Here is a 55,977-nt window from a genome sequence, read left to right on the forward strand (position 1 = left end):
CAGCAGCGCCTTGGTGATGGTCAGGTTATTGCCCTGGTAGCTCAGGTCGTAGTTCGCGCTGAGCAGGCCCAGTCCACCCTGGTTGATGCCGTACACGCCGACATTCTCGCCAGCCACGCGGCTCAGGCTGCCGCCGTTGAGCACGGCACCGGCGGTGTCGCCGTTCTTCAGCCCGGACACCTGGTAGGTCAGTGCCGGATCGGCATCGCCATAGACCTTGGTCTTGGCATCGGCGATCACATTCAGCAGCGCCTTGGTGATGGTCAGGTTATTGCCCTGGTAGCTCAGGTCGTAGTTCGCGCTGACCAGACCCAGGCCGCCCTGGTTGATGCCATACACACCCACGTTCTCGCCAGCCACGCGACTCAGGCTGCCGCCGTTAAGCACCGCGCCAGCGGTATCGCCGTTCTTCAGGCCACTGACTTGGTAGGTCAGGCTCGGATCGGCATCGCCATAGACCTTGGTCTTGGCATCGGCGATCACATTCAGCAGTGCCTTGGTGATGGTCAGGTTATTGCCCTGGTAGTTCAGGGTGTAATTGCTGCTGACCAGGCCCAGTCCACCCTGGTTGATGCCGTACACGCCGACGTTCTCGCCAGCCACGCGGCTCAGGCTGCCGCCGTTGAGCACGGCACCGGCGGTATCGCCGCGCTTGAGACCGGAGACCTGGTAGGTCAGCGCCGGATCCAGGTCGCCGTAGACCTTGGTCTTGGCATCGGCGATCACGTTCAGTTGTGCCGGGGTGATGCGCAGGTCGTTGCCGACGTAGCTGAGGGTGTAATTGGCCGTGTTGAGGCCCAGCCCGCCCTGGAGTATCCCGTAGTTGCCGACGTTCTCCCCGGCCACCCGGCCGAGGTTGCCGCTCAGCACGCCAGCGGCGGTATCGCTGTTCTTCAGGCCACTGACCTGGTAGGTAAGGGTCGGATCGGCGTCGCCATAGACCTTGGTCTTGGCGTCGGCGCTGACAATCAATTGCGCCGGCGTGACGGTCAGCTTGCCGTCCTGGCGCACCAGTTGGTAACGCTGGCTGAAATACTCGCTGCCATTGGCGTTACCGGTGATCGCGTACTGCCCGACGTTCGACGCCTGGGTCGCCGTGGTGCTGGCGGTCGCCTGGTAGAGGTCGTTGAACTGGCTGTTGACGTAGGCGTCGATGGCGTTGATGCCGGACATCGTGGCCGTCAGAGTCGGATTCACATCACCGTAGACGCGGGTAGCGTCATTGGCGGTCAGGGTGGCGGTCTGCTGGCGGGAAAGGATGTCGCCGGCAGTGGTGGTGGTCTTGAACATCTCCACCTGGGCGCGCTCGGCGAAGCTGTTGAACGCTCCCTCGCGCATGAACAGGTCCAGGCGGGTATCGACGCGGCTGGTCTTGCCGCCGAGGCCGAAGATCAGTTCCTCGGTCAGGCCGGTGCCGACGTCGTACTGCAGCTCGTCGGTCACGCCGATCACGCCGCCGAAGCCCTTGACGCCCCAACTGGTGCCCCAGTTTCCGGTCCAGGTGGTGACGCTGCCGTTGCCGGCGGCGACGGTGAACCCGCTGGGCGCACCGCCGTTCGGGGTGGCGGTGACGTTGCTGCCGTTGACCTGGTAGCGCAGGTTGGTCACCAGGTAGTCCGACGAGTCGTTGGTCGGGAAACTGGCGGAACCGCTGACCCGCCGATAGGGCAGCGCGGTGAACACCAGGCGGTCGAACTCGCTGTTGCCGTCGGCAGTCAGCGTGTAGTTGCCGGTGGTGCCAACGCTGTTGGCCTCGAGAATCCGCGTACCGACGCTGGAGACGATGTTCTGCGCGGTGCCGGTCATGCTCTGGTTGATGAACGGATCGAACACCGTGCCGCTCGTGGTCACGCCGGTGGCGTTGCTCTGCCGGTACTTGAGCGTACCGTTGAAGGTCTGCAGCGCCAGGTTGCCGGCGTAGTTGTCCCAGGAAGCCAGGTCGATGCTACCGGCACGGCCGGCGAGGTTGGCGGCGATCAGCGCGGTACCGGCCTGCTGGCTGATCTTGCCGGCGGTGCTGGTCTGCATCCACAGGGTGCCGCTGCCCAGGTCGACGATGCCGCTGGTCTGCGGCGTGCCGCCGCTGAGGAAGCTGATGTTGCCGCCGGCGCGGATTGCCAGGCTGCCGTTGCGGAACAGGATCGGCGCAGAGATATCCACCGCACCGGCAGGTCCGGTGGCGATCAGCTCCAGGCCGCGACTGGCGCCGCCCAGGTTGCTGGTGATCAGCGGCGCTTCCACCGACAGCCGGTCGCTGGCGCTGAGGGTCACCTTGCCGCCTGCCAGCGCCCCGGTAACCACCGAGGCATTCACCGTCGCGTCGCCGCTGGCGCCGTTGGCGCCCCCCACCGAACCTGAGGTGCCGCCGGAGGCGACGATGCGCAGGGTGGTCGGGTCGAGCAGCCAGGTGCCACCGTTGCCGTAGGGTGCGGCGACGCTGACGTAGGCGCTGTCGGCGATGCTCAGGTTGACCTTGCCGGAGGTCTCCACCAGGCCGCCGTTGCCGCCCTGGGCGCCGCCGCGCGCGAGGATCCGCCCGTCCATGCGGGTATTGCCGTCGGACCAGACCACCGCCAGGCCGCCATTGCCCTTGCCGGTAGCCGAGACGTCGATGCTGGCGCCCTTGGCCAGCGTAGCGTTCTTCGCTCGTGGCAGCTCGCCGCGGCCCTGGAAGTCGCCGCCGATGCGCACGCTGCCGCCCTGTGCGGCGCCGCGGGCGTCGATGCTAGCGGTGCTCGCCAGGGCCACCTGCTGCCCGCTGACCAGCACGTCGCCGCCGCTCTTCGGACCGCTGACGTCGATCTTGCCGGCGACCTGGATGTCCCCGGACTTGCTTACCAGCGCCACGCTGCCCTCGCGCACCTCGGTACCGCGGGCGAGGATCACGCCGGACAGGTTGACCGCGTTGTCGACCACCCGGGAAGCCTGCTCGGCGGTGATCAGCACGCTACCGCCGTCGGCCTGGATCGCGCCGCCGTTGCTGACCAGCGCCTGGGCATCCTGCGGCTTGCGGGTAACCGGGTCGGTCACGGCGATGGACACCAGGCCATCGCCGTAGAGGTCGATGGTCGCGGCGTTGCCGGCGGCCATCGCCACGGTGCCGAGACGGGCGTTGATCACGCCGTTGTTGGCCAGGGACGGCGCGACGAAGGCCGCCAGGCCTTTCTCCGCGACGCTGATGCTGCCGTCGTTGACGATCCGCGCGTCGGGGTTTCCGGGCTGGTCGAAGATCAGCTTGCCCTGGCGGAAGTGTTCGTCGCTGATGTTCGCCGTGGTGGTGATCAGGGAGCCCACGTCGACCTTGGCCGAGCCGCTGAATACCACGCCGTTGGAGTTGTAGATGATCACCTGGCCGGGCGCGGAGATGCGCCCGGCGATCACACTTTCCTGGCCTGCGGTGACCCGGTTCAGGGTCGACGAGGTCACGCCGGGCTGGTTGAAGCGCACCGCCTCGTCGGCGGAGACGTCGAAGCCCTTCCAGTTGATGATCGCGCGCTGGGTGCTCTGGTCGATCAGCGTGGTCTTGCCCTGCTGGCTGATCTTGATCTCGTTGGGGTTGAACTGGGCACCGGTAGGTGCCGCCATGGCCGCGTTGATGCTGGCGATGGCGAACATGAGGGTGCTGCTGGCGGCAAGGACGAAACGCCCTTCCCTACCAGCTTTCGAAGAGGTGCGCTTGCCGCGCTGGCTATCCGGACGGACCATGAAAATCTCCCTATCTGCGTGGCGCACGTCAGTTTTCCAGCACTGCATTTCGTCAGTTAAATGACGAAAATCTGAGAAGCAATTCACATTGCGCCTTGTGTGCCAAAAAAATGCCTTTCAGATCAAAAATTGTCCACTTGAAAGGGCGACCGTTCGTCGGAGTGACTCAAAAATGACACTACAGAGGTTAAATATGTAATACCGTCAAAAAACCGACAATACTTTCGGGATAATCACTGTCAAGAAAACCGGAAGACCTCCCTGGCACGCGGGTTTGCTAGGCTAGGCAGCCCCCGTCCGCTGCCGCCAAGGAACCGTCCATGAGCCATGCCCTGCGCGCCGTTTTCCTCGACCATGCCTCCCTCGACCTCGGCGATCTGGACATGCGCCCCCTGCACGCCGCCTTCGACGAGCTGCAACTGCATGCCGCCAGCCAACCGCAGGAAGTCGCCGCGCGGCTGCACGGTGCGCGGGTCGCGATCAGCAACAAGGCGCCGATCGACGCGCAATGCATCACCGCCTGCCCAGAGCTGGAACTGATCCTGGTCAGCGCTACCGGCACCAACAACATCGATCTCGCTGCCGCTCGCGAGCGCGGTATCGTCGTCGCCAACTGCCATGGCTACGGCACGCCCTCGGTAGCCCAGCACACCCTCGCGCTGCTACTGGCCCTGGCTACGCGCCTGCCGGACTACCAGCAGGCGGTACGCAGCGGCCGCTGGCAGCAATCCAGCCAGTTCTGCCTGCTGGACTTCCCCATCGTCGAACTGGAAGGCAAGACCCTCGGCCTGCTCGGCCATGGCGAACTGGGCGGGGCGGTGGCGCGGCTGGCGGAGGCGTTCGGCATGCGCGTGCTGCTCGGTCAGTTGCCAGGACGGCCCGCCCGGGCGGACCGCCTGCCGCTTGGCGAACTCCTGCCACGGGTCGACGCCCTGACCCTGCACTGCCCGCTGACCGAGGACACCCGCGGGATGCTCGGCGCCGCCGAACTGGCGCTGATGAAGCCTGGCGCCTTCCTGGTCAATACCGCCCGTGGCGGCCTGGTCGACGAACAGGCGCTGGCCGACGCCCTGCGCGGCGGCCACCTGGGCGGCGCCGCCACCGACGTGCTCAGCGTCGAGCCGCCGAGAAACGGCAATCCGCTGCTGGCCCCCGACATCCCGCGCCTGATCGTCACCCCCCATAACGCCTGGGGCAGTCGCGAGGCGCGGCAGCGCATCGTCGGCCAACTGGCGGAAAACGCAGAGGCATGGAAGGCCGGGCGCGCCCTGCGGGTAGTCAACGCCGGCTGATACGGCGCTGCGGGCACCGCGCACGGATGAACGGCGATCCTCGCCGACAATCCATGCGGGTATGCCAGGCCCAAGCCTGTTAAGATTTCCCATTTTTTCCGGAGCCCGCATGGACCCTCGCAGTGAAGTGCTGCTGCGCCAGCGCCACCTCTTCGCGACCCCGCTGCTGCTGGCCGGCCTGCCCGCCGACGACCTGCTCGCCGAGCTACCGCAGGCCCAGGGCTGGAGCTGGCACGCCGGCGAGCAGGCGCAGTTGGACGCCCGCTTCCCCGGCCGTAGCCGTTTCGACACGCGCGCGCCGACTGGCGCCTGGACTTCGGCCGTTCTGTTCCTGCCCAAGTCCCGCGAACTGACCGACTACCTGCTGGCCAGCCTGGCCGCCCGCCTGCCCGGCGGCGAACTCTTCCTGGTCGGCGAAAAGCGCGGCGGGATCGAGCGCGCGAGCAAGCAGTTGGCCGCCTACGGCAAGCCCCGCAAACTGGATAGCGCGCGGCATTGCCAGCTCTGGCAGGTGCGTATCGAACAGGCGCCGGCCGAGCCCGACCTGCACGCCCTGGCCCAGCGCTACAGCCTGCCGCTGGCCGATGGCGAGCTGCAGGTGGTGAGCCTGCCGGGGGTGTTCAGCCATGGCCGCCTGGATCGCGGCAGCGCGCTGCTGCTGGGGCAACTGCAAGCCCTGCCCGGCGGCCATCTGCTGGACTTCGGCTGCGGTGCCGGCGTACTCGGGGCGGCTCTCAAGCGTCGCTACCCCGCCAGTCGCCTGACTCTGCTCGACGTCGACGCCTTCGCTGTCGAGAGCAGCCGACTGACCCTCGCCGCCAACGGCCTGGACGGCGAAGTGATCGCCGCCGACGGCATCGACGGCGCGCCGCGCGAACTCGCCGCGATCGTCAGCAATCCGCCCTTCCACCAGGGCGTGCACACCGACTACCAGGCCTCCGAGCGCCTGCTGCAACGCGCCGCCGAGCACCTGGCGCCGGGCGGCGAACTGCGCCTGGTCGCCAACAGCTTCCTGAAGTACCCGCCGTTGATCGAACGCCACCTCGGCCCCTGCCGGACACTCGCCGAAGGCGACGGTTTCCGCATCTACTCCGCCCGTCGCTCCTGATTTCTGCCTGGAACCCTGTGAATGAAGCTTTTCCTCTCCCTGCCCGCACGCCCGCAGCCAGACCCTTCCGTGGCCACCCGCCGGGAGGCCGCCGATGACTGACCTGAACGCCAGCCAGGGCCAGCAATTGCGGCGGGTGCTCAAGCCGCGCCACCTGAACATGATCGCCATCGGCGGCTCCATCGGCACCGGGCTGTTCGTCGCCTCCGGGGCCACCGTGGCCNGCGGTGCGCTGCTTTCCTACGCACTGATCGGGCTGATGGTGTACTTCCTCATGACCAGTCTCGGCGAGATGGCCGCCTACATGCCCGTTTCCGGCTCGTTCTGCACCTATGGCAGCCGGTTCGTCGAAGATGGCTTCGGTTTCGCCCTCGGCTGGAACTACTGGTACAACTGGGCGGTGACCATCGCCGCGGAGCTGGTGGCAGCGCAACTGGTGATGAGTTTCTGGTTCCCCGAGGTGCCGGGCATCTACTGGAGCGCGATCTTCCTGGGCATCATGTTCGGCCTCAACGTGATTTCCGCGCGCGGCTTCGGCGAGAGCGAATTCTGGTTCGCCCTGATCAAGGTAGTCACGGTGGTGATCTTCATCGGCGTCGGCCTGGCGACCATCTTCGGCATCATGCATGGCGTGGAGTCGCCCGGCTTCAGCAACTTCACCATGGGCGACGCGCCCTTCGTCGGCGGCTTCCAGGCGATGGTCGGGGTGGCGATGATCGCCGGCTTCTCGTTTCAGGGCACCGAACTGATCGGCATCGCCGCCGGTGAATCGGAAAATCCGCGGAAGAACATCCCGATCGCCATTCGCCAGGTGTTCTGGCGCATCCTGATGTTCTACATCCTGGCGATCTTCGTGATCGGCATGCTGATTCCCTACACCGACCCGAACCTGCTGAAGAACGATGCCAGCGACATCAGCGTGTCGCCCTTCACCCTGCTCTTCGAGCGCGCCGGCTTCGCCGCGGCGGCCGGGGTGATGAACGCAGTGATCCTCTCGGCGATCCTCTCCGCCGGCAACTCCGGCATGTACGCCTCGACCCGGATGCTCTACAACCTCGCCCTCGAGGGCAAGGCACCGCGCCTGTTCTCCCGCGTCTCGCGCAGCGGCGTGCCACGCAACGCGCTGTACGCCACTACCCTGGTCGGCGCCCTGTGCTTCCTCACTTCGGCCTTCGGCGACAGCACCGTCTACACATGGCTGCTGAACACCTCGGGCATGTGCGGCTTCATCGCCTGGCTGGGCATCGCCATCTCCCACTATCGCTTCCGCAAGGGTTACCTGGCCCAGGGCGGCCGCCTGGAAGACCTGCCCTACCGGGCCAAGCTGTTCCCCTTCGGGCCGCTGTTCGCCTTCGCCCTGTGCATGGTCATCACCCTCGGGCAGAACTACCAGGCGCTGGTGGGCGAACGCATCGACTGGATCGGCCTCCTCGCCACCTATATCAGCCTGCCGCTGTTCCTGGCGATCTGGCTGGGATACCGCTGGAAGAAGCGCGCACGCTTCGTTCGCTACCACGAAATGGACGTCAGCCCGACCAATACCTGACTCACCCTGCCGCCCAGCGATTCCTCGCGGATCGCTGCGGATGCCGGCACGTTTCCTTGCGATCAGGCTCCCTCGCCGCCCTCCCGGACGAAAGTTTCCGTCCCGGGCTTGCCCAAGCCGCCCGGCTTGGGCAGAATGCGCCCCGTCCTAGGGGAGTAGTCTCCCGCGAGCGCCGCACCGGCCTCGCCCGGCACGCGTCAACACACTTGGTCCGCAGACCATGGCGCGCGCGACCCAAGCCTGCCCAGACAGGCCAAGGGTTTGACAAGACCTATGACACGCACGATCTGACCCGGGGCGGGCAGATGGCGCGTGTCATGGTGATTGGTCGACCCGCCCCTTAGGAAGCCTGATGGAATCGCTGTTCGTCCCTACCCTCATCGTTGCCCTCGCGGAAATCGGCGACAAGACCCAGTTGCTGGCACTCCTGCTCGCGGCGCGTTTCCGCAAGCCGTGGCCGATCATCGCCGGCATCGTCGCCGCCACCCTGGCCAACCATTTCGCTGCCGGCGCGGTGGGCGCCTGGGTCGCCAGCTTCTTCTCGGAAGCCACCCTCAGTTGGATCCTCGCCGCCTCCTTCATCGCCGTCGCCCTGTGGACGCTGGTACCGGACAAGCTCGACGACGAAGAGTCCGGACTGAAGAAATACGGCCCCTTCCTCACCACCCTGATCGCGTTCTTCCTCGCCGAGATGGGCGACAAGACCCAGGTCGCCACGGTCATGCTGGCCGCCCAGTATCCGCATTTCTGGCTGGTGGTGATCGGCACCACCCTGGGCATGCTGATCGCCAACGTACCGGTGGTACTGATCGGCAACCTGGCCGCCGACAAGCTGCCGCTGACCCTGATCCGCCGCCTGGCCGCGGCCGCCTTCGCCGCACTTGGCCTGTACGCCGCCTGGCACGCCGCGCAATTGACCGGCTGGCTCTGAAGGACTGCGCCGCCGGGCCCGGGATGGCTGGGCGGCCAATGCAAAATGCATGGGAACGGCTACAGTTCAGGCAGGCACCGGATGCCTGCCCCACCACTCGCCCTCGAGAGCCGGAGATGCCCTCACACGACCTGAAACGACTCGCCCGCCATCACATCGAGCTGTCCTGGAACAAGGGCCGCATGGCGTTGGTGGAGCAGTTGCACAGCAAGGATTTCCTCTACAAAAGCTCGTTCATCGGCCGTCCCCTGGATACCGCCGGCTATATCCGCCTGCTGCAGGACATCCGCACGGCGATGCCGGACCTGGAGGTCGTGGTCGAAGACTGCATCGGCGAGGAACGCAAGGTGTTCACCTGGAGCACGCTGATCGGCACCATCGTCCGGCCGACCCTGGGCTATCCGGCCAGCGACAAGGTGCTGAGCATTTCCGCGATGGGCTTCTGGGTGTTCAACCCGCAGGGCCAGTTGCAGGAGCTGTGCACCATGTTCGACATGGAGAGCTTTCGCGCCCAGCTGGGACTGCAGACCCGACCCTTCGCGGAAAAAGCGCTGCCCTAGCCAACCGTCCTAGGCATTGAAATAGCCGTTGTCGCGGAACCAGTCGATGGCGCGCAGCAGGGTGTCGTCGAGGGCGGTGGTGGAGAAGAAGCCGAGTTCCTCGCGGGCCTTGCGTCCATCGAGGAACTGCCCGCCAGCCATCACCTCGATGGCGGTTTCGTCGAGCAGCGGCAACTGGCCGCTGACCCGGTAGCGCAAGCGGCCCAGGGTGGCCAGCGCGCGAGCCATGGCCATCGACATCGGCTGCGGCGCAGGCTGGCCGAGCAGCTCGGCGATGCGCCGGGTCAGGTCGGCCATTTCCAGGTTGTGCCCGGTCAGCAGGTAGCGCTCGCCGATACGCCCGCGCTCAAGGGCCATCAGCAGTCCGCGCCCGGCTTCGGCGGCATCGATGACGTTACGCTGGCCGGCGACGTAGTGGGTCATCTCGCCATTGCCGATGGCGGTGATCACGCGCCCGGTAGTCGGGCCGATGTCCAGTTCGCCGAGTACCATGCCGGGAATCCCGATCACCACCGGCAGGCCGTTGCGCGCCTGCTCCCGGGCCTGCTCGTCGAGCGCCCATTTGCACAGCACGTAGGAACTCTTGCCGCTCGGCAGGCTGTCGTAGAACAACCCCTCGTGGCCCGGTAGTCCCTGGGGATGGCGGGGCATGGCATATGCCGAACCGACATAGAGGATGCGCGGCACCCTGGCCTGCAGGCAGGCGGCATAGAACGGGTTGGTCTGGCCCAGCGCGCTGGCCACTTCCTCCTGCCAGCGGCGCGGCCGCGAAGGATAGTAGCCGGCGCTGAAGATCACCCCGTCGAGGCCGCGCAGGGCGCGTTCCAGGCCGGCGTGGTCGAGCATCTCGGCGACCCGGCACTCGGGCTCCAGATAGGCGAGACGCTGGATCTGCGAAGAAGGACGGTGGATCAGCACCAGATCGTGACCGGCGGCCCTGATGGCGCGCGCGGCGTGATGTCCCAGCAGGCCGGTGGCTCCGAGTACGGCGTATTTCACATGAGCTCCAGGGCGTGAGAGTGGCTGTTCGTCCACGGGTCCCGCAAGCGGGTCGGCCAGCAGTCTAGGCCGAACACCGGCGAGATACCAAACAGCAGGTTACGGAAATACACAACAGGCGTTTCCGATGGTAAGCCTGTCGGCGCGCCGGCCGCCCCCCGCGACCGCGCGCCCTGGCCTCACTTGCCGCGCCTGGCCTGCTGGTACAGCGGCATCACCTTGGGAATCGCGGCCTGGAGATTGGCCATCCGCGAACTGTCGGAGGGGTGGGTGCTGGTGAACTCGGGCTGGCTGGCGCCGCCGCTGGCCCTGCCCATCTTCTGCCAGAGGGTGATCGCCGCTTCCGGGTTGTAGCCGGCGCGGGCGGCCAGCTCGAGACCGATCAGGTCGGCTTCGTTCTCGTTGGCACGACTGTTGGGCAGGGTCATCAGGTAGTCGACGCCGGTATTGGCCAGCTGCAGGCTTTCCTGGCCGAGGCCGGCCAGGGCGCCGATCTGGCTGGCCACCTGCACGCCGTAGGCCTTGGACATGGCCTCGCGCCCATGCTCGCGCAGGGCGTGGGCGATCTCGTGGCCCATCACCGCGGCTATCTCGTCGTCGGTGAGCTTCAGCTTGTCGATCAGCCCGGTGTAGAAAATGATCTTGCCGCCGGGACCGCAGTTGGCGTTGAGCTCGTCGCTCTTCACCACATTGACTTCCCAGTTCCAGCCGGTGGCGTCCGGGCGGAAGGCGGCGGTCTGCGGGATCAGCCGCTGGGCGATCGCCTTGACTCGCCGCGCGTCGGCGCTGCTGGTATCGAGCACGCCGGCGCTTTTCGCCTCGCCGAGAGTCTTCTGGTACGACTGGGCGTACATCTGGTCGACTTCCTGGCTGGACAACATGCTGAACATGTATTGCTTGCGGTCGACGCCGACGGCGCCGCCACTGGTGGTGTTCACTGCCTGGCAACCGGCGAGCAGCAGCGCGCCGGCGAGGGTGGCGAATCGGAAGGGATGAGCCATGGTCCTTTGTTCTCCTCTGAAGGCCGAGCGCATGGTAGGCCGCGCCTCGAACGCCGGCAACAGCCGTTGGCGAGGAAATCTCCGACGGCCGATTAAGGATTTGCCGTCCTCCTGCCGATAAGCTCCTCAGAGACAATTCCAACAAGGGTCAGAAGTCCCATCATGAAGCTCAAGTCGATCCAGTTTTCTGTCGCCGCCCTCGCCGGCGCCAGCGTTCTAAGCGTCGTCGTGGTGCTGGTGCTGTACGCCCTGTTCGCCGGCGCGCGAACGCAGGAGCTGGTGCAGCAACGCACCCAGGGCCTGCTGGAGAAGGTCATCAACGAGCGCCTGGTGGCCCTGGCCCGCGCCCAGGTCAGCCAGATCCAGCGCGAGCTGGAGTATCCGCTGACGGTGGTCCACGGCCTGGCCAACAGCACCCGCCTGCTCGGCGAGCCGGGCGCCGACGGCATGCCGCAGCTGAACGCCAGCCGCGACGAAATCTCCGCGCTGCTGCGCAGCACCGTGCAGAACAACCCCAAGCTGCTCGACACCTTCATGGCCTGGGAACCCAATGCCTTCGATACCGATGCCGCCTTCGCCGGGCAACCCGGCAAGGGCTACGGCCCGGACGGCCGCTACCTGCCCTGGTGGTATCGCGGCGCCGACGGCAAGCCGATCGTGGAGGCCATGGCCGACAGCATCGATAGCGAAAAGCTGCTGCCCACCGGGGTGCGCGAGAACGAGTTCTATGCCTGTCCGAAAGAGAACAAGCGTCCCTGCATCATCGACCCGGCCCCTTACGAAATGGGCGGCAAGACCGTGATGATGTCGTCCTTCAACGTGCCGATCATGGTCGGTGACCAGTTCCGCGGCGCAGTCGGTGCCGACCTCTCGCTGGCCTTCATCCAGGACCTGCTCAAGCGCGCCGACCAGCAGCTCTACGATGGCGCCGGGGAAATGGCGCTGATCGCCAGCAACGGCCGCCTGGTGGCCTACACCCGCGACGACAGCAAGCTCGGCGAGCCCGCCGGCAGCGTCCTCGACGGCAACGAAGTGGACAACCTGAAAAACCTCACGGTCGACCAGCCGCTCTACGACATCGACGCCGAGCACGGCCACATCGAGCTGTTCCTGCCTTTCACCATCGCCGACAGCGGCGTGCGCTGGACCCTCATGCTGCAGATTCCCCAGGCGGCGGTATTCGGCGAACTGCAGCAACTCCAGGGCGAGCTGAGCGACCAGCGCCAGCAGGATATCCTCGGCATGAGCCTGGCCGGCCTGGTGGTAGCGGCCCTCGGCCTGCTGGTGGTCTGGCTGGTCGGCTACGGCATCGCCCGGCCGCTGCGCCAATTGGTCGGCATGCTCGACGACATCGCCCAGGGCGAAGGCGACCTCACCCGCCGCCTGAGCAGCGAGCGCGCCGACGAGCTGGGCTCCATCGCCAAGGGCTTCAATACCTTCCTTGGCAAACTGCAGAACATGATCGGCCAGGTGGTGCAATCGGTGCAGAAGGTCAGCGACTCCTCGGAGCACACCGCCGACATCGCCATCCGCACCAACCAGGGCGTGCAGCAGCAACTGGCGGAGATCGAACTGGTGGCCACCGCGGTCCACGAGATGACCGCCACCGCCCAGGACGTGGCGCGCAACGCCACCCACGCCGCCGAGGCAGCCAACCACGCGGACCAGGCCGCGCACCAGGGCAAGCAGATCGTCGAAAGCAGCTCGGCGGCGATCCAGGCCCTGGCCAGCGAGATTGGCCGCGCGGTCGGAGTGGTGCAGAACCTGGCCAAGGACAGCGAAAACATCAACGCGATCCTGGTGGCGATCCGCGGTATCGCCGAGCAGACCAACCTGCTCGCCCTCAACGCCGCCATCGAGGCCGCCCGCGCCGGCGAGCAGGGTCGCGGTTTCGCGGTGGTGGCCGACGAGGTACGCAACCTGGCGCAGAAGACCCAGCAGGCCACCGAAGAAATCCAGAGCATGATCCAGCAGTTGCAGCAGGGCACCCGCGACGTGGTGAAGGTCATGCAGGACAGCCAGGAGCGCACCGACGACAGCGTGCGCCATGCGCGCCAGGCGGCCGAGGCGCTGGAGTCGATCACCCAGGCGGTATCGGTGATCAACGACATGAACACCCAGATCGCCAGCGCCGCCGAGGAGCAGAGCGCGGTGGCCGAGGACATCAACCGCAACGTCGCCAACATCGGCCAGGTCGCCAACCAGGTGGCCGGCGGCGCCGACGAGGCCTCACAGGCCAGCGCCGAGCTGACCCGCCTGGCCGAGCAGCAGCGGCGCCTGGTGAATCAGTTCAGGGTCTAGCGTCAGGCCGGGGTCAGGCACTCCGGCCCGTCGGTTTCAGGCTTGTTGACGAAGCCGGCCAGGGCCACGCTGCGCAGGTTCGGCTGGGGCTTGGCGAGCAGGCTTATCAGCGCCGGCAGCGGCGTGTCCGGAGCCAGCCAGGTATCCTGCTCGGCCTCGTCGAGCAGCAGCGGCCGGCGGAACTCGGCGGCCGCCTGGGATACCTGGGCCACGCTGAGCCAGGTTTGTCCATGCACCGGATAGGCCTCCCAGATGCCGGCGAAGAACAACAGGCGCTCGCCGGTGGAGACCCAGTACGGACGCTTACGCACCCCACGCCATTCATAGAAGCCGTTGGCCGGCAGCAGGCAGCGGCGCTGCTGGAACGCCTCGCGGAACATCGGTTGCTCGGCGAGGGTTTCCGCCCGTGCGTGGCTGGGCGTACGCGACAGGTCGGTGAGCCAGGCCGGGGTCAGCCCCCAGCGCGCCAGGTCGGCGCGGCGCGCACCGGCGTCCTCGCGAACCATCAGCACCTGGTTCGCCGGAGAAATGTTCCACTGCGCCCGCCAATCCGCCGGAAAGCCCGGCAGGGCCGCCAGCGACGGATTCCAGCGGAACAGGGCGTAACGACCACTCATGCTTGGCACTGCCTGGTGAGGGAAAGCCGCACAGTGTAACCCGAAGCGCCACACTGGCCTTGCCGAACGCAAGCTGAATGAAACCCAATCTTAACTTGACGCGCCTATCCTCCAGGCTTAAGGTGCCGCCCGCATTCTGTAACCCACACAGGAGTCCTGCATTGGACAACAGCCCTAGTCGATTGCGACAGGTCCATCCGGCGAGCTAGTCCAGCAGAACCCTCTGCCACTGCCTCGCCGAACATGGCGGACAGTGGCGATCCGCATCCCGTCCGGGATGACGCATCCCCATTTTCCCTTCGTGTCCCTTCCCTCGCGCCAACGCGCAGCGGGAAGCCGCGGTCCTGCGCAATCCATCGTCCCTTATCCGCGCGGACCGTCGGCCCGCGCCAGCTCCGGCCGTCGGCCGGCAACGAGGTGAAACATGGATTGGAAAGTATTTCTCCTGCGCGTCGCGGTCGCGCTGGTCCTGGGCGCCCTGATCGGCGCCGAACGCCAGCTGCGCCAACGCCTCACCGGCCTGCGCACCAACGCGCTGGTCAGCACTGGCGCCTGCCTGTTCGTGCTGATGACCCAGGGCGTGCCCGGCCTGGCCGGCGACGCTTCACGGATCGCCGCCTATGTAGTCTCCGGGATCGGCTTCCTCGGCGGCGGCGTGATCATGCGCGACGGCCTCAACGTGCGCGGCCTGAACACCGCAGCCACCCTCTGGTGCACCGCCGCCATCGGCGTCCTGTGCAGCATGGGCCTGCTGCTGGAGGCCACGCTCGGCAGCCTGGTGGTGCTCTGCGCCAACATCCTGTTGCGCGACATCGCCCAACGCCTGAACCGCCAGGACGTGTTGCCGGCCAGCGAGGCCGAGCAACGCTACGAAGTGCAGATCGTCTGCCGCGCCGAGGACGAGATCCAGGTTCGCAGCCTGATGCTGCACAGCCTCGGCAGCAGCGACCTGCGCCTGCAATCGCTGCACAGCGAGGATCTGGACAACCCGGCCAAGCTGGAAGTCCGCGCCGAACTGCTCGGCACCCCCGAAGCTCCGGCGCAGCTGGAACGCCTGGTCAGCCGGGTCAGCCTGGAGAAGGGCGTCAGCTCGGTGCGCTGGCAGGTCTTCGAACTGGCGGCCGACTGAGCGGCGGCCGCCTCAACACAACAGGCTGCCGGGGCCGCAGGGCTCCGGCGGCTCCTCGGCCAACGGGGCGGCGGCGTTGTAGGCGAGGATCAGTTCTCGCGCCCGCTCCGTCTGCTCGTCCGCCACCAACAACGCCAGCAGTCCGCCAGGCGGCAGTTCGCCGATGGCGCCGACCAGGTGGCGGCCGCTGACATGGGCGGCGATCCCTTCGCTGGCGAGCATTCCCACCAGCATCTCGGCCTCCAGCAGGTCGGCCGGCTCATATACGCGCTGCATCAGTCATCCTCCCGGCGGACGTTCAGTGACCAGTCCTGCCCATCGGTGCGCAGGTCGAACAGGATCGGCCGGCAGCACACCGGGCAGTCTTCGTAGTACTGCTGGTCGCCGGCGCTCAGGTCGAGCAGCGCCTCGGCCGGTTCCCCGCAGTAAGGGCAGCTATAGGCCTGGCTTTCGAGCATCGCTGCACCCCCTATGAGTTCCGTTTATAATCGCGCGGTTCAATTTTCGGCCACCCCCTTGGGCGGCCTTCGCAGCATCCATATGGAACCAGAAAGCATGATGGGCGAGTTCGAAGCCATCCGACCCTACAGTGACGCCGAAGTCCCCGCGGTATTGCAACGCCTCCTGAGCGACGACGCCTTCCTCGGCGCCCTGGTCCGCTACCGCTTCCCGCGCCTGGCCGGTCCCCTCGGTTGGCTACTCAAACCTCTTATAGCCCATCGCCTGGCCCGCGAGGTCACCGGCATCCGCAGCGTCGCCACGCTGCAGGACAAGTTCGAGCCCTACGTCGACCACACCATCGAGAAGGCCACCGATGGCGTCACTTACTCCGGGGTCAATCGCCTCAAGCCAGGCTGCGCCTACCTGTTCATCGCCAACCACCGCGATATCGTGATGGACCCGGCCTTCGTCAACTACGCCGTGTACCACGCCGGCCTGCCGACCCCGCGCATCGCCATCGGCGACAACCTGCTGCAGAAATCCTTCGTCAGCGACCTGATGCGCCTGAACAAGAGCTTCATCGTGCACCGTTCGCTGAGCGGCCGGCGCGAGAAGCTCGCCGCCTACCAGACGCTCTCCGCCTACATCAACCACTCGATCCGCGAGGACCGCCAGTCGGTGTGGATCGCCCAGGCCGAAGGGCGGGCCAAGGACGGCGACGACCGTACCGACTCGGCGATACTCAAGATGTTCCACATGAGCCGCAAGGACGAACCCTTCGCCGAAATGGTGCGCGCCCTGCATTTCATCCCGGTGTCGATCAGCTACGAATACGACCCCTGCGACCTGGCCAAGGCCCGCGAGTTGCACACCCGCGCCAGCACCGGCGAGTACCGCAAGGCGCCGGGCGAGGACGATGCCAGCATCGCCCTGGGCATCACCGGCTACAAGGGCCGCGTGCACATCAACTTCGGTGCCGAGCTGGAGGGCGAGTTCAGCGACGCCAAGCAGCTGGCCGCCGAACTGGACCGGCAGATCCTCGGCAACTACCGTCTGTTCCCGGTGCACTACCTGGCCTACGAGATGAGCGAGAACCGCGACCCGGGCCTCGCCGTCCCCACGGCCGAGAGCCTGTTCGGCAGCGAGGAGCTGGAGAAGGCGCGCAAGGAATGGAACCGCCGCCTGGAGCAATGCCCGGCCGAGCAGCGCCCCTGGCTGGTGCTGCAATACGCCAACCCGGTGCTCAACCAATACCGGATCAAGCAGCAATCCTGAAGACGAAAGCCCGGCGCCGCCGGGCTTCTCCATCGGGCAACGGCTTCGAACCCGCAGGCGATGGACGGATAACCGCGATACGCTTATCCGCGTGCGGTTCGGCTCGCCGAGGCAGGGCTCTCAGAGCCGCGTGCTGGCCCAGCTGACCAGCAGCGCCAGGCCCAGGCAGGCGGTGCCGAATCGGTAGAAGAACAGGTTGATCCGCAGGGTCGCCTCGTCCATCGGCAATGCCGCCTCCCCCGCCTCGCCCTCCGCGGCCCAGCGCGCCAGGGCGCGACGCTCGCGTGCGCGGGTGGCCAGCAGCAGCCAGGCGCCGGCGACACCGAAGAACAGCGCAAGGCCGTTCACGGCCTGCGCGGGATGGGCGAGGAACAGCGCCCACAAGGCTTGCAAGGACATCGATAACCTCCGCAACAGGACCACACGCCGGGGCTACCGAATAACGCCTTGGGTGAGCTGATGACAGGACGGACCGTCGGGGACGGCGGGGAAGGACTGGTCGAATTCTATCCAGAATGCATGAGCGACGGCCAGCGGCACCCGGGTTGTCGCGACGAAGCGCAGCGGTTAGCAGCAATCCGTCTAAAAAAGGCGCGGCCTCGCCAGAATGACCGACTAGTCTGAAAGTGCTTTGCCGGTCACAGAACCCCACCCAGGCAAACGACAACACAGGAGAGTCGTCATGCTGGAAACCGCACCCCACGAACATAACTATCTGATCGACCACCTGGACGAGATCGAGGCCGTGATCGTCGATCTTTCCTTCAATGTCCAGGACGACCGCTGGCTGGTGTACTGCACCGCCTGCGGCCATGAACACCTCGACCTGCCTGAGACCGACGAACGCATCAGCATCGGCGAGCCGGACCCGTTCCACCAGGCCGCCTGAGTTTCCCGAGCGCATGAAAAAGCCCGGCATCCGCCGGGCTTTCTCGTTACCGCCGGCTCATTGCTGGCCGAGGGTCTGAGCGATGGTCGGGTCCTTGAACACGCGGGTCAGGGCGTCGCTGAGCACCTCGCTGACCAGCTTGCTGTTGGTCGCCTGGTTCGGCGCCATGCCGAAGCGCTGGTTCAGGGAGGCGCCATAGCGACCGGTGTAGCGCCGGCTGCTGTTCTGCACGTCGGCGCGGAAGGTCGCGGTAATGTCGGCCTGGGTGACGTAGACGCCGTCCTTCGGCGACTGGTACTTCAGCTCGGCCAGGGTCAGGGTCAGTTGCGGCGCGTTGTAGGCGTTGGCCGAAGGCGTGTAGCCGAGCAGGCGCACGGCCGTCTCGGCCTGGGCCTGGAGCTTGGGCACCACGTCCTCGCTACGGACGGTCAGGGTGCTGGTATCGGCGTAGAGGCCGCCGCGAGTGCCCAGGGACGGGCCGGGACGGCCATCGACCACCTTGACCACCACCGGCTGGCCATGGCCGACTGCGGTCAACGGTCCTTTAAGGACCGGTTGCGGGTCCAGTTGTTGCGGGCTCAGGGCGCAGCCGCCGAGAACCAGGGCGCTTGCGGTCATCAGGCTGAGCAACAGGCGATGCAGCATGCTCATCTCTCCATGGGTTGGGCACGAATGGCCGGCAGTATAACGGCGCCGCGAAAGCACCGCAGCATTGCCTTGGACGTTCGCCACGGGGCGCGGTTCCTCGCCTGTGGCAGGTGGCGCAGGGCACGCATGCCCGGCGTTTGGCAGATACGGCGCGGCGGATTGTCCCAGGGGGCTTTCGCCGGCGGGCACTTCGTGACCGGGAATGGGAAAAAAGTCTAAGGAGCGGGGTATTTTTTGATTTTCACCGTTATAATCGCCCCCCGATTATAAGGACGCCTCCTGATCGGGTTCCGGCCCCCGCGCCATCCCCCCACAGAGAGCCGCCAGTAGAGCGCTGCCCCATGAGGCAGACGCCCTGAAACGCCTGTAGCGAGTTTTTCGGCAAGGAATGCCGCATGACCCCGCACGATTCTGCGAAGGCATGCCCGCGACAGACGAGCCCTTCCGGCCCATGTCTCCAAAAGAGCGTGGATCGAAGGTATTTCACTACTTCACGAGAGTGTGGCGAGCAATGAAGAGTTTTGCGTCGGTAAGTGCGCCATTAGCGCTTGAAACAGCCCCCCGCAGACGCGACCGCAGCGGATACCTCATGACCAGAGCCTGACGGCCCGTTCCGTCGCGAATGTGCTTGCACGACCGGATGCCCGCATGGGCCAGCCAGGCTGCCAGATCGCCAGCCCCGCGCCCGGCATCCATAGGCGATGACGCCCGGCGTCCCGCCGTTGTTGCGAAGAATCGGACATGACGGCTCCCTCCGCCGCTGCCTGCCGGCCCGTACCGGCCTCGGCCCCGCCCCGTCTGTCGTCAATTTGGTGCTGAAGATTTTGGAGAAGCGTTAATGGCGCAAAACGATCACGAAACAGTCGACATGCTGCTGGTAGGCGCCGGCATCATGAGCGCGACCCTGGCGGTCCTGCTCAAGGAACTCGACCCCAACCTGAAGATGGAAGTCGTCGAACTCCAGGAGTCCGGCGCGATCGAAAGCTCCAACCCGTGGAACAACGCGGGCACCGGCCACGCCGGCCTGTGCGAGCTGAACTACACCCCGCAGTCGGCCGACGGCAGCATCGACATCAAGAAAGCCGTGGGCATCAACACCATGTTCGAGGTGTCGAAGCAGTTCTGGTCGCACCTGGTCGCCAAGGGCACCTTCGGCTCGCCGAAGACCTTCATCAACCCGGTACCGCACCTGAGCTTCGTGCGCGGCAGTGAAGGCATCGCCTACCTGAAGAAGCGCTTCGAATCGCTGACCAGGCACCACGCTTTCGAGACCATGGTCTACTCCGAGGACAAGGCCACCCTCGCCGAGTGGATGCCACTGATGATGCCGGGTCGTCCGGCCGACGAAGCGATCGCCGCGACCCGCGTCGAGGGCGGTACCGACGTCAACTTCGGCGCCCTGACCAACCAGCTCCTGCAACACCTGGCGCAACAGCCGGGCGCGCAGATCCGCTACAACCAGAAGGTCACCCACCTGCGCCGCGCCGATAACGGCTGGCGGGTCACCGTCAAGGACACCCGTAACGGCGGCGACCGCGAGATCCAGGCACGCTTCGTCTTCCTCGGCGCCGGCGGCGGCGCCCTGCCGCTCCTGCAACTTTCCGGCATCCCGGAAGGCAAGGGCTTCGGTGGTTTCCCGGTGAGCGGCCAGTGGCTGCGCTGCGACAACCCGGAAATCGTCAAGCAGCACCAGGCCAAGGTCTACAGCCAGGCCGAGGTCGGCTCGCCGCCGATGTCCGTGCCGCACCTGGACACCCGTGTGGTGGACGGCAAGAAATCCCTGCTGTTCGGCCCCTATGCCGGTTTCTCCACCAAGTTCCTGCGCCATGGCTCGTTCCTCGACCTGCCGCTGTCGGTACGCCCGGGCAACATCCTGCCGATGCTCTCGGTGGCCCGCGACAACATGGACCTGACCCGCTACCTGATCGGCCAGGTCATGCAATCGCCGGAACAGCGCCTGGAAGCCCTGCGCAAGTTCTACCCCGAAGCCAGAGCCGAGGACTGGCGCCTGGAAGTCGCCGGCCAGCGCGTGCAGATCATCAAGAAGGATCCGAAGAAAGGCGGCATCCTGCAGTTCGGCACCGAGCTGGTGGCCGCCCACGACGGCTCCATCGCCGCCCTGCTGGGCGCCTCGCCGGGCGCCTCGGTGACCGTCTCGATCATGCTCGGCCTGATCGAGCGCTGCTTCCCGGAGCAGGCCCGCTCGCCGGAGTGGAGCGCCAAGCTGAAGGAAATCTTCCCGGCTCGCGAGAAAGAGCTGGAAAGCGACGCCGAGCTGTACCGCAGCGTCAGCAGCCGCTGCAGCGAGGTGCTGGAACTGACCGCGAAGAACGACGTGCAGGCCCCGGTCAACGCCGAGTGAGCCGCGCTACGGAACAAGCCGCCTTCGGGCGGCTTTTTCATTTGTGGAGTCAGGCGCCGGCCTCGCAATTGATCATCCAGGACACCCCGAAACGGTCCACCAGGGTACCGAAACAGGGCGACCAGAAGGTCTTGCCCAACTCCAGCTCGACCCGCCCGCCGTCCTCCAGCAAGGCGTCATAGCAGCGCCGCGCCTGCTGCGGGTCGCGGGTATTCAGTGAAAGGGAAATCCCGGAGATCGGCTGCAACGCCGGCCCGTGCCCGTCCGAGGCCATGATCTGGCTGTCGCCGATCTGCAGGTTGGCGTGCATCACCTTGTCGCACCAGCCTTCGGGCACCACCACCGGACCGGGCGCCTCGTCGAAACGGAACAGGAAACTCACCCTGGCACCGATGGCGTGTTCATAGAAACGCAGGGCCTCTTCGCAACGGCCGTTGAAGCAGACGTAGGGCTGGACGTACATGGGAACCTCGGCAGGCTGTTTTTCCTGTGAGTGTAGAAAAGCAGCAGCCGACAGGCAGCCTCTCGCAGAGCGAATAACGCAGTCCTGGCCATTCGCCCTTCCCCGCCGCCCTGGCGATCCGCGACCGCGGCGGGGCCCGCGCGGCGTCTATCGACCCTTGCCACCACCAGCCGCCATTCGGATGCTGGCGTTCTCCGACGGGCGTGACTCGGCGGACCGCGCAACGAAAAAACCCGCCGAAGGGCGGGCTTTTCGCTGCATGGCCGGCTCAGGCGCCCTTGGCCGCCTGCAGCGCTTCGATGTAGGGCACGGCCTGGCGCTGGTCGGCGACCAGGGCGACGAAGTCGTTGCCCTTGGCGTCGCGCGCGTCGAGATCGTAGCCGGCCTCGCGGAAGAAGGTGAGGAAGCGCTCGAAGTCGTCGATGCGCAGACCGCGATAGGCCTTGATCAGCTTGTGCAGCGAGGGGGGGGTGTCGTCGGCCGGCTCGACGCCGAGGAACAGCTTGATCGACTCGTCACTGATCTCTTCGCCAATGATCTGTTTCTTGTCTTTGCGCATCGCTTTCTCTCAACGGCTCTGGGGCCGGGCTCGCCCGGCGCGGGATAAGGCCAGGCAGTTTACTCCCGGCGCGCGGCGAGGCTCAACGCGCGCGTACCGCGCCGGTGTGCAGGTCCGCCCAGACATGGCCGTTGGGATAGGCGAGGAACTGGCAATAGACCGTCTGGTTGCGCAGCAGGTCGAGCAACGCCGGGTACTGCGCCAACGGGTAGTTGAGCGTGAGGGTGCGGGTCCCGGCATCGTAGACCGGCTTCTTCAGGCTCTTGCCTTCGCTGTCGAACTGGATCAGCACCTGGGCCAGGGTCGCGCCCTTGCTCAGCGGTTTGCCCTTCAGGCGCAGCAGGGTCGGCGTGGTGATCGGGATCGGCTGCTGGTTGGACTGCCGCTGGTTGCCCAGCACCACGCTGTACTCGGTGATCTGGATCAGTTGCTGCTGCTCCGGCGCCTCCTGGCGCAACTGGCCGTCGTCGGGCGGCAGGAAGCGCGCGTGCATCGGGGGATTCTCGGCGGCCAGGCCGGCCAGACTGACGAACAGGAGCAGGGAGCCGCACAGGCTACGGGCGAACATCGGGACCTCCGGACAGGGCGAGCCGGCACTCTAGCATGGCTGCCGACCCGCCGCCGAAGCGAAGCGCTCAGGCGAACTGGGCGCGCATCCAGTCCCGGTAGGCCGGCGCATCGGCGCTGCCTTCGGCAGGCGCCCAACTGGCGAACTCGCCTTCGCCGAGCGGGCGGTAAGGCCCGGCCTTGCATTCGAACAGGATGCTGTCCGGCTCCAGCACCACCAGGGCATGGAACACCCCGGGCGGCAGGTCGACACCGGGGCAGTCCCCAGCGGCGCTCAACTCGCGCTTGTCGAGGAGTTCCCCGTCCTCGGCGAAGACCAGCAGGCCGAGACGGCCCTTGAGCACGATCAGCGCCTCGGCCTTGCCCGCATCCAGGTGCCGGTGCGGCGGGATGTAGGTATTCGGCTGGAGGCCCACCGCCATGCGGTGGCAGGGCTCCTCCATGCGGTGGAAGTTGTGATGCTGGCGACCACGCGGCGCGTTACCCGCCCCGCTCGCCAGTTCGGCGAACAATTGCTGGTCGAGGTAGCGCGGTCCGGCCATCTCAGAGCCCCTTGACCGCGAAGATGCCCGCGGCGTTGCGCCAGTAGCCCTTGTAGTCCATGCCGTAGCCGAACACGTAGCGGTCGGCACAGTAGAGGCCGGTGAAGCTGGCCTTGAGGTCAGGCCGGGCCTTGCGCTCGTGTTCCTTGTCCACCAGTACGGCGGTGTGCACCGCGCGTGCGCCGGCATGCTTGCAGAAGTCGATGATCGCCGAGAGGGTGTGCCCTTCGTCGAGGATGTCGTCGATGATCAGCACATCACGGTCGATGAAGGAGATTTCCGGCTTGGCCTTCCAGAACAGTTCGCCGCCGGAGGTCTCGTTGCGGTAACGGGTCGCATGCAGGTAGGACAGTTCGAGGGGGAAGTCGAGCAGCGGGAGCAGCTTGCCGGAGAAGATCAGGCCGCCGTTCATCACGCAGAAGACCACCGGGTTGGTCTCGCCGAGATCGCGGTTGATCGCCTCGGCGACGCGACCGATGGCTGCCTCGACCTCGTCGTTGTTGAACAGGCAGTCGGCTTCCGCCCTGACTTGGCGGATGTGCGCGAGATCGACGGACATGGTGCTTCTCCCTGGCTGGGCTGAGAAAAAGTCGGCAAAGGTACTCATCCGGTCGCCATCGGGCAACCCCCGGCGGTCGAGTGCGAATCAGAATAATGGTCCAGACTGTGCGGAATGCATTACGCTAGCGCAATTTTTTTGCCCGCCCCCCGTTGGAGACAGTCGCCCATGCCCGTACATGAGATCCGCCACCCCCTCATCCGCCACAAACTGGGCCTGATGCGCCGTGCCGATATCAGCACCAAGAACTTCCGCGAACTGGCCCAGGAAGTCGGCGCCCTGCTGACCTACGAAGCGACCAAGGACCTGCCCCTGGAACAGTACGAAATCCCCGGATGGGCCGGCCCGGTGACGGTGGAGAAGATCTCCGGGAAGAAGATCACCGTGGTGCCGATCCTGCGCGCCGGCATCGGCATGCTCGACGGCGTGCTCAGCCTGATTCCCGGCGCCAAGGTCAGCGCGGTCGGCGTCGCCCGCAACGAAGAGACCCTGGAAGCACGCACCTACCTGGAAAAACTGGCGCCGGACATCGCCGAGCGACGCTCGCTGATCATCGACCCGATGCTCGCCACCGGTGGCTCGATGGTCGCCACCATCGACCTGCTGAAGAAGGCCGGCAGCAAGGAAATCCGCGCCATGGTGCTGGTCGCCGCCCCCGAGGGCATCGAGGCGGTACGCAAGGCCCACCCGGACGTGATCATCTATACCGCCTCGATCGACGAGAAGCTCGACGAGAACGGCTACATCATTCCGGGCCTGGGCGACGCCGGCGACAAGATCTTCGGTACCAAGCAGAAGGAAGCCTGAACATGGGCGATGCCTTCCAGGAGCCGCTCTGGCGCCAGGTGCTGTCAGGCGCGCAGATGCTGTTCGTCGCCTTCGGCGCGCTGGTGCTGATGCCGCTGATCACCGGTCTGGATCCCAACGTCGCGCTGTTCACCGCCGGCCTCGGGACCCTGCTGTTCCAATTGGTGACCGGGCGCCAGGTACCGGTGTTCCTCGCCTCCAGCTTCGCCTTCATCACCCCGATCATCCTCGCCAAGGGCCAGTTCGGCCTGGCCGCGACCATGGGCGGGGTAGTCGCCGCCGGCTTCGTCTACACCTTCATGGGCCTGGCGGTGAAGATCAAGGGCACCGGCTTCATCGATAAACTGCTGCCGCCGGTGGTGATCGGCCCGGTGATCATCTCGATCGGCCTGGCGATGGCGCCGATCGCGGCGAACATGGCGATGGGCAAGGCCGGCGACGGCAGCGAGTTGCTGCCGTACCGCACCGCGATGATGATCTCGATGCCGGCGCTGCTCACCACCCTGGTGGTGGCGGTATTCGGCAAGGGTATATTCCGCCTGGTGCCGATCATCGCCGGCGTGCTGGTCGGCTTCGCCCTGTCGTTCGTCTTCGGCGTGGTCGACACCGCCGCGATCGTCGCCGCACCCTGGCTGGAACTGCCGAAATTCACCGCGCCGGAATTCAACTGGCAGGCGATCCTGTTCATCGTCCCGGTGGCCCTGGCCCCGGCCATCGAGCATATCGGCGGGGTCATCGCGGTGGGCGGCGTCACCGGCCAGGACTACCTGAAGAAGCCCGGCCTGCACCGCACTCTCCTCGGCGACGGCCTGGCCACCTCGGCTGCCGGCCTGTTCGGCGGACCGCCCAACACCACCTACGCGGAAGTCACCGGCGCAGTGATGCTGACCAAGAACTACAACCCGAAGATCATGACCTGGGCGGCGGTGATCGCCATCACCCTGGCCTTCGTCGGCAAGTTCGGCGCGATCCTGCAAAGCATCCCGGTACCGGTGATGGGCGGCATCCTCTGCCTGCTGTTCGGCACCATCGCCTCGGTCGGCATGAACACCCTGATCCGGCACAAGGTCGATCTCTCGGAAGCGCGCAACCTGGTGATCGTCTCGGTGACCCTGGTGTTCGGCATCGGCGGCGTGCTGATCGGCAGCGGTACCGGCCCCGACGACATCGGCCTGAAGGGCATCGCCCTGTGCGCCATCGTCGCCATCGTCCTCAACCTGTTGCTGCCGGGCAACGACGGCTGGCAGAACAAGGCGCTCGACGAACAACACAAGGATTCACACTGAAAACAACGGACGGAACACTTCGCTGTTCCGTCCATTTTCCACCCGCCACGTTATTTTCAAAAGCATGTAGCCAATCGCTTACTACTTTGTAATTAAACTTCCCTGTATTTTCCAAATAATCACGTCATCTAACTGGCAGAGGCTTATTCGCGCTGCTATATAGCCAGTCAAGCATGACTGGCGAGCCGCTCTGCGCCGCACCCGGCGCGTCGCCAGCCATGAACTTCGAGTTTGGCGGATATATAAGGCCGATCATTTAAAGTCGTGGGAACTTTATTTATCCGCCAACATCGTCCTGCGCCACCGACATTCGTTATCGACAGGAAGTTAGAGATGAATAAACGCATTCCGGCAGTCTTGTTGTTCTGTGCCTGCGCCAGCCTGCTGGGCACCGCCCAGGCCGCCGGTACGCTGATCGGCCAGGTCGGCGTGCAGATGGTCATCGGTGCCGGCTGCACCATCATCAACGGCAGCGTCAGCGGCGGTATCAACCAGTGGGGAACCCTGGACTTCGGCAGCCATTCCGACCTCACCAACGTGGTCGACGCGCAGACCGTCGGCACCAGCGGCAATATCCAGATCCAGTGCAGCACCGGCCTGACCCCGAGCCTGACGGTGAACGCAGGCCTGCACGCCAGCGGCGGCCAGCGCTACATGCAGAACACCACCACCACCAGCAGCACCATCGCCTACAACATCTATTCGGACGCCGCGCGCAGCGCGCTGATCCAGGCCAACACACCGGTGGACATCTCCTCGGTCTCCACCGGCACCGCGGTCAACATCCCCCTCTATGGCCGCGTGGTGCCCACCGGACAAAGCACACCCACGCCGACGGCGGGGACCTACACCGACACCCTGCTGGTCACCATCGCCTGGTAAGACGCGCCGCCAGGCGCGGCGCCAGGCAGCATGGTCCTGGGGGGACCGATGAGCCTGAACCGCTACTTCACCGGAGGACTGCTCTGCCTGCTCGGCTGCAACCCGGCAAACGCGCAGACCGCCACCATCGTCCTGAGCGCCACGCTGCTCCCGGCCTGCGAGGCAGGTAGCGTCGGCAGCGGTGGCGCGATCACCTTCGGCACCCTCGACTTCGGCCAGTACGCCTCCCTGAACAACGCCATCAGCGCCACCAGCCAGCAAGGCGCAGGCTCCATCCGGGTCAAGTGCGTCAGCGGCCAGACCTATGCGATCACGCTCGACGGCGGGCTCTACGGCAGCGTCGCCACGCGGCGCATGGCGAACATCGCCAACACCGCCCTCACCCTGACCTACAACCTGTACAGCGACCGCCCCGGCGGCATCGTCTGGGACAACACCACCGGCGTTGCCGCCACCGGCAACGGCAACGACCAGTGGTATCCCATCTACGGCCTGGTGCCGGCACAGACCACGCCGGTCGCCGGGACCTACCGCGACACCGTCAACGTGACCATCAGTTGGTGATGCCGATGTCCCGCCGGCGTCTATTCCTGCCGCTTCTCCTGCTCCCGCTGCCGAGCCTGGTCGCGCATGCCGATCCATCGCCGATCAGCCGCGCCTTCCAGGTCCAGGCGGTGGTCGCCAACGGCTGCGCCTTCGGCACCGCCATCAGCAACAACGCCTATGACCTCGGCACCCTGAGCTTCGGCACCCTCGGCAACCTGGCCAGTCCGGTTAACGTCGCCAGCAGCTCCGGGGCCGGCTCCATCGTCCTGACCTGCACTCCGGGAATGACCGTCTCCGTCGCCCTCGACTACGGGGTCAATGGCGGCAGCAGCAGCCAGCGCTACCTGAAGCGGGTGAGCGGTAACGAGACCCTCGCCTACCAGCTCTACCAGGATGCCGCCTACTCCCAGGTCTGGGGCAACGGGGCACTCGCGCGGACCATCGCCAACTTTCCCGCCAGCACCCAGACCTACACGGTATACGCGCGCCTGTTCGCGGTCGGCAGCCTGCCGTCCGCCGGCAACTACCGCGATACCGTCACCGTCACCCTTTCGTTCTGAGCCGTCATGGAGGATCACATGCCCAGTCCACACCTACCTCTCCGCCCCGGCCGCTGGCTTGCGGCGCTGCTGGCGCTGTTCCTGGGCGGCCCGGCACAAGCCGCCAGTGCGGTGCTGATCTGGCCGATCAACCCGGCCATCGAAGCCGACCAACCGGCCACCGCGCTGTGGCTGGAGAATCGCGGCAAGCAACCGGTGACCCTGCAGGTGCGCGTGCTCGGCTGGTCCCAGGCGGATTTCCAGGACGTCTATCGCAACCAGCAGGCAGTGATTCCCAGCCCGCCCTTCGTCAAGGTCGAGCCGGGCCGCCGGCAGCTGGTCCGGCTGATCCGCCAGGGCGGCCAGCCCAGCACGCCGGAGGACGCCTATCGGGTGCTGATCGACGAAGTGCCCGACGGCAGCGCGGGGCAGACGCAACGAAGCCCCGGTCTCGCCCTGCAGTTCCAGATGCGCTATTCGGTGCCGCTGTTCGTCAGCGCCGACGGCGTCTGGACCCAGCCGCGCAGCGATGTCGAGCGCGACCCGGCCGACGCGACCCGGCCGAAGCTGGCCTGGCGGCTGGTCGAGGAACAGGGCAAGCGTTACCTGCAGGTGCGCAACGAGGGTAGCGTGCACGCCCGCCTGAGCCATGTCCGCTGGGAGGGCAACGGCCGCAGCCTGGCGCTGCTGGACGGCCTGCTCGGCTACGTGCTGCCCGGCCAGCAGATGCGCTGGCCGCTGCCGCCGGGGCTGCTGCCGGACGCCGGCATGACCCTGAAACTGCAACTGGCGGACAACGACGCGCCGATCAGCGTTCCCGGCTACTGAGGCGGACGTCGGTCCCGTGCCTCGCCCGTGTCAGCGGCGCTCTCGCCACCACCGCTCGCTACTGATCGGCCTGGCGCTGCTCTCCCCTGTCCATGCGGCGGACTACCTGGCCGGACTGCCGCCGCCGCAACCCGCTCCGTCCGGCGGCAGCAACGTCCTCTACTACCTGGAACTGGTGATCAACGGCCGCGACAGCGGTCAGGTGGTGCCGGTCAACGCCGCCGATAGCCATTACCTGCTCGACGCCGCGGCCCTGCGCGAAGCCGGCGTGCGCCTGCCTGGCAACCCCGCCGGACAGGTCGCGGTGGACGCCCTGCCCGAGGTCCGGGCGGACTATGACAGCGCCAGCCAGCAACTGCACCTACAAGTGCCGCCGGACTGGCTGCCGGAGCAGCGCTTCGACGATCCCGGACTGGTCGCCCGCGCCCCGGCGCGCAGCAGCCTCGGCGCGCTGTTCAACTACGACCTGTACTACTCGGACCCCGCCGACGGCGCCACGCCCTGGCTTTCCGCGCTGCTCGAGCAACGCCTGTTCGACGGCTTCGGGGTGATCTCCAACACCGGCGTCTACACCCGCTATTTCGGCGACGCCGACAACCTCGACAGCCGCTACCTGCGCTACGACACCTACTGGCTGTACAACGACGAACGCAACATGCACAGCTACCAACTGGGCGACTACGTCAACGGCGCGCTGAACTGGACCACCCCGGTACGCATGGGCGGCTTTCGCTTCGCCCGCAACTTCGGCGTACGTCCGGACCTGGTCACCTATCCGCTGCTGCGCTTCGACGGCCAGGCCGCCGTACCCAGCACCGTCGACCTGTTCATCAACGGCTACAAGGCCAGCAGCGCCGACCTGCAACCCGGTCCCTTCGCCATCAGCAACGTGCCGTACATCAACGGAGCCGGCGAAGCCACGGTGGTGACCACCGACGCCCAGGGTCGACAAGTGGTGACCAGCCTGCCGTTCTACGTATCCAACACCCTGCTGGCGCGCGGCCTGAGCGATTTCGACCTGTCCGTCGGGCGCCTGCGCGACGACTACGGCCTGCGCAACTTCTCCTATGCCGACAACGCCGCCAGCGGCATCTACCGCTACGGCGTCAGCGACCGCCTGACCCTCTCCACCCACGCCGAGGCCGCCAGCGACCTGCGCCTGCTCGGCATCGGCGGCGACATCGCCGTGGCCACCTTCGGCACCCTCAGCCTGGCGGCCAGCGGCAGCGACGGCCAGGGCGACAGCGGCCAGCAATACCTGCTCGGCTACTCCTACTATTCGCGACGGCTCGGCCTCAGCCTGCAACACATCGAGCGCAGCGCCGGCTATGGCGACCTCGGCACCCTGGACGGCGAGTACCAGTTGAGCCGGCGCACCGACCAGGCTACCGCCAGCCTGACCTTCGACGAGCAGGGCACCATCGGTACCGGCTACTTCGACATCCGCGCCCGCGACGGCAGCCGCACGCGCCTGGCCAACCTCTCCTACAGCCGCCCGATCGGCAGCCGCAGCAGCTTCTACCTGGCGCTGAACAAGGATCTCGACGGCGACGGCTACAGCGCGCTGATGCAACTGGTGATTCCCTTCGACATCAACGGCCTGCTGAACATCGGCGTCACCCGCGACAGCGACCGACGCTACAGCGAGCGGGTGATCTGGAGCCGCTCCACGCCGAGCCAGGGCGGCCTCGGCTGGAACCTCGGCTATGGCGGCGGCGCCAGCCGCTACCAGCAGGCCGACCTGACCTGGCGCATGCAGAACGTGCAACTGCAGGGCGGCCTTTATGGCGAGACCGGCAACTACACGCGCTGGGCCGATCTCAGCGGCTCGCTGGTATGGATGGACAACGCCGTGTTCGCCAGCAACCGGATCAACGACGCCTTCGTCCTGGTCAGCACCAAGGGTTATCCACAGGTGCCGATCCGCTACGAGAACCAACTGATGGGCAGCACCGACGACAACGGCCACCTGCTGGTGCCCTGGGTCGCGGCCTACTACCCGGCGAAGTTCCAGATCGAGCCGCTGGACCTTCCGGCCAACGTCAGCGCGCCCGAAGTCGAGCAGCGCGTGGCGGTACGCCAGGGCAGCGGCCTGCTGCTGGACTTCCCGATCCGTGCCGTAGTCGCCGCCAGCATCAGCCTGGTGGACGAGCGCGGCGAACCGCTGCCGCTGGGCAGCCAGGCCGAAGAAACCGGCAGCGGCCAGCGCGCCAGCGTCGGCTGGGACGGCCAGGTCTATTTCGAAGGATTGCAAAGCGACAACCAGCTACGCGTGGTCCGCCCCGACGGCCGGGCCTGCCAGGCACGCTTCCGCCTGGACACGCGCAAACCCACCGTCAGCCAGGTCGGCCCGCTGACCTGCTCGGCCCCGATCGGAGATACGCCATGAGCCGCCACTCCACGTCCGCCTGCCTGCTCGGCTTCGCTACGCTCTGCGCCAGCCCGTTGCTGCTCGCCGCCTGCACCACCAGCTCCGGCACCGGCAATTTCGGCAGCCTGAGCTCGTTCACCGTGGCCAGCACCGCCCAGACCATCACCGGCACCACCGGCTTCAAGTGCACCGGCAGCCTGTTGTCGATCCTCAGCACCAACACCATCGACGCGACCATCGCCAGCACCGCCAATCCGCTGGGCACCACGCCGCGGCTGTACAACGCCGCCAGCGGCACCTACCTGCCCTACAGCATCTGCAAGGACAACGGCTGCGGCACCGTCTACAACGTCGGCTCGACGGTACGCTGGAGCAGCACCACCTTCCTCGGCATCCTCGGCCTGTTCAACGCCACCGACGGCAGCCTGCCGCTGTACCTGCGCACCGCCACCGGGGTGACCCTGCCGGCCGGCACCTATACCGATACCATCGGCCTGAACTGGGCCTGGCACCTGTGCGCGGCGGGCATCGGCCCAGTCTGCGTATACGACGACGGCACCGCCAGCAGCAGCGTCAACGTTACCCTGACGGTGCTCAAGGACTGCTTCATCGACAGCGCTCCGGACCTCAGCTTCGGCAGCGCCGCGCTGGTCTCGGCCTTCACCGCGGTGAACCAGAACATTGGCGTGCGCTGCACCCTGAACGCCACCTATACCATCGGCTTCGACAACGGCAACAACTTCAGCGGCGGCTGGCGGCGAATGCTCAGCGGCGCCAACGCGATCCAGTACAACCTCTACAAACCGGGAGACTCGACGGTCTGGACCACCAGCAACACCCAGGCAGGCACCGGTAGCGGCGCCGCGCAGAACGTGCCGTACCGGGCCATCGTCAACCCGGCCCAGGGCAACGTCCCCGCCGGTACCTACAGCGATACCGTGCGGGTGATCCTCACCTACTGAGTCAGGCCGGCTGCCGGGACGCCTTCCAATCCTCGCCGCCCTCGCCTTCCCGTCGCAGGCTCCAGTCCTTCAGGTGCTCCAGGCTGGCGCGATAGGGCTTGAGGCCGATCCCCAGCAGGACCACCGCACCGAGCACCGCGGCCAGGGTCACCAGCAGCAGCGAGTAGCGCAGCGCCATGTCGTCGGCGAAGACGAAATCGGTGACCAGCGCCACCGCCGTCGGGCCCACGCCGAGACCGAACAGGGTGACCACGAACAGGTAGATCGCCGAGGCCTGGCCGCGCATCGAGTTGGGCATGATCTCCTGGATCGCCGCCGGGGCCACGCCGAACGGCATGCTCAGGAAGAACACCGTCGGCGCCATCAGCGCCGCCGCCCAATTGGCGTTGTCCAGCAGCGGATAGACCAGAGTGAAGGGAATCACCGCCCAGGCGGCGAGCAGCCCGACGCGCATGTTCGCGTCGCTACGCCCGCGCTTCGCCCAGTAGTCGGCCAGGCGCCCGCCGAAGACGATGCCGAGACAGCCGAACACCGCGACGATGCTGCCGTAGACCACCCCGACATGACCGGCGTCCCAGCCGTGGGTGCGGACGAAGAAGGTCGGCACCCAGGCGCCGCTGCCGTAGCCGGCGAAGGACAGGCAGGCGAAACCGAAGTTGTGGCAGAGCACGGTCTTGCGGTTGGCCCGCAGGTAGGCGCCGACCTCGCCCAGCGGCACCGCCACGCCTGCGCCGACTCCGCGCCGGGCCGGCTCGCGGATAGCCAGCAGCAACAGGCAGAAGAGCACGCCGGCGGCGCCGAGGATGAGGAAGATCAGTTGCCACGGGCGCACCTCGCCGAACAGCGGCAGATGCACGTCGCCCTGGGCCGAGGCGAACTTGATCACCAGCCCGCCGAGCAGGAAGGCCAGCCCCGAGCCCAGGTAGATGCCCATCGAGTAGACGCTGATCGCCGTCGCCCGACGCTCGCGCGGGAAGCTGTCGGCGATCAGCGAATAGGCCGCTGGCGACAGCGCCGCCTCGCCGACCCCGACGCCGACCCGGAAGGTGAGGAATTGCCAATAGCTGCGCGCCAGACCGCAGGCCGCGGTCATCGCGCTCCACACCAGCACGCCGAACAGGATCAGGCCGCGCCGGCTGCGGTTGTCGGCCATGCGTCCGAGCGGGATACCGCAAAGGGTGTAGAACAGGGCGAAGGACAAGCCCATCAGCAGGCTCATTTCCGTATCGCTGATGGCCAGGTCGCGGCGGATCGGGCCGACCAGCAGGTTGAGGATCTGCCGGTCGATGAAGGACAGCACATAGGCGACCATGAGGATCGCCACCGTGGTCCAGGCCGCAAGGTTGGAGGGATAGCCGTTATTGTTGTTATGCATGCCGAACTCCTGGACGCCGCCGAAGCGGCGGATGCGAAGGGAGGGTCGACAGGCAGGATAAGCCGGCAACATCCGGGCTTATACCCAGGGCAAGGGACTATAGAACTGCTGAATGCGGGAAGCGGGTTCCGGCGAATGANCCGCCGCATGCGCTCAGAGCCTGTCCAGCATCTCGCGAGCTGGGCGGGGAAGCGGAGCTGACGAGCGGCAAATGAGCACTTCAAAGCCGTCATACCGCGCCGCGCAGCGGATCATGAACAGGCTCTCAGAGCGGCCTGGCCAAGCGCCCGCTCATCTCGGCCAGGGCGCCGACCCAGGCGGGGTGGTCGTTGAGGCAGGGAATCAGCACCAGGTCCTCGCCGCCGGCACTGATGAACTGCTCGCGGCCGCGCATGCCGATTTCCTCCAGGGTCTCGATGCAGTCGGCAACGAACGCCGGACACATCACCAGCAGGCGCTTCACCCCGCGCTGCACCAGTTCGTCGAGCTTGGCGTCGGTATAGGGCTCGATCCACTTGGCGCGCCCCAGGCGCGACTGGAACGACACCGACCAGCGCCCCTGCTCCAGGCCGGCGCGCTCGGCGAAGGCCTCGGCGGTGCGCAGGCACTGGCTGCGGTAGCAGAGGGCGAGGGCTTCGGGGCTGACGTTGCGGCTGTTCTCGGCCAGCAGGTCGTGGGCAGGATCCTTCACCAGCTTGCGGATGTGCCGCTCGGGCAAGCCATGGAAGCTCAGCAACAGATGGTCGTGGGGCTGCTGCAGGTACGGACGCACGCTTTCCACCAGGGCATCGAGGTAGACCGGCTGGTCGTAGAACGGCGGCAGCGTGCTGACCTCCAGGCCCAGGCGATGGGCGGCGATCACCCGGCGCACCTCCTGTTCGGCGGTGGTCGTGGTGCTGTCGGCGAACTGCGGATACAGCGGCGCCAGGGTCACCCGCCGGATACCGCGGCGCGCCAGGTCGAGCAGGACCTTCTCGATGGCCGGCTGGCCGTAGCGCATCGCCAGTTCCACCGGTCCATGCGGCCAGTGCGGCTTCATCGCTTCCTGCAGGCGACGACTGAGGACGATCAGTGGCGACCCTTCGTCCCACCAGATCGAGCTGTAGGCGTGCGCCGATTCGGCCGGACGCTTGATCAGGATCAGCGACACCAGCAGGCGCCGCAGCGGCCAGGGCAGGTCGACCACGTAGGGATCCATGAGGAACTGGTCGAGATAGCGGCGGACATCCTCCACCCGGGTCGAATCCGGGGAGCCCAGGTTGAGCAACAGCAGGGCATTCTCGGTCATGCCTGATCCTTTCGTCGGGCGTCCAGGACATCGGCCAGCGCCACGTCCAGGTCGGTGAATTGAAAACGGTAGCCGGCGTCCTGCAAGCGTTGCGGCAAGGCTCGCTGGCCGCCGAGCAGCAATCCGGACATTTCTCCCAGCCCGAGGCGCAGGACGAACCCGGGGGTCAGTATCCGCGCCGGCTTGTGCAGCGCCCGGCCCAGGGCCTTGGCGAAATCGCGGTTGCGCACCGGGTTGGGAGCGCACGCATTATAGGGACCGCTGGCATCGGGCCGCCGCAAAAGAAAATCGATCAGCTCGATTTGATCCTCGATATGAATCCACGGCATCCATTGCCGGCCGTCACCCAGCGGTCCGCCCAGGCCGAGCCGGTAGAGCGGCAACAGGCGCCCGAGGAAGCCGCCCTCGGGGGCCAGCACCAGGCCGGTGCGCAACAGCACGACACGGGTGCCGAGCTTCTCCGCCTCGCGGGCGATCTGCTCCCAGGCTAGGCATAGCTCGCTGGCGAAATCCTCGCCGGCCGCCGCCCCCTCCTCGGTCACCGGGCGCTCGCCGCTGTCGCCATACCAACCCACCGCAGAACCCGATAACAGAAGGTCCGGGCGCTGCTCGCGAGCGTCCAGCCATTCCACCAGGCGCTCGGTAAGGCGTACCCGGCTTTCCCACAGCAGCGCCTTGCGCTTGTGACTCCAGGGTTTGTCCGCGATCGGCTCGCCGGCCAGGTTGACCACCGCGTCGAGCGGCTGGTCGCCGTACTCGTCGAAACGATCGATGCCGCGCACGCCGACGCCGCACAGCGATTTCACCTGCTGCGGCCGCCGGCTGAACACGGTCAGCCGGTGCCCGGCCTGTCGCCAGCGGGCGCACAGGCGGCGCCCCATCAGGCCGGTACCGCCGGTCAAGAGAATGTGCATGGCTGTCTCCTCGTTTTGCCTGCGTGCCCTTTCAGTCTGGACCCTGGACATCGATCTGCCCGATGACCGTGCATCCTTCCCCCATTCCGGCGTTATCCTGTGGATGGAAGATCCGTCGGCTCCGGCCGGGGAACCCTGGCGTCGTTTTCGACTCAGCCAAGGAACAGGGCTTGCATCGCACTGGTGCCTTAGTGAACGGCGCCAGCCGTCTATTCTTCAGATAACTCGGTTGATACTTCCGAACGGAACGTCTGAAGGTTCGACAGGCCAGGAAGCGAGCCGTGCGCCGCAAGCGCGCCATCGGCGCGATGCAAGGTGCGCCTCGAAGCACGCGCAATACTGTACATTAAATCAAGCTTGTACAAGAAACCTGATTCGCCTGTCCAGACGCTACACAACCAGAGAGGCATGTCATGAGCGTCCCCATCGCCATCATCGGTACTGGCATCGCCGGGCTTTCCGCCGCCCACGCATTGAGATCCGCCGGCCAGACCGTACAACTGTTCGACAAGGGCCACGGCAGCGGCGGCCGCATGGCCAGCAAGCGCAGCGAGGCCGGCACGCTGGACCTCGGCGCGCAATACTTCACCGCCCGCGACCGGCGCTTCCTCGACGCCTTGCAACACTGGCGCGAGGAAGGCTGGGTGGACGAGTGGAAACCCGCTCTCTACCAATACCGCGACGGCCAGCTGAGCCCCTCCCCGGACGAGCAGCCACGCTGGGTCGGCATCCCGCGGATGAGTGCGATCACCCGCGCCCTGCTCACCGATCTGCAAGTGGTCTTCTCCTGCCGCATCACCGAGGTCTTCCGCGGCAAGCAGCACTGGCACCTGCAGGACGCCGAGGGACAGAACCACGGTCCGTTCAACCAGGTCCTGATCGCCATCCCCGCTCCCCAGGCCACGCCGCTGCTGGCCAGCGTGCCGAAACTGGCGGCCACCGCCGCGAGCGTGGTCATGGAGCCGACCTGGGCGGTGGCGCTGGGCTTCCGCGAGGTACTCGACACCCCGGTGCAGGGCTGCTTCGTGCACGACAGTCCGATCGCCTGGCTGGCCTGCAATCGCAGCAAGCCGGGGCGCGACACCACCCTCGACACCTGGGTGCTGCACGCCACCAGCCAGTGGAGCCGGCAGCACATCGACATGGCCAAGGAGGACGTGGTCGAGCACCTGCGCTGCGCCTTCGCCGAGGTGATCGGCTGCGCCGTACCGGAAGCCGCCTTCAGCATCGCCCACCGCTGGCTCTATGCACGCCCGGCGGAGGCCCACCAGTGGGGCGCCCTCGGCGATCCCGACCTGGGCATCTACGCCTGCGGCGACTGGTGCTCCAGCGGCCGCGTCGAAGGCGCCTGGCTCAGCGGCCAGGAAGCCGCGCGGCGCCTGCTGGAACATCTCTGAGGGGATCGGGCCGTCGCCTGGCGGCCCGATGTGACAAGAAAATATCTATACAAATACATTGACCTGTACAAGATAAGTTCTAGGATGTGTCGTATGACCGCCTGGCTGTCGAGCTGCGCGCGAACCTCCTTTCCCCTCGGGAGACGACACCGATGCACGAATCTCACCCTTCCCTGACGCCCCGACTCGGCATCAGCGCCTGCCTGCTCGGCGAACCGGTGCGCTTCAACGGCGGCCACAAGCGATCCGCGCTTTGCGAGGAACTGGCGCGACACGTCGAGTTCGTCTCCTTCTGCCCGGAACAGGCCATCGGCCTGGGCACGCCGCGCCCGGCGATTCGCCTGGAAGGCACTCCGGAAGCCGCCGAGGCGCGGAGCCGCGACGGCCTGGCGGTCGGCGGAGCGCTCGCCGAATATGCGCGGCGGGTGGCGCAACGGGCGGATACGCTGGACGGTTTCATCTTCATGCAACGCTCGCCGTCCTGCGGGCTGCAACGGGTCAAGGTCTATCCAGAAGGCGGCGGCGCGCCGCGCGCCGAAGGCCGTGGACGCTTCGCCGCAGCCCTTTGCGAAGCCTTGCCGGAGCTACCGGTGGAAGAAGAAGGCCGGCTGCACGATCCGGTCCTGCGGGAGAACTTCCTCACCCGCGTGTATGCCCATGCCCACTGGCAGGCCCTGCGCCAGCGCGGCCTCAGCCATTCGGCCATCGTCGCCTTCCATAGCCGCTACAAGTACCAGTTGCTGGCCCATTCGCCGGAGCACTACCGCAGCCTCGGCCGCCTGCTCGGCGAAGCCGGCCACTACCAGCCGGAAGCCCTCGGCACTCGCTACTTCGGCGAGCTGATGCAGGGCTTGCGCCGCTGCGCGACCCGCGGCAGCCATGGCAACGTGTTGCTGCACCTGAGCGGCTACCTGAAACGCGACCTCGCAACCGAAGACAGGCGTGAATTGCGCGAGCTGATCGAGCAATACCGGCATGGCAGCGTGCCGCTGGTGGTACCGCTGACCCTGCTAAAGCACCACTTCCGTCGCCACCCGCATGCATACATCGCCCAGCAGGCCTACCTGCAACCGCACCCGACCGAACTCGGCCTGCGCAACGCGCTCTAGGATTTTCCGATGAACTCGCCCCACCTCGAACGCGGCGGCCTGCCGATCCGCGAAGTCACTCGTCTGACCGGCGTCCATCCGGTCACCCTGCGCGCCTGGGAGCGCCGCTATGGCCTGGTGGTGCCGCAACGCACCGGCAAGGGGCACCGGCTCTACAGCGAAGAGCAGGTCGAGCGCATCCGCCGGATACTCGTCTGGCTCGAGCGTGGCGTCGCCATCAGCCAGGTGCGCGCGCTGCTGGAGCGTCCGGAGGAAACCCCGGCGGCGGATGTCGAATCCCCCTGGGAACGCCTGCACGAACAGCTGCTGGACGCCATCGCCGCGCTGGCCGAGCGACGCCTCGACGATCTGTTCAACCAGGCCGCGTCGCTCTATCCGGTAGCGACCCTCTGCGAAAAGCTTCTGCAACCCTTGCTGCAGCACCTCGAACGACGCTGGCAGGGACAGTTCGGCGCGCGCATGGAGCGGGCCTTCTTCTTCTCCTGGTTGCGCAGCAAGCTGGGCGCCCGCCTTTATCACCAGCAACGGCTGCAACAGGGCGCGCCGCTGCTGCTGGTCAACCAGTCCGAGCTGTCGCTGGAACCGAACCTCTGGCTGTGCAGTTGGTTGCTCGGCAGCGGCGAGGTGCCGCTGCAGGTCTTCGACTGGCCGCTGCCACCGGCCGAACTGGCCCTGGCCTGCGAACGCCTGGAAGCTCGCGGCGTGTTGCTGTACGCCAGTCATCGCCTCAATCCGGAGCACCTGCCGCGCCTGCTGGCAGGGGTGAGCTGCCCGGTGGTGCTGGTCGGACCGGCCGTGGAGATCCAGCGCGAAGCCTTCGAAACCCTGGCGCTAACTGGCCTGCTGCTGGCGAGCACGCCCCTGGAAGCCCGCCGCCTGCTCGGCGAACGAGGTCTGTTGAACCCATGAACGGACTTCCGATGAACCTGATCTGGTTTCGCTGCGACCTGCGAACCACCGATAACAGCGCGCTCCTCGCCGCCGCCGATGGGCGCCCTTGCGTGGCTCTCTACCTGCTCAGCCCGGCGCAGTGGCGGGAACACGACGATGCGCCCTGCAAGGTCGACTTCTGGCTGCGCAACCTGGGCGAGCTGCAACGCCAGCTCGCCGCGCTGAACATCCCGCTGCTGGTGCGCGACTGCGGCCACTGGCGGCAAGCCCCGGAAGTCATCGGCCGGCTCTGTCGGGAACTGGGAGTCGGCGCGGTACACGTCAACCAGGAATACGGGGTGAACGAGGAACGCCGCGACCAGGCCGTCGGCCAACGCCTGCGTGAACAGGGCGTGGCCTTCCACAGCCACCTCGACCAGCTGTTCTTCGCCCCCGGCTCGGTGCTGACCCGAACTGGCGGCTATTTCCAGGTGTTCAGCCAGTTCCGCAAGGTCTGCCACGAACGGCTGTACCAGGCCCTGCCGGGTGTCCGCCCGCGTCCGCAGCCCCAGCCACCGCACGCGCTGGCCAGCGACCCGCTACCGGATGCCGTGCCCGCCTTCCCGCGGCCGGCCGATAGCTTGCGCCGCCTCTGGCCGGCAGGCGAAGAGGTAGCGCAGGAACGCCTGCGCGACTTCGCCGACCAGCACCTGGCCGACTACCATGAACGGCGCGACTTCCCGGCGCTTCCCGGCACCAGCCAACTGTCGCCCTACCTGGCCGCCGGCGTACTCTCGCCCAGGCAATGCCTGGACGCCGCGCTGGTCGCCAACCGCGGCGAGTTCAGCGGCGGCCAGCAAGGCGCCGCGACCTGGATCAACGAGCTGCTCTGGCGCGAGTTCTACAAGCACATCCTGGTCGGCTACCCCCGGGTCTCCCGGCACCGCCCCTTCCGCGAGGAGACCGAAGCCCTGCGCTGGCGCCAGGCCCCGGCGGAACTCGAAGCCTGGCAACAGGGGCGCACCGGCATACCGATCATCGACGCGGCAATGCGCCAGTTGCTCGCCACCGGCTGGATGCACAATCGCCTGCGGATGGTGGTAGCGATGTTCCTCAGCAAGAACCTGCTGATCGACTGGCGCGAAGGCGAACGCTGGTTCATGCGCCACCTCATCGACGGTGACCTGGCGGCGAACAACGGCGGCTGGCAGTGGAGCGCATCCACCGGCACCGACGCGGTCCCCTACTTCCGCCTGTTCAATCCGCTCTCGCAGTCCGAACGCTTCGATCCACGCGGCGAGTTCATCCGCCACTGGCTGCCGGAACTGGCCGGCCTGGAGCGCAAGGCGATCCACGATCCGTCCAGCCTGGGGCTGTTCGCCGGGGTCGACTATCCACGGCCGATGGTCGACCTGAAGGCCAGCCGCGAACGGGCGCTGGCGGCTTTCCGCAACCTGCCGCCGCGCGATGGTCGCGCGTAGGGCGCGTCAGCGAGCTATCGCCTCCCGCCAAATGGCTCGCTCTTTCCATAGGGCGGTGCGGCGTGGCGGAAGAATCGCAGGCATGAAAAAGCCGGGATGAACCCGGCTTTTTTCGCCCGTGCCGACTAGATCGGGATCTTGTAGAACAGGCTGTAGGACTCGATACCGTCGTTCGGCTGTTTCAGGCCGGCGTTGGAATAGTGGATCGCCCGAACGCCGACCGACTGGCCGTTGGCGAACTTCAGGCCGGCGCCGATGCGGTCTTCGAAGTTCAGGGAGGAACCCAGGTTCTGGTCGCCGACACGGGTGCCGGAGAACGCCGCCACGCCGATACCGGCCTCGATGAATGGCTTGATCGAGTCGCCGGCGAACTCGTAGACGAATACCGGAGCGAACGACAGCGAATGCTTGCCGGCGCCTTCATCGCCACCTTCCCAATAGGTGTAGCCCGCATCCCAGTAGCCGGTCAGGCGCCCGGTGGAGGTCTGCCACCAGCTCTTGTCCCAATCCCAGCTCAGGCCCAGGCGATAGGTCATGCCCGACTGGCCGGTCGCACCGACGGCGGCCGAGACGTCCGCCGCCTGGGCGGACGCCACGTGGACGGAGGAAAGTGCGGCCAGAACGGCCAGCGGAAGTAGTTTCTTCATTGAAACGTCCTTTTCGAAAGTTGCATGAAAGCCCCCGCATTCAAGCTGCGCATTATAAGAGCGCACTTACTAAAGCAGATACTAGACCAAACGCTTTAGTTCAAAAAATCGCTGACACGTCTGCCAGGAACGACTAAACGACTAATTTTCCTACGCTTTCCGGGCTTCCCCAGAGGATCGGCAGGATCCTTTCCATCTCCTCCGGCAGCGCGCTGGTCCAGAAACGCGGCGTCGCGGCCTGGCCAGAGGCCAGTAGCGCCCGCGCCGACAATACGCGCTCCAGCTGCCGGGCGACAGCCGCTCCCGTATCGATCACCGCCATCTCCGCCGGGATCAGCTCGGCCAGCAGGGGTTTGACGAAGGGATAATGAGTACAGCCGAGGATCAGCGTATCGCAGCCCTGTTCGAGGATGGGCGCCAGCAGGCGTTCCAGCAGTGCCCGGGTTTGCGGCCCATAGAGATCGCCGGCTTCGATGCGCTCGACCAGCCCCGGGCAGGGCTGGGTGAAGACCTGTACGTCGCTGGCGAAGCGGTCGAGCAAGGCGGCGAAACGCGCGCTCTTCAGAGTTCCGGTGGTGGCCAGGACGCCGACCCGACCGTTGCGGGTGGCCGCCGCGGCCGGCTTCACCGCAGGCTCCATGGCCACCAGCGGCACCTGCGGATAACGTTCGCGCAATTCCGCCGCAGCCGCAGCCGTCGCGGTATTGCAGGCCAGTACCAGAGCCTTGGCGCCCTGCTCCAGAAGGAAATCACCGATCCGCTCGCAGCGTTCGCGGATGTACTCCGCGCTCTTCTCGCCGTAGGGCACATGGGCGTTGTCGGCGACGTAGAGCAACGATTCGGATGGCAGGCGCGCGCGAATCTCACGCAATACGCTGAGCCCGCCGACCCCGGAATCGAAAACGCCGACCGCGGCCGACTCAACCGCCATGGCGTTGCCCGCAGACGGCACAGGAAGGATCGCGACGCACCCGCAATTCGCGGAAGCGCGTGCCGAGGGCGTCCACCAGCAGCAGGCGGCCCACCAGCGGTTCGCCGAAACCGGCCAGCAGCTTGAGCGCCTCCAGCGCCTGCAGGCTACCGACCAGCCCCACCAGCGGACCGATCACGCCGGCCTCGCTGCAGGTCAGCTCGGCCTCGCTGCCGTGCCCGTAGAGGCAGTGGTAGCAGGGGCTTTCGTCGCGGCGGGTATCGAATACCGAAAGCTGGCCCTCGAGACGGATCGCCGCGCCGCTGACCAGGGGCTTGCCGGCGCGCACGCAGGCGACGTTGACCGCCTCGCGGGTGGCGAAGTTGTCGGTGCAGTCGAGCACCAGGTCGACCGCCGCCACGGCGGCATCGAGGGAGTCCTTGTCCAGCGCGGCGCTATGGCTGACCAGGCGGATCTGCGGATTCAGCGCGCCCAGCCGGCGCATCGCCGACTCCACCTTGCCGACACCGACGCTGGTGCCATCGTGGATGACCTGCCGTTGCAGGTTGGTCAGGTCGACCGTATCGAAATCCGCCAGGTGCAGCTCGCCGACCCCGGCCGCGGCCAGGTACAGCGCCACCGGCGAACCCAGGCCGCCAAGACCGACGATCAGTGCGCGGCTGCGCTTCAGGCGCAGCTGGCCCTCGACGTCGACCTGCGCCAGCAGGATCTGGCGACTGTAGCGCAGCAGTTCCTCGTCGCTCAGCATACCCATTGTCCGAGAGTGATCCGCTCGTTGCCGCCGAGGTCGCGCAACGTATGTACCCCGGCGAAGCCGCGGGCGCCGAGCAGTTCGCGCACAGCCGCCCCTTGATCATAGCCGTGCTCGAGCAGCAACCAGCCTTCGTCCAGCAAATGCTGCGGCGCCTGGGCGACGATCTGGCGGATATCGTCGAGGCCATCGCTACCCGCGACCAGCGCGCTCTTCGGCTCGAAGCGCACGTCGCCCTCGCTCAGGTGCGGATCGCTGGCAGGGATATACGGCGGATTGCCGACGATCATCCGGAAGCGTCGGCCATCGAGAGCGGAGAACCAGTGGCTGCGGCGCACCTCGACGTTCTCCAGGAGCAGCCGCTGGCGATTGCGCTCGGCCAGCGCCACGGCCTCTTCCACGCGGTCCACCGCAGTCACCGTCCACAGCGGCCGTTCGCTGGCCAGGGCCAGGGCGATGGCGCCGGTGCCGGTGCCCAGGTCGAGCACGGTAGCGGTGTCCGCCGCGAGGGTCGCCAGCGCGGTTTCCACCAGCAGTTCGGTGTCCGGGCGCGGGATCAGGGTGTGTGGCGCGACCTCCAGGTCCAGGCTCCAGAAGCCCTGGTGGCCAAGTATGTAGGCCACCGGCTCGCCGTTGCGCCGACGGGCGATCCAGTCGTCGAACAGCTCGTTGGCCTCGCGCGGCACGATGCGCTCCGGCCAGGTACGCAGGAAGCTGCGCGGCTTGCCCATCGCCGCCGCCAGCAGCAACTCGGTGTCGAGCCGGGCGCTGGGCGAATCGGGCAGTTGGGAATCCTTGAGAAGGGTACAAATAGTGGTCATGTCAGTCGCCCAGGGCCGCCAGTTGATCGGCCTGGTATTCCTGCAGCAGCGGCTCGATCACCTGTTCCACCGCGCCCTCCATCACCTCGCCCAGGGAGTACAGGGTGAGGTTGATGCGATGGTCGGTGACCCGCCCTTGCGGGAAGTTGTAGGTACGGATGCGCTCCGAGCGGTCGCCCGAGCCCACCAGCAGCTTGCGCGTGCTGGCGATCGCCTGCTGCGCCGCGGCCTGCTGCTGGTCGTTGAGCTTGGCCGCCAGCCAGGCCATGGCCTTGGCGCGGTTCTTGTGCTGCGAGCGCTCTTCCTGGCACTCGACCACGATGCCGCTGGGAATGTGGGTGATGCGCACCGCCGAGTCGGTCTTGTTGACGTGCTGGCCGCCGGCACCGGAGGAACGGTAGGTGTCCACCCGCAGGTCGGCCGGGTTGATCTCGATCGCTGCCTGCTCGTCCGGCTCCGGCAGCACCGCGACGGTGCAGGCGGAAGTGTGGATCCGGCCCTGGGATTCGGTTTCCGGCACCCGCTGCACGCGGTGCGCGCCGGACTCGAACTTGAGCTTGGCGTAGACGTTGTCGCCCTCGACCCGGGCAATCACTTCCTTGTAGCCACCGTGCTCGCCCTCGTTCTCCGACAGCGTCTCGACCCGCCAGCCCTGGCGCTCGGCGTAGCGCGAATACATGCGGAACAGGTCGCCGGAGAAGATCGCCGCCTCGTCGCCACCGGTGCCGGCACGGATCTCCAGGAACACGTTGCGGCTGTCGTTGGGATCCTTCGGCAGCAGCATGCGCTGCAGGCTGTCGCCGAGGGCGGCGAGGCGGCCGCGCGCTTCGGCGACCTCCTCCTCGGCGAGGTCGCGCAACTCCGGGTCGCTGTCCTTGAGCAACGCCTGGGCACCCTCGAGGTCGGCCTGCACCTTGCGGTAGTCGCGGAACGCCAGGATCACCGGTTCGACCTCGGCGTACTCGCGGGAATAGGCGCGGAAGCGGGTCTGGTCACTGATCACCTCGGCGTCGCCGAGCAGCGCCGTCAGTTCTTCGTAGCGATCGCTGAGGACATCCAGCTTTTTCAGCAGAGAAGCTTTCATGCAGGCATAGGTACCGGTCAGTGGCGCGGCGCGCCCTCGTCGAGGGCGAACAGCTCCTGGGCCAGGGCCAGCGCGTCGATGCGGCCCTCGGCGGACATTTTCTTCATCTGCACGCTGGGCGCGTGCAGCAGTTTGTTGGTCAGGCCGCGGGCCAGCTGGGCCATCACCTCGGCGGGGTCGGCACCGTTGGCCAGTTGCCGCTGGGCCTTGCCCAGCTCCTCATCGCGCAGGCGCTCGGCCTGCTGCCGATAGGCGCGCAGCACGTCCACCGCAGCCAGTTCGCGCAGGCGCTGCATGAACTCGGCGACGCCGCTGCCGACCAGTTCCTCGGCGGCCTGGGCAGCGCCCTGGCGGCTCTTGAGATTCTCCGCCACTACTTCGTGGAGGTCGTCGACGCTATAGAGGTAGACGTCGTCCAGTTCGCCGACTTCCGGCTCGATGTCCCGCGGCACGGCGATGTCGACCATGAACATCGGCTTGTGCTTGCGCTGCTTCAGCGCGCGCTCCACGGCGCCCTTGCCGAGGATCGGCAACTGGCTGGCAGTGGAGCTGATGACGATATCGCTGTTGGCCAACTCCTCGGGTATCTCCGAAAGCAGCACCGCATGGGCGCCAAACTGCTCGGCGAGCAGGCTGGCGCGCTCCAGGGTGCGGTTGGCCACCACGATGCGCTTCACGCCTTGCTCGAACAGGTGGCGCGCGACCAGGGTGATGGTCTCGCCGGCGCCGATCAGCAGCGCCTGGCTGCGGTGCAGGTCGCTGAAGATCTGCTTGGCCAGGCTCACCGCGGCGAACGCCACGGACACCGGGTTCTCGCCGATGGCGGTATCGGTGCGGACGGTCTTCGCCGTACTGAAGGTGGCCTGGAACAGGCGGCCGAGCAGCGGACCGACGGTGCCGGCCTCGCGCGCGACGGCGTAGGCCGACTTCATCTGGCCGAGGATCTGCGGCTCGCCGAGGACCATCGAGTCGAGGCCGGAGGCCACGCGCATCATGTGGCGCACCGCGTCTTCGTCCTGGTGCACATAGGCACAGGCGCGCAACTCGTCGAGAGTCAGGCGATGGTAGTCCGCCAGCCAGGCGAGCACGTCGTCCGCGGTCGGATGGTCGATCTCCAGGTAGAGTTCGCTCCGGTTGCAGGTCGACAGGATGGCCGCCTCGCGGCTGGTGGTCAGGCGGCAGAGCTGCTGCAGCGCCTCGACCATCTGTTCCGGAGTGAAAACCACGCGCTCGCGGACAGCCACCGAGGCGGTCTTGTGATTGATGCCGAGGGCAATGAAGGCCATGCAGGATCGCTGAGCTAATCGGGGAAACGCGCAATTCTCCTACTTCGCCAAGGGCAGGACAACCATTGCCGATGTATTGACCCCATAGACAGCTTCGTCGACGCCCGTCCCGGCCCCCTTGGGCTTGCCGGACGGCTTATGTCATGATGGCGCCACCCTCGCAGGTTCAAGGCCGGCTTTCTTCCTCTATGAACAAATCCCTTGCGCTGCTGACCGTCACGCTGCTGCTCGGCGGCTGCCAGTCACTTATCCACAAGACTCCCGATGGCACCCCGCCGGTGGAAGACACCGCGGTCGAGACCAAGGCCAAGCCGGAAAAGTACGCCTCCTTCAGCGAGGACAGCCTGTATTCGCTGCTGGTGGCCGAACTGGCCGGGCAGCGCAACCGCTTCGACATCGCCCTGAGCAACTATGTGGTGCAGGCGCAGAAAACCCGCGACCCCGGGGTTTCCGAGCGCGCCTTCCGCATCGCCGAATACCTCGGCGCCGACCAGGAAGCCCTCGACACCTCCCTGCTCTGGGCGCGCAGCGCGCCGGACAACCTCGATGCCCAACGCGCCGCCGCGATCCAGTTGGCCCGCGCCGGGCGCTACGAGGAGTCCATGGTGTACATGGAGAAGGTCCTCAACGGCCAGGGCGACACGCACTTCGACTTCCTCGCCCTGTCTGCCGCGGAGACCGACCCGGATACCCGCGCCGGCCTGCTGCAGAGCTTCGACCACCTGTTGAAGAAATACCCGAACAACGGCCAGTTGCTGTTCGGCAAGGCCCTGCTGCTGCAACAGGACGGCCGCCCGGACGAAGCCCTGACCCTGCTCGAGGAGAACTCCGCAAGCCGCCACGAAGTGGCCCCCCTGCTGCTCCGCTCGCGCCTGTTGCAGAGCATGAAGCGCAGCGACGAGGCCCTGCCGCTGCTCAAGGCCGGGATCAAGGAACACCCGGACGACAAGCGCGTGCGCCTCGCCTACGCGCGCCTGCTGGTGGAGCAGAACCGCCTGGACGACGCCAAGGCCGAGTTCGCCGGACTGGTCCAGCAATTCCCCGACGACGACGACCTGCGTTTCTCCCTGGCGCTGGTCTGCCTGGAAGCCCAGGCCTGGGACGAAGCCAGGATCTACCTGGAAGAACTGGTCGAGCGCGACAGCCACGTCGACGCCGCCCACTTCAACCTCGGACGCCTCGCCGAGGAACAGAAGGACACCGCGCGTGCCCTCGACGAGTACGGCCAGGTCGGTCCGGGCAATGACTTCCTCCCGGCGCAACTGCGCCAGACCGACGTCCTGCTCAAGGCCGGTCGCGTCGACGAAGCCGCCCAGCGCCTGGACAAGGCGCGCAGCGAGCAACCCGACTACGGCATCCAGCTGTACCTGATCGAAGCCGAGGCGCTGTCCAACAACGACCAGCAGGAAAAGGCCTGGCAGGCCATCCAGGAGGGTCTGAAGCAGTACCCGGAGGACCTCAACCTGCTCTACACCCGCTCGATGCTGGCGGAGAAGCGCAACGACCTGGTGCAGATGGAAAAGGACCTGCGCTTCGTCATCGCCCGCGAGCCGGACAACGCCATGGCCCTCAACGCCCTCGGCTACACCCTGGCCGACCGCACCACCCGCTACGGCGAGGCCCGCGAGCTGATCCTCAAGGCGCACAAGCTGAACCCGGACGACCCGGCGATCCTCGACAGCATGGGCTGGATCAACTATCGCCAGGGCAAGCTGGCCGACGCCGAGCGCTACCTGCGCCAGGCGCTGCAGCGCTACCCCGACCACGAGGTCGCCGCGCACCTGGGCGAAGTCCTCTGGGCCCAGGGGCGCCAGGGCGACGCCCGGGCCATCTGGCGCGAATACCTCGACAAGCAGCCCGACAGCGACGTGCTGCGCCGCACCATCAAGCGCCTGACCGGCACCGAGACTCCTTGAAACCATGCGTCTACGTCTTTTCCTCGCCGCCTCCGCGCTGGCCCTGCTCGGCGGCTGCGCCGGCCTGACCTCCCACGAAGCCCTGGAAGGCCAGGGCGATGCGCAGACCTGGAAAACCCACAAGCAGCAGCTCAGCGAGCTGGATGCCTGGCAGATCGACGGCAAGGTCGGCATCCGCGCCCCGCGCGACTCCGGCAGCGGCACCCTGTTCTGGCTGCAGCGCCAGGGCTACTACGACATCCGCCTGTCCGGCCCGCTCGGCCGCGGCGCAGCACGCCTGACCGGGCGTGAAGGCGCGGTGAGCCTGGAGGTCGCCGGGCAGGGCCGCTACCAGGCGGAGTCCCCGGAAGCACTGCTGGAAGAACAACTAGGCTGGCGCCTGCCGGTCTCGCACCTGCTCTGGTGGGTACGCGGCCTCCCGGCGCCGGACAGCAAGAGCCGCCTGACCCTCGACGCCGACAGCCGCCTGGCGCGCCTGGAACAGGACGGCTGGCAGATCGAATACACCCGCTACGCCGAACAGAACGGCTACTGGCTACCCGAGCGCCTGAAACTGCACGGCCAGGACCTCGACGTCACCCTGGTGATCAAGGACTGGCAGCCGCGCCAGCTCGGCCGCTGACATGAGCGTGCGCCTCAGCCTGCCAGCCCCGGCCAAGCTCAATCTGTTCCTGCATATCCTCGGCCGCCGCGACGATGGCTATCACGAGTTGCAGACCCTGTTCCAATTCCTCGACCACGGCGACGAGCTGCATTTCGAAGCCCGCCAGGACGGCCAGGTACGCCTGCACACGGAAATCGCCGGGGTGCCGCACGACAGCAACCTGATCGTGCGCGCCGCGCGCGGGCTGCAGGAAGCCTCCGGCAGCCCGCAAGGCGTCGACATCTGGCTGGACAAGCGCTTGCCCATGGGGGGCGGCATCGGCGGCGGTAGCTCCGACGCCGCCACGACGCTCCTGGCCTTGAACCATCTCTGGCAACTCGGCTGGGACGAGGACCGCATCGCCGCCCTGGGCCTGCGCCTGGGCGCCGACGTGCCGGTCTTCACCCGCGGACGCGCAGCTTTCGCCGAGGGCGTGGGCGAAAAGCTCACCCCGGTGGACATCCCGGAGCCCTGGTATCTCGTCGTGGTTCCGCAAGTACTTGTCAGCACAGCAGAAATTTTTTCAGATCCACTGTTGACACGCGATTCTCCCGCCATTAAAGTGCGCACCGTTCTCGAGGGGGACAGCCGAAACGACTGTCAGCCGGTAGTCGAGAGGCGTTACCCAGAAGTTCGTAACGCTTTGATCTTGCTAAACAAATTTGTTTCAGCTAGATTAACCGGCACTGGAGGTTGTGTGTTTGGGAGCTTCCCAAACAAAGCTGAAGCTGATAAAGTCTCGGCCCTTCTTCCAGACCACCTTCAGAGGTTCGTCGCCAAAGGAAGCAACATCTCGATGTTGCACCGGAAGCTGGAAACTCTGGTCTGAGAAAGGAATGCCGAAACGGCATTCGAGCAATACCACAGGGGCGTCGCCAAGCGGTAAGGCAGCAGGTTTTGATCCTGCCATGCGTTGGTTCGAATCCAGCCGCCCCTGCCATTTTCCTCTTCTGTATTTCATCCGGATCCCTTCGGTCGGCACAGGTACCTGTAGCGTGTCCAAGATGATGGTCTTCACGGGGAACGCTAACCCCGATCTTGCACGACGCGTCGTGCGTCAGCTGCACATTCCTCTTGGCGATGTTTCAGTTGGCAAATTCTCCGATGGCGAAATCAGCGTCGAAATCAACGAAAACGTCCGCGGCAAGGACGTATTCCTGATTCAGCCGACCTGCGCGCCGACCAACGACAACCTGATGGAACTGGTGGTGATGGCCGATGCCTTCCGCCGCTCCTCGGCCACTCGTATCACCGCTGTCATCCCCTACTTCGGCTATGCCCGCCAGGATCGCCGTCCGCGTTCCGCCCGCGTGGCCATCAGCGCCAAGGTAGTGGCCGACATGCTGACCGTCGTCGGGGTCAACCGTGTCCTCACGGTCGACCTGCACGCGGATCAGATCCAGGGCTTCTTCGATATCCCGGTAGACAACATCTACGGTTCCCCCGTGCTGGTGGACGATATCGAAGACCAGCGCTTCGAGAACCTGATGATCGTCTCCCCGGACATCGGCGGCGTGGTGCGCGCGCGCGCCGTGGCCAAGTCCCTGGGCGTTGACCTTGCGATCATCGACAAGCGTCGTCCCAAGGCCAACCAGTCCGAAGTGATGCACATCATCGGTGACGTCGAAGGCCGTACCTGCGTACTGGTAGACGACATGGTCGATACCGCCGGCACCCTCGGTCACGCCGCCAAGGCCCTGAAAGAGCACGGCGCCGCCAAGGTCATCGCCTACTGCACCCACCCGGTGCTGTCCGGCCGTGCCATCGAGAACATCGAGAAATCCGTACTGGACGAGCTGGTGGTGACCAACACCATCCCGCTGTCCGCCGCTGCCCAGGCCTGTGGCCGCATCCGCCAGCTGGACATCGCTCCGGTCGTTGCGGAAGCCATGCGCCGGATCAGCAACGAAGAATCGATCAGCGCGATGTTCCGCTGAGGCCCAGCCTCGGCGAACGCGCCTGAACGAAAACGCCCCGCTCCGGCGGGGCCTTTGAAATCGCCCGAACGCTGGTCGCAAGCGTTCGGGCGCATTGTTATTTTTGGAGATACACAATGGTCGACTTTATTCTGAATGCCCAAGTGCGTTCCGATCTGGGGAAAGGTGCGAGCCGCCGCCTGCGTCGTAACGCCGGTCTGGTTCCTGCTGTCGTTTACGGCGGCGACAAAGAGCCCCAGTCCGTAACCCTGGAACTGCGCGAAATCGCCAAGCTCCTGGAAAACGAGGCTGCCTTCAGCCACGTGATCGCCCTGAACGTTGGCGGCGCCAAGGAAACCGTACTGATCAAGGCCCTGCAGCGCCATCCGGCGAAAGGCTTCGTGATGCACGCCGACTTCCTGCGCGTGGTCGCCGACCACAAGCTGACCGCCCACGTACCGCTGCACTTCATCAACGAAGAAGTAGCCGTTGGCGTCAAGCAAGCCGGTGGCGAGATCTCCCACACCATCTCCGAAGTCGAAGTTTCCTGCCTGCCGAAAGACCTGCCGGAATTCATCGAAGTCGACATGGCCAAGGTCGAGCTGGGCCAGATCGTTCACCTGTCGGACCTCAAGGCTCCGAAAGGCGTCGAGCTGGTACAACTGGCCCACGGCAACGACCTGGCCGTTGCCAACATCCACGCTTCCCGCGTGGTGAAGGAAGAAGGTAGCGAAGAAGGCGCCGCCGAGTAATTCATTACTCGATCGCCTTTTTATAGAGAGGGGCTCCCGTCGTGACTGCCGTACAACTGATCGTTGGCCTGGGAAACCCGGGTCCTGAATACGACCAGACCCGGCATAACGCGGGGGCCCTTTTCGTTGAGCGCCTGGCGCATGCCCAGGGCGTCAGCCTCGTGGCTGACCGCAAGTATTTCGGCCTGGTCGGCAAGTTCAGCCACCAGGGCAAGGACGTTCGTCTGTTGATCCCGACCACCTACATGAACCGCAGCGGCCAGTCCGTAGCGGCGCTGGCGGGATTCTTCCGGATCGCCCCGGACGCCATCCTGGTGGCCCACGACGAACTCGACATGCCCCCTGGCGTCGCCAAGCTCAAGACCGGCGGCGGACACGGCGGGCACAACGGGTTGCGCGACATCATCGCCCAGCTCGGCAATCAGAATTCTTTCCATCGCCTGCGGCTTGGCATCGGCCATCCGGGGCACAGCAGCCTGGTTTCCGGTTACGTGCTCGGCCGCGCCCCGCGCAGCGAGCAGGAACTGCTCGACACCAGCATCGACTTCGCCCTCGGCGTGCTGCCGGAAATGCTCGCCGGGGACTGGACCCGGGCGATGCAGAAGCTGCACAGCCAGAAGGCCTGAACCACTTTTCTAGCGCCTGTCTGAGCGCGAGGGACATAGCATGGGATTCAACTGCGGCATCGTCGGCCTGCCCAACGTCGGCAAGTCCACCCTGTTCAACGCCCTGACCAAATCCGGTATCGCGGCGGAAAACTTCCCGTTCTGCACCATCGAGCCGAACAGCGGCATCGTGCCGATGCCCGACGCGCGCCTGAACGCCCTGGCCGAGATCGTCAAGCCCGAGCGCGTACTGCCCACCACCATGGAATTCGTCGACATCGCCGGCCTGGTGGCGGGCGCCTCCAAGGGTGAGGGCCTGGGCAACAAGTTCCTCGCCAACATCCGCGAGACCGACGCCATCGCCCACGTGGTGCGCTGCTTCGAAGACGACAACGTGATCCACGTGTCCAACAGTGTCGACCCCAAGCGCGACATCGAGATCATCGACCTCGAACTGATCTTCGCCGACCTCGACAGCTGCGAGAAGCAACTGCAGAAAGTCGCCCGCAACGCCAAGGGCGGCGACAAGGAAGCCCTGGCCCAGAAGGCCCTGCTGGAAAAGCTCATCCCCCACTTCACCGAGGGCAAGCCGGCGCGTTCGCTGCTGAAGAACCTCGGTGACGAGGAGAAGCGCCTGGTACGCAGCTTCCACCTGCTGACCAGCAAGCCGGTGATGTACATCGCCAACGTCGCCGAGGACGGCTTCGAGAACAACCCGCACCTGGATGTGGTAAAGGCCATCGCCGAGGAAGAAGGCGCGGTGGTGGTGCCTGTGTGCAACAAGATCGAAGCCGAGATCGCCGAGCTGGAAGACGGCGAAGAGAAGGACATGTTCCTCGAGTCCCTCGGTCTCGAGGAGCCCGGCCTGAACCGTGTGATCCGTGCCGGCTACGGCCTGCTCAACCTGCAGACCTACTTCACCGCCGGGGTGAAGGAAGTCCGCGCCTGGACCGTCCGCGTCGGCGCCACCGCCCCGCAGGCCGCCGGCGTGATCCACACCGACTTCGAGAAAGGCTTCATCCGCGCCGAAGTGGTCGCCTACGACGACTTCATCCAGTTCAAGGGCGAACAGGGCGCCAAGGAAGCCGGTAAATGGCGCCTGGAAGGCAAGGACTACATCGTCAAGGACGGCGACGTGATGCATTTCCGCTTCAACGTGTGATCAACGTCTGACGGTTTTTTCTGATCTCGGGAGCGTTCAGTAGCGCTCGGTGGACTGAGCAGGCCTTTTGAAATCAATGGCTTGCCAAACAATACGGTCTGCTGAGCGTTCCTATTGCTCGTCGAGGTCTGAAAAATCCGGGGGTAGCGTTGGGGGTACTCGTGTTCAACCGTGGGGGTACTTCTCCCCGCAGTGGAGTCCAACGATGCCCGAGAATCTACTCACTGACGCCAAGGTCAAGTCGGTCAAGCCTGCTGATCGAGACTGGAAACTTTCAGACGGCGGGGGCTTATTCCTGCTGGTCAAGCCCACCGGCGGCAAGCTCTGGCGGTGGAAGTACCGCCTGCAAGGCAAGGAAAACCTTTTTGCCATCGGCAGCTTTCCCCAAGTAAGCCTCGCAGAAGCGCGTGCAACCAGAGAGAAAGCACGCGCTCTGGTCAAGCAAGGCATCCACCCCGCCCATGAGCGGCAGCAGGTCAAGCAACGCAACCTGAAGGCGCTGGAGGAACGCAAGCGCGCCCGGGAAAGCTCGTTCGCCAAGGTGGCGCAGGCGTACCTGGCCGAAATCAAGCCTGCCTTCGCGTTCAGCTCTTACCGCACGAAAGAATCCCGCATCAGGAAGTACCTGTCGCCCAAGTTCGACGGGATGCCGATGAGCGACATTGGCGTCAAGCAGATCCGCCCACTGCTGGAAGAGTGCAAGGCCCATGGCGCGTGGGCAGCGATCCATGTCAAAGGCGATCTTTCGGCCATCTTCGAGTTCGCGGTGGTGCGAGGCCTGGTTGAGGCCAACCCGATCCCGAGCCTGCGCGGGCTGCTTCGCGTGCCGGCCAGCGAAAGCAAGGCGGCGATGACGCGCGAGCAGATCCAGAAGTTTTATCAGGCATTGCGCGGCTACAGGGGCTATCCGGAAACTGCGCTGTGCCTGCGGTTGATTGCGCTGACCGCTTGCCGTCCCGGGGAAGCTGCCGATGCCGAATGGGAAGAGTTCGATTTTGAGGATGCCGTGTGGCGTCGGCCTGCAGCCAAGATGAAGGCGCGGCGAGAGCATGTCAGCCCACTGTCTGCGCAGGCCATTGCAGTACTGAAGGACTTGCAGCGCATCACGGGTGGCGGACGCTACTTGTTCCCGCACCGGAGCGGCAAAGGCTTCACCACGCCCAACCGGCTTACCTACGCCATGCGCGATATGAACCTGGGCCGGGGAACGACGCCCCATTGCTGGCGCACCACCTTTTCGACCTGGGCCAACGAAAACGGGTTCCGACCCGACGCCATCGAGCGGCAGCTTGCTCATGTGGAAAGCAACAAGGTTCGGGCGACCTACAACAAGGCGCTGCTGCTGGATCAGAGAAGGTCGATGCTACAGGCTTGGGCGGGCTACCTGAGTGCGACAGAGCACAGCGGCACCGAATAATGCTGTTCGCCTTTGCAGAGGAGTGGAGCCTATAAACGGGGCAACCCAATGATTAAAAAGGGTAATTTATGCCGCTAATACCCCTTTTATAGACCGTGATTCACGTGGTCGCACCCTGCCAGACAGGGCGACCTCCCTCTCCGCAAGGCCCATGGCAGTGAAAACAGGGTAACCAAACGACTTTAATGAGGCATTACAAAAGACAATACCCCATTTAACGACTATGATTGCCCCATTTAGACAGCCTGAGCTTACATTTCCATGCACTCGCTTACCCCCGAGTACCTCACCGCGCTTCGCTTCGATGGTACCCAGGCCGCCACACTGCGCGCATTGGGCGAGTATCAAGGCAAGCAACAGCTCTACGCAGCCCAGTCTCCGGAAGCCCTCAAGGGCCTGCGCCAGATCGCGGTGGTCGAATCCACCGAATCATCCAACCGATTGGAAGGTGTTGTCGTCGCACCCTCACGACTGAAGTCTCTGGTCATCCGCAATGCAGCACCGAAGAGTCGCTCCGAACAGGAGATCGCCGGCTACCGCGATGCCCTGGCGTTGATCCACGAATCGGCCGCGCACATGACCTTCAACGAAGGCGTGGTGCTGCAATTGCACACCATGCTGTATCGCTACATGCCGCAGGCCGGCGGACGCTGGAAAGCCACCAACAACGACATCATCGAACGCCATCCGGACGGCACGTCACGGCTGCGCTTCCAACCGGTCGCTGCGCATCTGACGCCGATGGCCATGGCCGATATGACCCGGCACTACGCCACCGCACTGGACCAACATCTGGCCGATCCGCTGGTGCTGGCACCCCTGGCGATGCTCGACTTCCTATGCATCCACCCCTTCCCCGACGGCAACGGTCGCATGTCGCGTTTGCTAACCCTGTTGCTGCTCTACCACTTCGACTATGCCGTAGGCCGCTACATCAGCCTGGAGCGCATCTTCGAGGAAACCAAGGAAGGCTATTACGAGACGCTGGAAGCCAGTTCGCAGGGCTGGCATCAAGGGCAGCACGACGTCAAACCCTGGCTTGACTACTTCTGGGGGGCCTTGCTGCGGGCCTACCGCGAGTTCGAGGAGCGTGTCGGCACCATCGAGCGTGGCCGAGGCAGCAAAGGCGACCGGGTGCGCTCGGAAGTCCTGGCGCGCGCCCTGCCGTTTTCCATCTCCGAGATTGAAGAAGCTTGCCCGGGCGTGAGTCGGGACATGGTGCGACTGGTACTGCGGGCGATGAAATCAGAGGGTTTGATCGAATCGACCGGCAAAGGGCGTGGGGCGAAATGGAAGCGCATCACGGCAGGCACCTCCGGTAGTACGGCGGTTCTGGCGACTAGCCGCAAGATGGATCAGTGAGGAGTCTTTATGGATAACGTTTTCCAATTCCGCGACCAGCTCATCGAACGCTATGGTAGCTTTTCCCGCAGTTTCGTTCGTATCGCCGCACCCGATATCCAGGCCGAGGTAGAACATCAGTACGCGCAGGGCCGCTACTGGCCTGAGCCGCTGGTGCAGATCAACCCGAACTACCAACGTCAGGGGACCGTGCAGCAACTGGTGGAGCAGGGCATCTTGGATTCTGCCTGCGCAGACATTTTCCAGGTCGGGAAAACTGAAGGTTCGCCACAACCTCTGCATCTTTACAAACATCAGATGGAAGCCTTGGCCAAAGGCCAGGGACGTCAAAGCTATGTCGTCACGACCGGTACGGGGTCGGGGAAGTCCCTGTCCTTCTTCATCCCGATCATTGATCGCATTCTCAAGGCCAGGAAATCCGACGGCAAAGCACGCACCAGGGCCATCGTCATCTACCCGATGAACGCCCTGGCCAACAGCCAACTGGAAGAGCTCGACAAGTTTCTGCATGGCTATGCGCCAGAGCTTCGCCCCT

General features: G+C 66.0%; 53 protein-coding genes, 1 tRNA gene, 1 pseudogene and 1 riboswitch (1 of these 56 only partly in view). Of the genes and pseudogenes, 33 read left to right on the top strand and 22 right to left on the bottom strand.

Annotation, left to right across the window (positions count from 1 at the left end; genetic code table 11):
• Positions 1-3,705: pseudogene (cdrA, locus tag ACTJJX_RS27660) on the bottom strand (two-partner secretion system adhesin CdrA); the annotation flags it as partial.
• A 320-nt stretch (positions 3,706-4,025) separates the two neighbouring features.
• Here cdrA and ACTJJX_RS27665 point away from each other — a divergent pair.
• The 5 genes from ACTJJX_RS27665 to ACTJJX_RS27685 all read left to right on the top strand — a co-directional run bounded on the left by ACTJJX_RS27665 (position 4,026) and on the right by ACTJJX_RS27685 (position 9,142).
• A complete protein-coding gene (locus ACTJJX_RS27665) occupies positions 4,026-4,997 on the top strand; it encodes a 2-hydroxyacid dehydrogenase (RefSeq protein WP_016852142.1) in 972 nt (323 codons plus the stop codon).
• Between the two features lie 109 nt (positions 4,998-5,106).
• Complete coding sequence (locus ACTJJX_RS27670) at positions 5,107-6,105, top strand: class I SAM-dependent methyltransferase (RefSeq protein WP_003135073.1); 999 nt, start codon at positions 5,107-5,109, stop codon at positions 6,103-6,105.
• A 94-nt stretch (positions 6,106-6,199) separates the two neighbouring features.
• On the top strand, positions 6,200-7,651 hold the full coding sequence (locus tag ACTJJX_RS27675) for an amino acid permease (RefSeq protein WP_440782042.1): 1,452 nt from the start codon (positions 6,200-6,202) through the stop codon (positions 7,649-7,651).
• 138 nt (positions 7,652-7,789) lie between these two features.
• Positions 7,790-7,914: riboswitch (yybP-ykoY riboswitch) on the top strand.
• Between the two features lie 89 nt (positions 7,915-8,003).
• Positions 8,004-8,582, top strand: coding sequence for a TMEM165/GDT1 family protein (locus ACTJJX_RS27680; RefSeq protein WP_003094926.1), 579 nt, complete (start codon positions 8,004-8,006; stop codon positions 8,580-8,582).
• Between the two features lie 116 nt (positions 8,583-8,698).
• Positions 8,699-9,142 carry a nuclear transport factor 2 family protein gene (locus ACTJJX_RS27685; protein WP_003099368.1) on the top strand — a complete coding sequence of 148 codons (444 nt, stop codon included), beginning with the start codon at positions 8,699-8,701 and terminating at the stop codon, positions 9,140-9,142.
• Between the two features lie 9 nt (positions 9,143-9,151).
• Here the strand turns inward: ACTJJX_RS27685 and ACTJJX_RS27690 are convergent, their stop codons facing one another.
• Both ACTJJX_RS27690 and ACTJJX_RS27695 read right to left on the bottom strand, forming a co-directional pair.
• On the bottom strand, positions 9,152-10,177 hold the full coding sequence (locus ACTJJX_RS27690) for an NAD-dependent epimerase/dehydratase family protein (RefSeq protein ID WP_003121034.1): 1,026 nt from the start codon (positions 10,175-10,177) through the stop codon (positions 9,152-9,154).
• A gap of 143 nt (positions 10,178-10,320) precedes the next feature.
• The gene (locus tag ACTJJX_RS27695; protein WP_003099360.1) at positions 10,321-11,142 is read right to left on the bottom strand and encodes a M48 family metallopeptidase; all 822 of its coding nucleotides are present in this window, start codon (positions 11,140-11,142) and stop codon (positions 10,321-10,323) included.
• Between the two features lie 162 nt (positions 11,143-11,304).
• On the opposite strand from ACTJJX_RS27695, the gene ACTJJX_RS27700 reads away from it, so the two are divergent.
• Positions 11,305-13,443, top strand: a complete 2,139-nt coding sequence (locus ACTJJX_RS27700; protein WP_003099358.1) for a methyl-accepting chemotaxis protein — start codon at positions 11,305-11,307, stop codon at positions 13,441-13,443.
• A gap of 2 nt (positions 13,444-13,445) precedes the next feature.
• Here the strand turns inward: ACTJJX_RS27700 and ACTJJX_RS27705 are convergent, their stop codons facing one another.
• Positions 13,446-14,060, bottom strand: a complete 615-nt coding sequence (locus tag ACTJJX_RS27705; RefSeq protein WP_003114707.1) for an SOS response-associated peptidase — start codon at positions 14,058-14,060, stop codon at positions 13,446-13,448.
• Between the two features lie 424 nt (positions 14,061-14,484).
• Here ACTJJX_RS27705 and ACTJJX_RS27710 point away from each other — a divergent pair, with 424 nt between their 5' ends.
• The gene (locus ACTJJX_RS27710; protein ID WP_003094941.1) at positions 14,485-15,189 is read left to right on the top strand and encodes an MgtC/SapB family protein; all 705 of its coding nucleotides are present in this window, start codon (positions 14,485-14,487) and stop codon (positions 15,187-15,189) included.
• 12 nt (positions 15,190-15,201) lie between these two features.
• Here ACTJJX_RS27710 and ACTJJX_RS27715 read toward each other — a convergent pair whose 3' ends face one another.
• On the bottom strand, positions 15,202-15,465 hold the full coding sequence (locus ACTJJX_RS27715) for a putative signal transducing protein (RefSeq protein WP_003094943.1): 264 nt from the start codon (positions 15,463-15,465) through the stop codon (positions 15,202-15,204).
• Positions 15,465-15,647, bottom strand: a complete 183-nt coding sequence (locus ACTJJX_RS27720) for a CPXCG motif-containing cysteine-rich protein (protein WP_003094945.1) — start codon at positions 15,645-15,647, stop codon at positions 15,465-15,467. The genes ACTJJX_RS27715 and ACTJJX_RS27720 overlap by 1 nt, the downstream gene beginning before the upstream one ends.
• 97 nt (positions 15,648-15,744) lie before the next feature.
• Between ACTJJX_RS27720 and ACTJJX_RS27725 the strand changes: the two genes are divergently transcribed.
• Positions 15,745-16,905, top strand: coding sequence for a 1-acyl-sn-glycerol-3-phosphate acyltransferase (locus tag ACTJJX_RS27725; protein WP_003099351.1), 1,161 nt, complete (start codon positions 15,745-15,747; stop codon positions 16,903-16,905).
• Between the two features lie 120 nt (positions 16,906-17,025).
• On the opposite strand, the gene ACTJJX_RS27730 is transcribed toward ACTJJX_RS27725, so the two are convergent.
• Positions 17,026-17,304 carry a hypothetical protein gene (locus ACTJJX_RS27730; RefSeq protein ID WP_003114705.1) on the bottom strand — a complete coding sequence of 93 codons (279 nt, stop codon included), beginning with the start codon at positions 17,302-17,304 and terminating at the stop codon, positions 17,026-17,028.
• 283 nt (positions 17,305-17,587) lie between these two features.
• Between ACTJJX_RS27730 and ACTJJX_RS27735 the strand changes: the two genes are divergently transcribed.
• Positions 17,588-17,794, top strand: a complete 207-nt coding sequence (locus tag ACTJJX_RS27735; RefSeq protein ID WP_003094951.1) for a hypothetical protein — start codon at positions 17,588-17,590, stop codon at positions 17,792-17,794.
• Positions 17,795-17,851: 57 nt separating this feature from the next.
• Here ACTJJX_RS27735 and ACTJJX_RS27740 read toward each other — a convergent pair whose 3' ends face one another.
• Positions 17,852-18,439, bottom strand: coding sequence for a YajG family lipoprotein (locus ACTJJX_RS27740; protein WP_003094953.1), 588 nt, complete (start codon positions 18,437-18,439; stop codon positions 17,852-17,854).
• Between the two features lie 841 nt (positions 18,440-19,280).
• Between ACTJJX_RS27740 and mqo the strand changes: the two genes are divergently transcribed.
• Positions 19,281-20,804: a malate dehydrogenase (quinone) gene (gene mqo, locus ACTJJX_RS27745; protein WP_003141615.1), complete on the top strand. Its 1,524-nt coding sequence runs from the start codon at positions 19,281-19,283 to the stop codon at positions 20,802-20,804.
• 49 nt (positions 20,805-20,853) lie between these two features.
• On the opposite strand, the gene ACTJJX_RS27750 is transcribed toward mqo, so the two are convergent.
• The 5 genes from ACTJJX_RS27750 to ACTJJX_RS27770 all read right to left on the bottom strand — a co-directional run bounded on the left by ACTJJX_RS27750 (position 20,854) and on the right by ACTJJX_RS27770 (position 23,494).
• Entirely contained in the window at positions 20,854-21,267 is a 414-nt protein-coding gene (locus ACTJJX_RS27750; protein ID WP_003094957.1) for a VOC family protein, read from the bottom strand.
• Positions 21,268-21,535: 268 nt separating this feature from the next.
• On the bottom strand, positions 21,536-21,826 hold the full coding sequence (locus tag ACTJJX_RS27755; RefSeq protein WP_003099343.1) for a PA4642 family protein: 291 nt from the start codon (positions 21,824-21,826) through the stop codon (positions 21,536-21,538).
• 82 nt (positions 21,827-21,908) lie between these two features.
• The gene (locus tag ACTJJX_RS27760; protein WP_003094962.1) at positions 21,909-22,394 is read right to left on the bottom strand and encodes a hypothetical protein; all 486 of its coding nucleotides are present in this window, start codon (positions 22,392-22,394) and stop codon (positions 21,909-21,911) included.
• A 67-nt stretch (positions 22,395-22,461) separates the two neighbouring features.
• On the bottom strand, positions 22,462-22,935 hold the full coding sequence (locus ACTJJX_RS27765; protein WP_003094965.1) for a WbuC family cupin fold metalloprotein: 474 nt from the start codon (positions 22,933-22,935) through the stop codon (positions 22,462-22,464).
• 1 nt (position 22,936) lies between these two features.
• Complete coding sequence (locus ACTJJX_RS27770; protein ID WP_003099341.1) at positions 22,937-23,494, bottom strand: hypoxanthine-guanine phosphoribosyltransferase; 558 nt, start codon at positions 23,492-23,494, stop codon at positions 22,937-22,939.
• Positions 23,495-23,662: 168 nt separating this feature from the next.
• Here ACTJJX_RS27770 and upp point away from each other — a divergent pair, with 168 nt between their 5' ends.
• From upp to ACTJJX_RS27810, 8 genes are all read left to right on the top strand, one after another.
• Positions 23,663-24,301, top strand: a complete 639-nt coding sequence (gene upp, locus ACTJJX_RS27775) for a uracil phosphoribosyltransferase (protein ID WP_003094968.1) — start codon at positions 23,663-23,665, stop codon at positions 24,299-24,301.
• Between the two features lie 2 nt (positions 24,302-24,303).
• On the top strand, positions 24,304-25,587 hold the full coding sequence (locus ACTJJX_RS27780; RefSeq protein WP_003094970.1) for a uracil-xanthine permease family protein: 1,284 nt from the start codon (positions 24,304-24,306) through the stop codon (positions 25,585-25,587).
• A gap of 333 nt (positions 25,588-25,920) precedes the next feature.
• Positions 25,921-26,469, top strand: a complete 549-nt coding sequence (locus ACTJJX_RS27785) for a Csu type fimbrial protein (protein WP_003099340.1) — start codon at positions 25,921-25,923, stop codon at positions 26,467-26,469.
• Positions 26,470-26,499: 30 nt separating this feature from the next.
• Positions 26,500-27,033, top strand: coding sequence for a Csu type fimbrial protein (locus ACTJJX_RS27790; RefSeq protein ID WP_003135089.1), 534 nt, complete (start codon positions 26,500-26,502; stop codon positions 27,031-27,033).
• Positions 27,033-27,575, top strand: coding sequence for a Csu type fimbrial protein (locus ACTJJX_RS27795; protein WP_016852143.1), 543 nt, complete (start codon positions 27,033-27,035; stop codon positions 27,573-27,575). Before ACTJJX_RS27790 ends, ACTJJX_RS27795 begins: the two co-directional genes overlap by 1 nt.
• A gap of 18 nt (positions 27,576-27,593) precedes the next feature.
• A complete protein-coding gene (locus ACTJJX_RS27800) occupies positions 27,594-28,382 on the top strand; it encodes a fimbrial biogenesis chaperone (protein WP_003121045.1) in 789 nt (262 codons plus the stop codon).
• Positions 28,383-28,398: 16 nt separating this feature from the next.
• Entirely contained in the window at positions 28,399-30,771 is a 2,373-nt protein-coding gene (locus ACTJJX_RS27805; protein ID WP_016852144.1) for a fimbria/pilus outer membrane usher protein, read from the top strand.
• Positions 30,768-31,715 carry a Csu type fimbrial protein gene (locus tag ACTJJX_RS27810; protein ID WP_003099330.1) on the top strand — a complete coding sequence of 316 codons (948 nt, stop codon included), beginning with the start codon at positions 30,768-30,770 and terminating at the stop codon, positions 31,713-31,715. The genes ACTJJX_RS27805 and ACTJJX_RS27810 overlap by 4 nt, the downstream gene beginning before the upstream one ends.
• Position 31,716: 1 nt before the next feature.
• Here the strand turns inward: ACTJJX_RS27810 and ACTJJX_RS27815 are convergent, their stop codons facing one another.
• From ACTJJX_RS27815 to ACTJJX_RS27825, 3 genes are all read right to left on the bottom strand, one after another.
• A complete protein-coding gene (locus ACTJJX_RS27815) occupies positions 31,717-33,090 on the bottom strand; it encodes a spinster family MFS transporter (protein WP_003099328.1) in 1,374 nt (457 codons plus the stop codon).
• A gap of 265 nt (positions 33,091-33,355) precedes the next feature.
• A complete protein-coding gene (gene hemH / locus ACTJJX_RS27820; RefSeq protein WP_003099324.1) occupies positions 33,356-34,378 on the bottom strand; it encodes a ferrochelatase in 1,023 nt (340 codons plus the stop codon).
• The gene (locus ACTJJX_RS27825) at positions 34,375-35,292 is read right to left on the bottom strand and encodes a TIGR01777 family oxidoreductase (protein WP_016852145.1); all 918 of its coding nucleotides are present in this window, start codon (positions 35,290-35,292) and stop codon (positions 34,375-34,377) included. The genes hemH and ACTJJX_RS27825 overlap by 4 nt, the downstream gene beginning before the upstream one ends.
• A 413-nt stretch (positions 35,293-35,705) precedes the next feature.
• Here ACTJJX_RS27825 and ACTJJX_RS27830 point away from each other — a divergent pair, with 413 nt between their 5' ends.
• The 4 genes from ACTJJX_RS27830 (at position 35,706) to phrB (ending at position 40,149) form a co-directional block, all read left to right on the top strand.
• Positions 35,706-36,689, top strand: a complete 984-nt coding sequence (locus tag ACTJJX_RS27830) for an NAD(P)/FAD-dependent oxidoreductase (RefSeq protein WP_003099318.1) — start codon at positions 35,706-35,708, stop codon at positions 36,687-36,689.
• A 152-nt stretch (positions 36,690-36,841) separates the two neighbouring features.
• On the top strand, positions 36,842-37,798 hold the full coding sequence (locus ACTJJX_RS27835; protein ID WP_003099314.1) for a DUF523 and DUF1722 domain-containing protein: 957 nt from the start codon (positions 36,842-36,844) through the stop codon (positions 37,796-37,798).
• 9 nt (positions 37,799-37,807) lie between these two features.
• Positions 37,808-38,707 carry a MerR family transcriptional regulator gene (locus ACTJJX_RS27840; protein ID WP_003094990.1) on the top strand — a complete coding sequence of 300 codons (900 nt, stop codon included), beginning with the start codon at positions 37,808-37,810 and terminating at the stop codon, positions 38,705-38,707.
• Positions 38,704-40,149 (top strand): deoxyribodipyrimidine photo-lyase, encoded by a 1,446-nt coding sequence (gene phrB, locus ACTJJX_RS27845; RefSeq protein WP_003121048.1) that lies wholly within the window; start codon positions 38,704-38,706, stop codon positions 40,147-40,149. Before ACTJJX_RS27840 ends, phrB begins: the two co-directional genes overlap by 4 nt.
• Before the next feature lie 125 nt (positions 40,150-40,274).
• Here the strand turns inward: phrB and pagL are convergent, their stop codons facing one another.
• The 6 genes from pagL to hemA form a co-directional block, all read right to left on the bottom strand.
• Entirely contained in the window at positions 40,275-40,796 is a 522-nt protein-coding gene (gene pagL, locus ACTJJX_RS27850; RefSeq protein WP_003099307.1) for a lipid A 3-O-deacylase, read from the bottom strand.
• Between the two features lie 133 nt (positions 40,797-40,929).
• Positions 40,930-41,727, bottom strand: coding sequence for a glutamate racemase (gene murI / locus ACTJJX_RS27855; RefSeq protein ID WP_003099300.1), 798 nt, complete (start codon positions 41,725-41,727; stop codon positions 40,930-40,932).
• Positions 41,717-42,475 carry a molybdopterin-synthase adenylyltransferase MoeB gene (locus tag ACTJJX_RS27860; protein WP_003099296.1) on the bottom strand — a complete coding sequence of 253 codons (759 nt, stop codon included), beginning with the start codon at positions 42,473-42,475 and terminating at the stop codon, positions 41,717-41,719. Before ACTJJX_RS27860 ends, murI begins: the two co-directional genes overlap by 11 nt.
• Positions 42,469-43,299, bottom strand: a complete 831-nt coding sequence (gene prmC, locus ACTJJX_RS27865; protein WP_003099293.1) for a peptide chain release factor N(5)-glutamine methyltransferase — start codon at positions 43,297-43,299, stop codon at positions 42,469-42,471. Before prmC ends, ACTJJX_RS27860 begins: the two co-directional genes overlap by 7 nt.
• Before the next feature lies 1 nt (position 43,300).
• Positions 43,301-44,383 carry a peptide chain release factor 1 gene (prfA, locus tag ACTJJX_RS27870; RefSeq protein ID WP_003099290.1) on the bottom strand — a complete coding sequence of 361 codons (1,083 nt, stop codon included), beginning with the start codon at positions 44,381-44,383 and terminating at the stop codon, positions 43,301-43,303.
• 17 nt (positions 44,384-44,400) lie between these two features.
• The gene (gene hemA, locus ACTJJX_RS27875; RefSeq protein ID WP_016852146.1) at positions 44,401-45,669 is read right to left on the bottom strand and encodes a glutamyl-tRNA reductase; all 1,269 of its coding nucleotides are present in this window, start codon (positions 45,667-45,669) and stop codon (positions 44,401-44,403) included.
• Positions 45,670-45,812: 143 nt separating this feature from the next.
• On the opposite strand from hemA, the gene lbcA reads away from it, so the two are divergent.
• The 11 genes from lbcA to ACTJJX_RS27930 form a co-directional block, all read left to right on the top strand.
• Positions 45,813-47,585, top strand: a complete 1,773-nt coding sequence (gene lbcA, locus ACTJJX_RS27880; RefSeq protein ID WP_016852147.1) for a proteolytic complex protein LbcA — start codon at positions 45,813-45,815, stop codon at positions 47,583-47,585.
• 4 nt (positions 47,586-47,589) lie between these two features.
• Positions 47,590-48,207, top strand: coding sequence for a lipoprotein insertase outer membrane protein LolB (lolB, locus tag ACTJJX_RS27885; RefSeq protein WP_016852148.1), 618 nt, complete (start codon positions 47,590-47,592; stop codon positions 48,205-48,207).
• A 1-nt stretch (position 48,208) separates the two neighbouring features.
• Positions 48,209-49,057, top strand: coding sequence for a 4-(cytidine 5'-diphospho)-2-C-methyl-D-erythritol kinase (gene ispE, locus ACTJJX_RS27890; protein WP_003099284.1), 849 nt, complete (start codon positions 48,209-48,211; stop codon positions 49,055-49,057).
• A 36-nt stretch (positions 49,058-49,093) separates the two neighbouring features.
• A tRNA-Gln gene (locus ACTJJX_RS27895) sits at positions 49,094-49,168 on the top strand.
• Positions 49,169-49,223: 55 nt separating this feature from the next.
• A complete protein-coding gene (locus tag ACTJJX_RS27900; protein ID WP_003099281.1) occupies positions 49,224-50,165 on the top strand; it encodes a ribose-phosphate pyrophosphokinase in 942 nt (313 codons plus the stop codon).
• A gap of 116 nt (positions 50,166-50,281) precedes the next feature.
• A complete protein-coding gene (locus ACTJJX_RS27905) occupies positions 50,282-50,896 on the top strand; it encodes a 50S ribosomal protein L25/general stress protein Ctc (RefSeq protein WP_003099279.1) in 615 nt (204 codons plus the stop codon).
• A gap of 41 nt (positions 50,897-50,937) precedes the next feature.
• Positions 50,938-51,522, top strand: coding sequence for an aminoacyl-tRNA hydrolase (pth, locus tag ACTJJX_RS27910; RefSeq protein WP_003099278.1), 585 nt, complete (start codon positions 50,938-50,940; stop codon positions 51,520-51,522).
• 40 nt (positions 51,523-51,562) lie between these two features.
• Complete coding sequence (gene ychF, locus ACTJJX_RS27915; RefSeq protein WP_003099270.1) at positions 51,563-52,663, top strand: redox-regulated ATPase YchF; 1,101 nt, start codon at positions 51,563-51,565, stop codon at positions 52,661-52,663.
• A gap of 205 nt (positions 52,664-52,868) precedes the next feature.
• On the top strand, positions 52,869-54,080 hold the full coding sequence (locus ACTJJX_RS27920; protein ID WP_003161389.1) for a tyrosine-type recombinase/integrase: 1,212 nt from the start codon (positions 52,869-52,871) through the stop codon (positions 54,078-54,080).
• Positions 54,081-54,341: 261 nt separating this feature from the next.
• Positions 54,342-55,442, top strand: coding sequence for a Fic family protein (locus ACTJJX_RS27925; protein ID WP_003161388.1), 1,101 nt, complete (start codon positions 54,342-54,344; stop codon positions 55,440-55,442).
• Positions 55,443-55,451: 9 nt separating this feature from the next.
• On the top strand, positions 55,452-55,977 hold the beginning of the coding sequence (locus ACTJJX_RS27930; protein WP_003161387.1) for a DEAD/DEAH box helicase. It continues 4,748 nt past the right edge of the window; 526 of the gene's 5,274 nt are visible here — the first part of the coding sequence; the start codon lies at positions 55,452-55,454; its stop codon lies beyond the right edge, outside the window.

It is taken from the genome of Pseudomonas sp. 22490 (genome assembly GCF_052044465.1).
GTDB classification, from domain to species: domain Bacteria; phylum Pseudomonadota; class Gammaproteobacteria; order Pseudomonadales; family Pseudomonadaceae; genus Pseudomonas; species Pseudomonas aeruginosa.

Bases quoted from the DNA above. Each gene is read 5' to 3' on its own strand.
- ACTJJX_RS27665 (WP_016852142.1), top strand. From the start codon at position 4,026: ATGAGCCATGCCCTGCGCGCCGTTTTCCTCGACCATGCCTCCCTCGAC.
- ACTJJX_RS27670 (WP_003135073.1), top strand. From the start codon at position 5,107: ATGGACCCTCGCAGTGAAGTGCTGCTGCGCCAGCGCCACCTCTTCGCG.
- ACTJJX_RS27680 (WP_003094926.1), top strand. From the start codon at position 8,004: ATGGAATCGCTGTTCGTCCCTACCCTCATCGTTGCCCTCGCGGAAATC.
- ACTJJX_RS27685 (WP_003099368.1), top strand. From the start codon at position 8,699: ATGCCCTCACACGACCTGAAACGACTCGCCCGCCATCACATCGAGCTG.
- ACTJJX_RS27695 (WP_003099360.1), bottom strand. From the start codon at position 11,142: ATGGCTCATCCCTTCCGATTCGCCACCCTCGCCGGCGCGCTGCTGCTC.
- ACTJJX_RS27700 (WP_003099358.1), top strand. From the start codon at position 11,305: ATGAAGCTCAAGTCGATCCAGTTTTCTGTCGCCGCCCTCGCCGGCGCC.
- ACTJJX_RS27705 (WP_003114707.1), bottom strand. From the start codon at position 14,060: ATGAGTGGTCGTTACGCCCTGTTCCGCTGGAATCCGTCGCTGGCGGCC.
- ACTJJX_RS27710 (WP_003094941.1), top strand. From the start codon at position 14,485: ATGGATTGGAAAGTATTTCTCCTGCGCGTCGCGGTCGCGCTGGTCCTG.
- ACTJJX_RS27715 (WP_003094943.1), bottom strand. From the start codon at position 15,465: ATGCAGCGCGTATATGAGCCGGCCGACCTGCTGGAGGCCGAGATGCTG.
- ACTJJX_RS27720 (WP_003094945.1), bottom strand. From the start codon at position 15,647: ATGCTCGAAAGCCAGGCCTATAGCTGCCCTTACTGCGGGGAACCGGCC.
- ACTJJX_RS27725 (WP_003099351.1), top strand. From the start codon at position 15,745: ATGATGGGCGAGTTCGAAGCCATCCGACCCTACAGTGACGCCGAAGTC.
- ACTJJX_RS27730 (WP_003114705.1), bottom strand. From the start codon at position 17,304: ATGTCCTTGCAAGCCTTGTGGGCGCTGTTCCTCGCCCATCCCGCGCAG.
- ACTJJX_RS27735 (WP_003094951.1), top strand. From the start codon at position 17,588: ATGCTGGAAACCGCACCCCACGAACATAACTATCTGATCGACCACCTG.
- ACTJJX_RS27740 (WP_003094953.1), bottom strand. From the start codon at position 18,439: ATGCTGCATCGCCTGTTGCTCAGCCTGATGACCGCAAGCGCCCTGGTT.
- mqo (WP_003141615.1), top strand. From the start codon at position 19,281: ATGGCGCAAAACGATCACGAAACAGTCGACATGCTGCTGGTAGGCGCC.
- ACTJJX_RS27750 (WP_003094957.1), bottom strand. From the start codon at position 21,267: ATGTACGTCCAGCCCTACGTCTGCTTCAACGGCCGTTGCGAAGAGGCC.
- ACTJJX_RS27755 (WP_003099343.1), bottom strand. From the start codon at position 21,826: ATGCGCAAAGACAAGAAACAGATCATTGGCGAAGAGATCAGTGACGAG.
- ACTJJX_RS27760 (WP_003094962.1), bottom strand. From the start codon at position 22,394: ATGTTCGCCCGTAGCCTGTGCGGCTCCCTGCTCCTGTTCGTCAGTCTG.
- ACTJJX_RS27765 (WP_003094965.1), bottom strand. From the start codon at position 22,935: ATGGCCGGACCGCGCTACCTCGACCAGCAATTGTTCGCCGAACTGGCG.
- ACTJJX_RS27770 (WP_003099341.1), bottom strand. From the start codon at position 23,494: ATGTCCGTCGATCTCGCGCACATCCGCCAAGTCAGGGCGGAAGCCGAC.
- upp (WP_003094968.1), top strand. From the start codon at position 23,663: ATGCCCGTACATGAGATCCGCCACCCCCTCATCCGCCACAAACTGGGC.
- ACTJJX_RS27780 (WP_003094970.1), top strand. From the start codon at position 24,304: ATGGGCGATGCCTTCCAGGAGCCGCTCTGGCGCCAGGTGCTGTCAGGC.
- ACTJJX_RS27785 (WP_003099340.1), top strand. From the start codon at position 25,921: ATGAATAAACGCATTCCGGCAGTCTTGTTGTTCTGTGCCTGCGCCAGC.
- ACTJJX_RS27790 (WP_003135089.1), top strand. From the start codon at position 26,500: ATGGTCCTGGGGGGACCGATGAGCCTGAACCGCTACTTCACCGGAGGA.
- ACTJJX_RS27795 (WP_016852143.1), top strand. From the start codon at position 27,033: ATGCCGATGTCCCGCCGGCGTCTATTCCTGCCGCTTCTCCTGCTCCCG.
- ACTJJX_RS27800 (WP_003121045.1), top strand. From the start codon at position 27,594: ATGCCCAGTCCACACCTACCTCTCCGCCCCGGCCGCTGGCTTGCGGCG.
- ACTJJX_RS27810 (WP_003099330.1), top strand. From the start codon at position 30,768: ATGAGCCGCCACTCCACGTCCGCCTGCCTGCTCGGCTTCGCTACGCTC.
- ACTJJX_RS27815 (WP_003099328.1), bottom strand. From the start codon at position 33,090: ATGCATAACAACAATAACGGCTATCCCTCCAACCTTGCGGCCTGGACC.
- hemH (WP_003099324.1), bottom strand. From the start codon at position 34,378: ATGACCGAGAATGCCCTGCTGTTGCTCAACCTGGGCTCCCCGGATTCG.
- ACTJJX_RS27825 (WP_016852145.1), bottom strand. From the start codon at position 35,292: ATGCACATTCTCTTGACCGGCGGTACCGGCCTGATGGGGCGCCGCCTG.
- ACTJJX_RS27830 (WP_003099318.1), top strand. From the start codon at position 35,706: ATGAGCGTCCCCATCGCCATCATCGGTACTGGCATCGCCGGGCTTTCC.
- ACTJJX_RS27835 (WP_003099314.1), top strand. From the start codon at position 36,842: ATGCACGAATCTCACCCTTCCCTGACGCCCCGACTCGGCATCAGCGCC.
- ACTJJX_RS27840 (WP_003094990.1), top strand. From the start codon at position 37,808: ATGAACTCGCCCCACCTCGAACGCGGCGGCCTGCCGATCCGCGAAGTC.
- phrB (WP_003121048.1), top strand. From the start codon at position 38,704: ATGAACGGACTTCCGATGAACCTGATCTGGTTTCGCTGCGACCTGCGA.
- pagL (WP_003099307.1), bottom strand. From the start codon at position 40,796: ATGAAGAAACTACTTCCGCTGGCCGTTCTGGCCGCACTTTCCTCCGTC.
- murI (WP_003099300.1), bottom strand. From the start codon at position 41,727: ATGGCGGTTGAGTCGGCCGCGGTCGGCGTTTTCGATTCCGGGGTCGGC.
- ACTJJX_RS27860 (WP_003099296.1), bottom strand. From the start codon at position 42,475: ATGCTGAGCGACGAGGAACTGCTGCGCTACAGTCGCCAGATCCTGCTG.
- prmC (WP_003099293.1), bottom strand. From the start codon at position 43,299: ATGACCACTATTTGTACCCTTCTCAAGGATTCCCAACTGCCCGATTCG.
- prfA (WP_003099290.1), bottom strand. From the start codon at position 44,383: ATGAAAGCTTCTCTGCTGAAAAAGCTGGATGTCCTCAGCGATCGCTAC.
- hemA (WP_016852146.1), bottom strand. From the start codon at position 45,669: ATGGCCTTCATTGCCCTCGGCATCAATCACAAGACCGCCTCGGTGGCT.
- lbcA (WP_016852147.1), top strand. From the start codon at position 45,813: ATGATGGCGCCACCCTCGCAGGTTCAAGGCCGGCTTTCTTCCTCTATG.
- lolB (WP_016852148.1), top strand. From the start codon at position 47,590: ATGCGTCTACGTCTTTTCCTCGCCGCCTCCGCGCTGGCCCTGCTCGGC.
- ispE (WP_003099284.1), top strand. From the start codon at position 48,209: ATGAGCGTGCGCCTCAGCCTGCCAGCCCCGGCCAAGCTCAATCTGTTC.
- ACTJJX_RS27905 (WP_003099279.1), top strand. From the start codon at position 50,282: ATGGTCGACTTTATTCTGAATGCCCAAGTGCGTTCCGATCTGGGGAAA.
- ychF (WP_003099270.1), top strand. From the start codon at position 51,563: ATGGGATTCAACTGCGGCATCGTCGGCCTGCCCAACGTCGGCAAGTCC.
- ACTJJX_RS27920 (WP_003161389.1), top strand. From the start codon at position 52,869: ATGCCCGAGAATCTACTCACTGACGCCAAGGTCAAGTCGGTCAAGCCT.
- ACTJJX_RS27925 (WP_003161388.1), top strand. From the start codon at position 54,342: ATGCACTCGCTTACCCCCGAGTACCTCACCGCGCTTCGCTTCGATGGT.